This is a genomic window from Paraburkholderia sp. BL21I4N1, assembly GCF_002973525.1.
GTDB lineage: Bacteria > Pseudomonadota > Gammaproteobacteria > Burkholderiales > Burkholderiaceae > Paraburkholderia.
In genome coordinates this window covers 230685-276179 of the sequence record NZ_PVEN01000010.1, presented here as the reverse complement: position 1 = coordinate 276179, position 45495 = coordinate 230685, and the positions used below count along the sequence as shown (strand labels likewise).

37 protein-coding genes and 4 pseudogenes (1 of these 41 cut by a window edge) are annotated in these 45495 nt (G+C 61.6%); 19 read left to right on the top strand and 22 right to left on the bottom strand.

The annotated features are described in order from the left end of the window. Window positions 1-258 precede the first annotated feature (258 nt). Window positions 259-390, bottom strand: a pseudogene (locus tag B0G83_RS24560) (IS110 family transposase); the annotation flags it as partial. A gap of 122 nt (window positions 391-512) precedes the next feature. Here B0G83_RS24560 and B0G83_RS24555 point away from each other — a divergent pair. Continuing rightward, window positions 513-1838: pseudogene (locus B0G83_RS24555) on the top strand (IS5 family transposase). 37 nt (window positions 1839-1875) lie between these two features. Here B0G83_RS24555 and B0G83_RS24550 read toward each other — a convergent pair. After that, window positions 1876-2207, bottom strand: a pseudogene (locus B0G83_RS24550) (transposase); the annotation flags it as partial. 59 nt (window positions 2208-2266) lie between these two features. On the opposite strand from B0G83_RS24550, the gene B0G83_RS24545 reads away from it, so the two are divergent. The 3 genes from B0G83_RS24545 to B0G83_RS24535 all read left to right on the top strand — a co-directional run bounded on the left by B0G83_RS24545 (window position 2267) and on the right by B0G83_RS24535 (window position 5225). Continuing rightward, on the top strand, window positions 2267-2578 hold the full coding sequence (locus B0G83_RS24545) for a transposase (RefSeq protein WP_181157060.1): 312 nt from the start codon (window positions 2267-2269) through the stop codon (window positions 2576-2578). A 171-nt stretch (window positions 2579-2749) separates the two neighbouring features. Beyond that, entirely contained in the window at window positions 2750-3850 is a 1101-nt protein-coding gene (locus B0G83_RS24540; protein WP_105510007.1) for an IS5 family transposase, read from the top strand. Between the two features lie 229 nt (window positions 3851-4079). Next, window positions 4080-5225: an IS110 family transposase gene (locus B0G83_RS24535; RefSeq protein ID WP_105509987.1), complete on the top strand. Its 1146-nt coding sequence runs from the start codon at window positions 4080-4082 to the stop codon at window positions 5223-5225. Between the two features lie 526 nt (window positions 5226-5751). Here B0G83_RS24535 and B0G83_RS24530 read toward each other — a convergent pair. Further along, on the bottom strand, window positions 5752-7068 hold the full coding sequence (locus B0G83_RS24530) for an IS701 family transposase (RefSeq protein ID WP_105509986.1): 1317 nt from the start codon (window positions 7066-7068) through the stop codon (window positions 5752-5754). A gap of 92 nt (window positions 7069-7160) precedes the next feature. Here B0G83_RS24530 and B0G83_RS24525 point away from each other — a divergent pair. Together B0G83_RS24525 and B0G83_RS24520 are read left to right on the top strand one after the other, a co-directional pair. Next, window positions 7161-7637, top strand: a pseudogene (locus B0G83_RS24525) (IS3 family transposase); the annotation flags it as partial. Between the two features lie 316 nt (window positions 7638-7953). Beyond that, window positions 7954-8682 (top strand): integrase arm-type DNA-binding domain-containing protein, encoded by a 729-nt coding sequence (locus B0G83_RS24520; RefSeq protein WP_258168183.1) that lies wholly within the window; start codon window positions 7954-7956, stop codon window positions 8680-8682. Between the two features lie 284 nt (window positions 8683-8966). On the opposite strand, the gene B0G83_RS24515 is transcribed toward B0G83_RS24520, so the two are convergent. Next, window positions 8967-9257 (bottom strand): DUF1330 domain-containing protein, encoded by a 291-nt coding sequence (locus B0G83_RS24515; protein ID WP_105509985.1) that lies wholly within the window; start codon window positions 9255-9257, stop codon window positions 8967-8969. 200 nt (window positions 9258-9457) lie between these two features. Here B0G83_RS24515 and B0G83_RS24510 point away from each other — a divergent pair, with 200 nt between their 5' ends. From B0G83_RS24510 to B0G83_RS24485, 6 genes are all read left to right on the top strand, one after another. Next, window positions 9458-10060: an amino acid synthesis family protein gene (locus B0G83_RS24510; RefSeq protein WP_105509984.1), complete on the top strand. Its 603-nt coding sequence runs from the start codon at window positions 9458-9460 to the stop codon at window positions 10058-10060. Then, the gene (locus B0G83_RS24505) at window positions 10029-10847 is read left to right on the top strand and encodes an alpha/beta fold hydrolase (RefSeq protein ID WP_105509983.1); all 819 of its coding nucleotides are present in this window, start codon (window positions 10029-10031) and stop codon (window positions 10845-10847) included. Before B0G83_RS24510 ends, B0G83_RS24505 begins: the two co-directional genes overlap by 32 nt. Window position 10848: 1 nt before the next feature. Then, window positions 10849-11772: a flavin reductase gene (locus B0G83_RS24500; protein ID WP_105509982.1), complete on the top strand. Its 924-nt coding sequence runs from the start codon at window positions 10849-10851 to the stop codon at window positions 11770-11772. 11 nt (window positions 11773-11783) lie between these two features. Beyond that, the gene (locus B0G83_RS24495) at window positions 11784-12821 is read left to right on the top strand and encodes an LLM class flavin-dependent oxidoreductase (protein ID WP_105509981.1); all 1038 of its coding nucleotides are present in this window, start codon (window positions 11784-11786) and stop codon (window positions 12819-12821) included. A 12-nt stretch (window positions 12822-12833) separates the two neighbouring features. Beyond that, the gene (locus tag B0G83_RS24490; protein WP_105509980.1) at window positions 12834-14303 is read left to right on the top strand and encodes an aldehyde dehydrogenase; all 1470 of its coding nucleotides are present in this window, start codon (window positions 12834-12836) and stop codon (window positions 14301-14303) included. Between the two features lie 114 nt (window positions 14304-14417). After that, entirely contained in the window at window positions 14418-15830 is a 1413-nt protein-coding gene (locus tag B0G83_RS24485) for a cytosine permease (protein WP_105509979.1), read from the top strand. A 201-nt stretch (window positions 15831-16031) separates the two neighbouring features. Here the strand turns inward: B0G83_RS24485 and B0G83_RS38720 are convergent, their stop codons facing one another. The 13 genes from B0G83_RS38720 to B0G83_RS24425 all read right to left on the bottom strand — a co-directional run bounded on the left by B0G83_RS38720 (window position 16032) and on the right by B0G83_RS24425 (window position 29926). Then, entirely contained in the window at window positions 16032-16187 is a 156-nt protein-coding gene (locus B0G83_RS38720) for a hypothetical protein (protein WP_181157057.1), read from the bottom strand. A gap of 36 nt (window positions 16188-16223) precedes the next feature. After that, window positions 16224-17684, bottom strand: coding sequence for an NADP-dependent succinate-semialdehyde dehydrogenase (gene gabD / locus B0G83_RS24480; protein WP_105509978.1), 1461 nt, complete (start codon window positions 17682-17684; stop codon window positions 16224-16226). Between the two features lie 116 nt (window positions 17685-17800). Further along, a complete protein-coding gene (locus B0G83_RS24475; protein ID WP_105509977.1) occupies window positions 17801-18508 on the bottom strand; it encodes a GntR family transcriptional regulator in 708 nt (235 codons plus the stop codon). A 12-nt stretch (window positions 18509-18520) separates the two neighbouring features. Continuing rightward, window positions 18521-19603 (bottom strand): ABC transporter ATP-binding protein, encoded by a 1083-nt coding sequence (locus B0G83_RS24470; protein WP_105509976.1) that lies wholly within the window; start codon window positions 19601-19603, stop codon window positions 18521-18523. Window positions 19604-19617: 14 nt separating this feature from the next. Next, complete coding sequence (locus B0G83_RS24465; RefSeq protein WP_105510006.1) at window positions 19618-20412, bottom strand: ABC transporter permease; 795 nt, start codon at window positions 20410-20412, stop codon at window positions 19618-19620. 1 nt (window position 20413) lies between these two features. After that, a complete protein-coding gene (locus B0G83_RS24460) occupies window positions 20414-21298 on the bottom strand; it encodes an ABC transporter permease (protein WP_105509975.1) in 885 nt (294 codons plus the stop codon). A gap of 77 nt (window positions 21299-21375) precedes the next feature. Continuing rightward, window positions 21376-22407, bottom strand: a complete 1032-nt coding sequence (locus B0G83_RS24455; RefSeq protein WP_105509974.1) for an ABC transporter substrate-binding protein — start codon at window positions 22405-22407, stop codon at window positions 21376-21378. Between the two features lie 30 nt (window positions 22408-22437). Next, window positions 22438-23394, bottom strand: coding sequence for a flavin reductase family protein (locus tag B0G83_RS24450; protein ID WP_105509973.1), 957 nt, complete (start codon window positions 23392-23394; stop codon window positions 22438-22440). Beyond that, window positions 23387-24292, bottom strand: a complete 906-nt coding sequence (locus tag B0G83_RS24445) for an alpha/beta fold hydrolase (protein WP_105509972.1) — start codon at window positions 24290-24292, stop codon at window positions 23387-23389. The genes B0G83_RS24450 and B0G83_RS24445 overlap by 8 nt, the downstream gene beginning before the upstream one ends. 330 nt (window positions 24293-24622) lie before the next feature. Next, entirely contained in the window at window positions 24623-25309 is a 687-nt protein-coding gene (locus B0G83_RS24440) for a GntR family transcriptional regulator (RefSeq protein ID WP_105509971.1), read from the bottom strand. A 290-nt stretch (window positions 25310-25599) separates the two neighbouring features. Continuing rightward, the gene (locus tag B0G83_RS24435) at window positions 25600-27501 is read right to left on the bottom strand and encodes a feruloyl-CoA synthase (RefSeq protein WP_374954940.1); all 1902 of its coding nucleotides are present in this window, start codon (window positions 27499-27501) and stop codon (window positions 25600-25602) included. Window positions 27502-27572: 71 nt separating this feature from the next. Continuing rightward, the gene (locus B0G83_RS24430) at window positions 27573-29024 is read right to left on the bottom strand and encodes an aldehyde dehydrogenase (RefSeq protein WP_105509969.1); all 1452 of its coding nucleotides are present in this window, start codon (window positions 29022-29024) and stop codon (window positions 27573-27575) included. A gap of 74 nt (window positions 29025-29098) precedes the next feature. After that, the gene (locus B0G83_RS24425) at window positions 29099-29926 is read right to left on the bottom strand and encodes a p-hydroxycinnamoyl CoA hydratase/lyase (protein WP_105509968.1); all 828 of its coding nucleotides are present in this window, start codon (window positions 29924-29926) and stop codon (window positions 29099-29101) included. Window positions 29927-30092: 166 nt separating this feature from the next. On the opposite strand from B0G83_RS24425, the gene B0G83_RS24420 reads away from it, so the two are divergent. From B0G83_RS24420 to B0G83_RS24405, 4 genes are all read left to right on the top strand, one after another. After that, window positions 30093-30563 carry a MarR family winged helix-turn-helix transcriptional regulator gene (locus B0G83_RS24420; RefSeq protein ID WP_105509967.1) on the top strand — a complete coding sequence of 157 codons (471 nt, stop codon included), beginning with the start codon at window positions 30093-30095 and terminating at the stop codon, window positions 30561-30563. Between the two features lie 307 nt (window positions 30564-30870). Continuing rightward, complete coding sequence (gene mhpT, locus B0G83_RS24415) at window positions 30871-32082, top strand: 3-(3-hydroxy-phenyl)propionate transporter MhpT (protein WP_105510005.1); 1212 nt, start codon at window positions 30871-30873, stop codon at window positions 32080-32082. A gap of 72 nt (window positions 32083-32154) precedes the next feature. Further along, window positions 32155-33294, top strand: a complete 1140-nt coding sequence (locus B0G83_RS24410; protein ID WP_105509966.1) for a porin — start codon at window positions 32155-32157, stop codon at window positions 33292-33294. Between the two features lie 11 nt (window positions 33295-33305). After that, entirely contained in the window at window positions 33306-35036 is a 1731-nt protein-coding gene (locus B0G83_RS24405; RefSeq protein ID WP_105509965.1) for a tannase/feruloyl esterase family alpha/beta hydrolase, read from the top strand. A gap of 96 nt (window positions 35037-35132) precedes the next feature. On the opposite strand, the gene B0G83_RS24400 is transcribed toward B0G83_RS24405, so the two are convergent. The 3 genes from B0G83_RS24400 to B0G83_RS24390 all read right to left on the bottom strand — a co-directional run bounded on the left by B0G83_RS24400 (window position 35133) and on the right by B0G83_RS24390 (window position 40043). Then, window positions 35133-38231, bottom strand: a complete 3099-nt coding sequence (locus tag B0G83_RS24400; protein ID WP_105509964.1) for an efflux RND transporter permease subunit — start codon at window positions 38229-38231, stop codon at window positions 35133-35135. After that, window positions 38228-39349 carry an efflux RND transporter periplasmic adaptor subunit gene (locus B0G83_RS24395; protein ID WP_105509963.1) on the bottom strand — a complete coding sequence of 374 codons (1122 nt, stop codon included), beginning with the start codon at window positions 39347-39349 and terminating at the stop codon, window positions 38228-38230. Before B0G83_RS24395 ends, B0G83_RS24400 begins: the two co-directional genes overlap by 4 nt. Before the next feature lie 76 nt (window positions 39350-39425). Then, window positions 39426-40043 carry a TetR/AcrR family transcriptional regulator gene (locus B0G83_RS24390; RefSeq protein ID WP_105509962.1) on the bottom strand — a complete coding sequence of 206 codons (618 nt, stop codon included), beginning with the start codon at window positions 40041-40043 and terminating at the stop codon, window positions 39426-39428. Window positions 40044-40130: 87 nt separating this feature from the next. Between B0G83_RS24390 and B0G83_RS24385 the strand changes: the two genes are divergently transcribed. Then, complete coding sequence (locus B0G83_RS24385; protein ID WP_105509961.1) at window positions 40131-41633, top strand: efflux transporter outer membrane subunit; 1503 nt, start codon at window positions 40131-40133, stop codon at window positions 41631-41633. A 478-nt stretch (window positions 41634-42111) separates the two neighbouring features. Here the strand turns inward: B0G83_RS24385 and B0G83_RS24380 are convergent, their stop codons facing one another. Continuing rightward, window positions 42112-42750, bottom strand: coding sequence for a TetR/AcrR family transcriptional regulator (locus B0G83_RS24380; RefSeq protein WP_105509960.1), 639 nt, complete (start codon window positions 42748-42750; stop codon window positions 42112-42114). Window positions 42751-43055: 305 nt separating this feature from the next. Here B0G83_RS24380 and B0G83_RS24375 point away from each other — a divergent pair, with 305 nt between their 5' ends. Both B0G83_RS24375 and B0G83_RS24370 read left to right on the top strand, forming a co-directional pair. Continuing rightward, window positions 43056-43796, top strand: a complete 741-nt coding sequence (locus B0G83_RS24375; RefSeq protein ID WP_105509959.1) for an SDR family NAD(P)-dependent oxidoreductase — start codon at window positions 43056-43058, stop codon at window positions 43794-43796. A gap of 27 nt (window positions 43797-43823) precedes the next feature. Further along, the gene (locus B0G83_RS24370; RefSeq protein WP_105509958.1) at window positions 43824-44639 is read left to right on the top strand and encodes an oxidoreductase; all 816 of its coding nucleotides are present in this window, start codon (window positions 43824-43826) and stop codon (window positions 44637-44639) included. A gap of 633 nt (window positions 44640-45272) precedes the next feature. Here the strand turns inward: B0G83_RS24370 and B0G83_RS24365 are convergent. Beyond that, a protein-coding gene (locus B0G83_RS24365; RefSeq protein ID WP_105509957.1) for a chloride channel protein crosses the window boundary here: on the bottom strand, window positions 45273-45495 show its 3' portion. 1109 nt of this gene lie beyond the right edge of the window; only the last 223 of its 1332 coding nucleotides appear in the window; the start codon falls outside the window, past its right edge; the stop codon is at window positions 45273-45275.

Sequence of the window (45495 nt, the reverse complement as noted above, 5' to 3'; positions counted from 1 at the left end):
ATGCCGCGCTAGTGCATGTGAGAAGGTGAAGGACTGCGGCTCTACAACCGGTCATGTTGGGCCGCTGGCCCGGACCCTGATGAAAGACGCGCGCAAGGACCTCATTCGTTGGGCGGGATAGAAATCCCCGTTTCTCTGACAGGTATGCCTTGCGCGGGGTCCAACCCGCTTCACATCACCGCTGGCAGTGCAAAGTGATCGTTTATCCGCTCATGATGACTATCGTTGGTCGTCGGTGTTTGGTCAGGCGCGACGACTTCACGCTGCGGCCGGTTCGTGCTTGAAATCCTCGCCGTAATTTAGCATTGCCCAAGCCATTCTCGCATTCTTGGCCGCAATCGCGACTGCCGCACGCCAGTAGCCGCGGCGTTCCACCAGGCTGCGTACCCAGTCGAGCCTGAACAATCCGGTGAGCCTTATATGGCATGGCTTTGGTGCCGAAATGGTGTTGTGGGAATTGCAGAGACCTGGCATATTGATGCGTGAATCCTGCAAATCCTGACGAGGTGCAGATGGGTCCGAAGACGCCTGTGACGGAACAAGATTTCTTCCGGCAACCGCTGCGCGAACAGATCAACCTGAAGCATCCGCTGGTGCGACTGGCCGAGCTGATCAACTGGGAGCGGCTGGACGCATCGATGAGCGAGAGCTTCGTGTCGCGCAAGGGGCGACCGGCAACGTCGCCGCGCCTGATTGCCGGGCTGCTGTATCTGCAGCACGCGTTCGACCTGTCCGACGAAGAGGTGGTCTGGCAATGGGTGGAGAACCCGTACTGGCAGGTGTTCACCGGCGAAACCTATTTGCAGACTGAGCCCCCAATCGATCCGTCGAGCCTGACGCGCTGGAGGAAGTGACTGGGCGAAGCCGGCGTTGAGGAACTGCTGGCCGAAACGATTGAGGCAGCCAAACGCGCCGGTGTGATCAAGGCGTCGAGCGTGAAGCGCGTGATCGTTGACACCACGGTCATGCAGAAAGCGATTGCCCATCCGACCGATTCACGATTGCTTGAGCGGTGCCGTGAACATCTGGTCAAGGCAGCTGCGCGGCACGGACTGAAGCTCAGGCAGAACTACAACCGCGAAGCTCCACGGCTTGCATTGCAGATCGGCCGCTACGCGCACGCGAAACAGTTCAAGAGGATGAGAAAGTCGTTGCGCACGCTGCGCTCCCGGGTCGGCCGGGTGATGCGCGATGTGGAACGGCAAGCCGCTCAGGTGGGCGACAGCGGCCGAGCGGCGCTGCTGGAATTAATTGCTCGCACGAAGCGCATCCTGTCGCAAAAGCCGAAGGACAAAAACAAGCTCTATGCGCTGCATGCGCCGGAAGTCGAGTGTCTGGCCAAGGGCAAGGCACGCACCCCTTACGAGTTCGGCGTGAAAGTGTCGATCCCGACGACCCACAAGGAAGGGCTGGTGGTCGGCATGCGCTCGATGCCGGGCAATCCGTACGATGGGCATACGCTGGCTGAAGCGCTGGAACAGGCCGGGATCCTGAGTGATGCGAAGCCCGACGTGGCAATCGTGGATCGCGGTTACAAAGGCGTCGCTGTCGACGGCGTGAAGATCTACCACCCGGGTTTGCGGCGTGGCATCACACGCACACTACGGGCGATGATCAGGCGGCGCAGCGCAATCGAACCAGCCATCGGCCACATGAAGACAGACGGAAGACTGGATCGGAACTGGCTCACAGGCGCACTGGGCGATGCGGTGCACGCGGTGCTGTGCGGCGCAGGTCACAACCTGCGGATGATCCTCAGAAAGCTGCGGCTTTTTTATGCCCTCGTTCTTATCGCTTCTTTGCTCAACCGTACCGTTGCCACTCTCTCAACAGCATGAGCTGAGCGGCTGGTAAAGCGAATTGTTCAGGGTCGACTACCCAGCGGCTGAACCGGTCCTGCTTCTCGCCGAGACTGGCGATCACGGCGCGCGCCCCGAGCACCAGCAGGCTGCGCAGGTAGGCGTCGCCTGCCTTCGTGATGCTGCCCAGCCGCGCCTTGCCGCCGCTGCGTGCTGGCCGGGCGTCAGGCCAAGCCATGCAGCCACCTGGCGACCGTTCCTGAAATCATGTCCGGCACCGATGCTCGCAAGCAATGCGCTTGCGGTGGTCGGACCGATGCCGCGCAGTAGCATGAGTCGCTTGCTGCGTTCGCCCTCACGCGCGATCTCCCTGATCGCGCGGTCGTATTCGGCCAACCGGTCCTCAATGAGGTAGCCTGATTTTTTAAGACACTCCTTTTTGATAAACTTTATCAATGGGAGCACAGATGACGAAACCAAGAACATACACACCAGAGCTTCGTGAAGAAGCTGTAAAGCTTGTGCTTGCACAGGGCCTGACGCTGGATGAAGCGGCGAAGCGAATTGCCATTCCGATGGGGACTTTGGCCACGTGGGTCAAAGCAGCCAAGCTTGGCAATGGCGCCGTGACGGCGCCAGGCAGTCGTACGGTTGCCGAATTAGAAGCCGAGGTAGCCAGACTACGTAGGGAACTGGCGGAGACCAAGATGGAGCGAGATATCGTAAAAAAAGCGGCAGCGTATTTTGCGCAGGAGTCGCTGCCAAATACGCGGTCATGAATACGATGCGACTCGATTATCCGATTGCTGTCCTGTGCCGTGCCTTTAAGGTTTCGCGCAGCGGCTTCTATGCCTGGTCTAACAGGCTGGTGAAATACCTCGTGTATTGGTCATCCGGGACGAAGGTGTAAACGTTGAACTGATGTCATCAATGAGAGCGAGATGGAACGGATGCGTGGGCCAGATGGTTTTACCGAGTCAATGTTCACGGTGTTGAAGCTGGACGATTTTGTGCCGAAGGAGCATCCGTTGCGTCCGATTCGCACATGGCTCAATGACGCGCTAAAACGCATGGACAATGTGTTCGCGCGAATGTATGAGGTTGACGCGAAAGGAGGCCGCCCGAGCATCGCGCCGGAGAAGCTGGTGCGAGCTTTGTTGCTGCAAGTGCTGTACTCAATTCGTAGCGAGCGCATGCTGGTGGAACAGATTTCCTACAACATGCTGTTCCGGTGGTTCGTCGGCCTGCCGATGGACGGGACCGTGTGGGACCACTCGACGTTCAGCAAGAACCGCGACCGGTTGCTCGAACACGACGTGCTGGTGTTGCTCTTCAACGAGACAGTCGAGACCGCGCGCGAGCGCGGGTATCTATCTGGGGAACACTTCAGCGTCGACGGCACGTTGATTCAGGCATGGGCCGGGCACAAGAGCTTTGTGCCCAAGGCAAATCCAGACGATGTTGACACGCCCCCTGACGAACCGCCCACGCCGAATGACAACTGGCACGGACAGAAACGCAGCAACGAGACGCACCTATCGACGACGGACGAGCAGGCGCGCCTGTTTCGCAAGAGCAAAGGAACCGGAGCGATGCTTTGTTATATGGGTCACGTGCTGACCGATAACCGGCACGGCCTGGTGGTCAACGCGCAGGTGACGCTGGCGACGGGCACCGCCGAGCGCGACGCGGCCGAACAGATGCTTGCCGATGCCGCGAGTGTTGCACCGCGCACCATCACGGTCGGCGCAGACAAGAACTACGACACCGCCGGCTTCGTCGGCAGTTGTCGAGCGAATCGTGTCACGCCACATGTGGCGCAAAACGATGGGCGCCCAGGAGGTTCAGCAATTGACGAGCGAACGACGCGTTGGCCGGGTTACGCGGTCAGCCAGCAAAAACGTAAGTGTATTGAGCAGGTGTTCGGATGGGGCAAGACAGTCGGGCGAATTCGACAGGCGATGTATCGGGGACTGGAACGCGTAGACCAGCTCTTCGTGCTGACTCAGGTCGGCTACAACCTGACGCGTATGCGCACACTCGCGGGTTGAGGGGGCGAGAAGGCAATGGGCAACACGATATCGTGAACGCGCGAGCAACATCGAATGCCCGAAAACACGTTCCGCTTTTCAAAAGTGCGAACCCACCACTGGACGTGATGCATCCGAACGCATCAGCGACGGGTACTTCAACGGCCTGCTAGATACTATGAGGGCAGCGAAGGCGAAGGCGGTGGAGTAAAACGGAGTCGTCATCCGTTTTCTTCGTAGGAGCACGCAAATGAACGCACCGGACATGGCCCGTGGTGGGCAAGATTCAAAGGTGATCGGCTCGCTGTATGTCGCCTTCGAGTTAGGCGATAGAAGCTGGAGGCTTGCACTGGGAGATGGAGTTCGCGCCCCGAGCCAGTGTACTGTGAGCGCAGGCGATACCGAGGCAGTCCTGAAGGCGATTGCCAAAGCAAAGGCGCGCTGCCATCTGTGCAACGACGCGCCGGTGCGCAGTTGTTATGAGGCGGGGCGTGATGGTTTCTGGCTGCACCGCTGGGCGAGCGCACATGGCATTGCCAATTTGGTGGTGGACCCTGCAAGCATCGAGGTTAGCCGGCGGGCACGGCGTGCCAAGACCGACCGGCTTGACGCTGAGAGGTTGCTGTCGATGCTCATGCGATACTACGCTGGTGAAAGGCGGCTGTGGGCGATCGCGCGCATCCCAAGCCCCGAGCAGGAAGATGAGCGCCGCGTACACCGTGAGCTCGGAAGGCTGCGGCAGGAGCGCACCGCTCACAGCAACCGGATCCGCTCGCTGCTGGTGCTGCACAATTTGCGCACGGAACACATTGGTGGGCGCACGTGGGTGGACTGGTGGGCAGCGCACGCCGCGCAGCTGCAGCCAGGTTTGCGCGCCGAAATTGAACGTGAGCTTGAGCGGCTCTCTCTTGTCGCCAGGCAGATCAGGTCGCTTGAGACAATGCAGGCTCATCAGGTGCGCGACGGCGACCAACCGGCCATCGCAGTGCTGGCACGACTGGCGGGCATCGGCACAGGCAGTGCATGGACTCTGGTCAAGGAGCTGCTCGGATGGCGGCAGTTTCGCAATCGCCGCGAACTCGCCGGCTGTCTGGGTCTGGCACCGACGCCCTATGCAAGCGGCACCAGTGAAGTCGAGCAGGGTATCAGCAAGGCGGGCAACAAGCGGGTGCGGTGGCTGATGGTGGAGCTCGCCTGGAGCTGGCTACGCTTCCAGCCGGTCAGCGAGATGAGTAAATGGTTCAACCAGCGCTTTGGCAGAGCTGGCAAGCGCTCGCGACGCATTGGCATTGTCGCGCTTGCGCGCCGTCTCGCGATCGCACTATGGCGTTATCTGGAACATGGCGAGATTCCGGCAGGAGCAAGGCTCAAAGCGGCGGCAACACCGGCGCTGTAACCTGAGCGACGACAGTCAGGCAGGATTGAAAAAGGTTCGCGTGCCCGGACAGTAAGTGGGTTGCCCTGACGGTGACCGTAGTTCTAGATGGGGTACGTTGGTAACGGAGTGGTTCCAGCGCTTTGCGCATGCGGTATGTGGTGACCGGCCTCGCGCCGGCACGGATAGAAGTTGGCCCGGGGCAATCGCCCGGATGTCAGAAACTCCGACCTCGAACGTTTTAATGACTCGCCTGATGCAAAGGATTCCAGACTGAATTCTATACGCTCAGCAAACAGCAGGTTATCCACCGCTGGTCAGCGGTTCGAGTGTTAGGATCGCGACGCTGACCAGCGGTGGATAACCTGACTCTATCAAACGGAGGCAAGACCTATTGGAAAGCTCATCGAAAAGGGGTTGACTTACCAACTCCCCATAGAAATCTTACTGTGTCACATAAGTTGTTGTGTGGTCTTTCGCTACCCAGGAAGAGTGCCATCGCCGCATGAGCCGTAGTCCAAGCAGGATGCGCAACGTAGTTATGGAATCAGGAACGTGACGTTGAGCGCGCTGGACTGCCCCGGGGGATGTAATCCGGGGGAAGGGAAGGCAGCGTGCGTTCAGCGACGTTTTTTTTACCGCGTTCATCCGAGCGCATCCTGAGTCGCTGAGCCATCAGAAACCCATATGCAGCGATACTCAGCGTGGCGTGGTGGTGAAAGCCACGCCAGCCTCGCCCTTCGTAATGGCCGAGTCCGAACTCCTGTTTCAGGTCCTGGTAGTCGCGCTCGATGCGCCAGCGCATCTTGGTTACGAACACGAGCTGCTCAAGTGTCGCCTCCTCAGGGGCGGTAGTGAAAAAGTACTTGAGTGGCTCCGCATCGACGTCAGGCCATTCAATGAGCAGCCATTCTTCGTCGCGAACGGTACTTCGCCAGTAGTCGCGATGTGCGGGACGAACCCGTACGGCGGCAAAGCGTGAGGAAAGTGCTGAGTTGCTGCCTTCCCGCCAGGTTACGGTTTGCCAGGCGTTCACGGGCAATTGCATGGCCAGTTCCTTCACCGCGAGCGGTTCGTGGCCGGGTGCACGGCGCAACAGTGTCGGCGGCTTGCCGCGCCCGCTCCAGGGTTTGGGCGGAAGTGGCGCCGTACCGCGCGCCCACACAGAGGTGCCAGGCCGGATCCCTACCGCGTACAACAAACCCAGTTCAGTGATGCCATCGCGGAAAGCGGTTTCGTCGCCGTACCCAGCATCGGCCAGCACGATGCCCGGTGCAACGCCGGATGCTATAGCCTCCCGAAGTTGGGCCAGCGCAATCTGGGGCTTGGTCTCGAAGGCCAGATCGTCGGGAATGCCCGCACGACGGGCTCGTTCCCGGTCGTCAATCCATTCCTGGGGGACATACAGCTGCCAGGCGATCGGCAGGCTGCCGCGTTGCGTCGCAATCGACAGGCTCACGGCGACCTGACAGTTGTCTTGTTTGCCGAGTTGCCCACAGTACTGACGTGTCACCCCGACCGAATGACGCCCCTTCTTTGGAAAGCCTGTGTCGTCAACGATCCAGTAGTAGCCGGTTTCTTCTGCAGCGTGCGCGTCTAACGCGGGCATCACCCATTCGTGCACCCGCTGCAAGACAGCCCGGTCAGACCATTCTGCCTTGGCCACAAAGTGGTGGAGTGACTGGTGCTTCGCACTCGCGTGAAGTGGGTCAATATGCGCGGCCATCGGTTCGACACTCTTGCGTGACAACGGCAATACCAGGCCCGAACAGTAGCCCTTGAGGCCGGCATGGCGATCGGCGTGACCCAATACCTGCGTCAGATGGTTAAGATACGAATCAAATTCGTCGACATCTTCTCTCATCGCGATCGCCCGGAGTTTGCATTATTCAATAGTACCAGGTACCACGCCACTGCGAATATTCTTTATGACACAGTCAGACTAAAGGTAAGCTGTCTCCACGTGCGCAGGTTGATGAACGCCTGAAAGTCGCCATCAAGGCTGTGCACAAGCAGAGCCGCGAGACCTATGGCACGCGACGCGTGCAGCCTGAGCTTGAGGCACAAGGCTTTATAGCCGGCCGCGACCGCATCGCTCGCCGGCGCCGAGAGCTCAATCTGCGGTGTAAGCAGAAGCGCAAATTCAAAGCCACGACGAATTCGAATCACAACTTGCCTGTCGCCGATAATCTGCTGAACCAGACGTTCGCGCCAACGCGGCCAAACGAAGCCTGGGTGACAGACATCACCTATTGTGCCACCGACGAGGGATGGCTCTACGTCGCCGGCATTAAGGACGTCTTCACCTGTGAGTTGGTTGGATACGCCATGAGTGAGCGCATGACGCAAGGACTCACGGCGCAAGCTCTGTGGCGTGCTGTGCGCAACAAACGCCCCGAGAAAGGCCTGATTCATCATTCGGACCGTGGGAGCCACAACCATCACTGTAACGTCGAACCCCAGCGTTGTATTTACGCAAAAAATGGCACGAATTTAAAGCCCGCCGCAAATGAGTACATCAATGAGTACGCTACGAAGGAAGAACAACAAAAAATCCTTTAAACTCAATATGCTATAAGACGAACATGAGTCCTCTCCTGGGCACCACAAGTAGTTCCGGCTTAAGCCGAAAGTAGTTCGAGAAACCCCGTAAGATTAATCGTCTTACGGGGTTTTTTGTCCTCTACAGATCCCTTGCGCTCCACTGACATCGACGATTTTTGCGTATACCAGATTCGGGGGCACACCCATGCCCAGACGCGTCGAACCGAAGTCAGAGCTAGCGTTCCGTGCCGCCAAAGCGCGCGCCCGTTCCTATCTTCTCGCGGATAAAAACAGACTCACCCTCAGGGTCCAGCCGAACGGCACCAAGACCTGGCTGTTCCGCTATCGACGACCTAGCACAGGCAAGGAAAACCTCCTCAGCCTCGGCCCCTACCCCGATATCACGCTCGTTGACGCGCGACGGTCGGCCACTACCGCGCGAAATCATGTACGCGAAGGAACCAATCCAGTCGAGCATCGCCGGGCGGAGTCCACGGCCCGCAAACGCGTAGCCGAAGGCGCCTTCCACCTCGTCGCGCAGCGCTGGCTCGACTTCAAACGCAAGGAATGGGCAGATGAAACCTATCGGAAGGCAGAGTTTGTTGTCCGTGAGTATCTGAATCCCGCACTCCGCAACAAGCCTATCTCTACGCTTGCGACGCCAGAGGTCAAACCGGTACTCGAAACGATCGCCTCTCACGCGCCCAACCTCGCGACCAAAGCACGGCAATATGTTGGCGGCAACGTGACAGACTTTTGCGCACGGCGTTTACTCCAGGCCACAAAAAATGCACCGAAAACAAGAGATGGCAGGATAGGCTTGCGCCGGTTTTGGGCGCCTCGGCGGCCAACGCTTGAATTCCAGAGGGTCGTCCGCGCTGCCTCCGCATCGTCATCCCGGTCGTACGCGTCGTATTCGTCGCCGACGCACTGAACAGGATGCCCAACACTGAGCCTACGCAGAACACGACAACAGGATATGGAATGAAGCTCTGACATCAATCACGTCATGTCAAAATTTTGCTCATTTAATACATGTCAAATATTTAGGATGCCAATTCGATGGGATCTTAACGTGGCGCGTTGACGGAAACCCACTCTGAACCATCACTGCGACACCCCGGCACGCGGCGCATCTAAAAAGAAAATACAGCGAAACGCGGGACAGGGTGAGAAGTTACTCAAACGGATCAACCACGCACGAACGGTAATTGAACCTCACCCCTCCAACCCTTCGACGATCGACACCTGCGCCTTGCAATGCCCTTCGCGCTTCGCCTTCGCCGACTGATATTCAGGCGAGTCGTAGCAAGCCAGCGCCGTCTCCATGTCGCTGAACTGAATGACCACGTGACGCTCGAACGGCTCCCCTTCGAGTACCTTCGACGCGCCCCCACGCGCCAGAAACACGCCCCCGAATTTCCTGAACGCGAGCGGCGCGATGTCGGTGTAGTCCTTGTACTTCACCGGGTCGAGCACGGTGACATGAGCAATCCAATAAGCAGCCATCTTTCCTCCTCCATCCTCAAAAAGTCGTTCCACCGGTAGTCGGCATTGCCCGCCAAGCCCCGTCAGCTATGGCTGAGCCGCAATTAGCGCGATTGTCCCTGACGTTGCCCCAAAACTGCGCGAGGGTTAACACGCATGGTAGGCCGTCATATGGCATACCACAATACACCACATCAATAACCGAAGCTAGGAACCTCTCCATGAGCCTGATTCGCAAATCCATCCTTCATGTCGAGACAGTCTTCGTGGACGGCGACAAAGCCGCCGCGAGGCCGCTCAAGATGATCGGCGCGGCAGCCGTCATCAAGAACCCGTGGGCAGGCCGGGGCTATGTGGAAGACCTGTCGCCGGCCATCCGCGAAATCGCGCCGCAGTTGAGCGAGCACCTCACCAAACTGATCCTCGACGAAGCCGGTTCGGGCGAAGCGGTGGAAGCGTTCGGCAAGAGCGCCATCGTCGGTCTGAGCGGTGAGATGGAACATGCGTCCGCGCTGATCCACACGCTGCACTTCGGCAACATCTATCGCTCGGCGGTCGGCGCGAAGTCGTATCTGGCGTTCAACAACACGCGCGGGACAGCCAACGCACCGCTGCTGATCCCGATGATGGACAAGAACGACGAAGGCCGTCGTTCGCACTACCTGACGCTCCAGTTCTCGATTCCCGACGCACCGGCAGCGGACGAACTGGTCATCGCAATCGGCGGCGCAACGGGCGGCCGTCCGCATCACCGCATTGGCGACCGTTATAAAGATCTGGCAGAACTCGGACATGACCTCAACAACCCTGCATCTGTCAAATAATCGCGTTGCCCACTACCTCGAACAGGGCACCGGCGAACCGCTGGTGCTGATTCACGGCGTGGGCATGCAGGCGGCGGCCTGGTATCCGCAGATCGAAGCGCTCTCGGCAGGATTCAGAGTGATTTCGGTCGATATGCCGGGTCACGGCGAAAGCTCTGCCCTTCCCGCGAACGCCGGCCTGGAGCAGTTCGTGGCGTGGGCCATCGAATTCATCGAGGCGCTGGACGCCGGCCCCGTCAATCTGGCGGGTCACTCCATGGGTTCGCTGATCGCCGCCGGCGCGGCCGTCACGCGACCCGATCTGGTGAAGCGCGTCGCCGTGCTTAACGGCGTGTATCGCCGCACTGTCGAAGCTCGTGACGCGGTGCTGCAACGCGCGGCCGAACTGCGCTCAGGCACCATCGACGTGGATACCCCGCTCAAGCGCTGGTTCAACGCCGAAGAAGCGCAACGCAGCGCCGCGCAAAAGGTCGAGTCCTGGCTGAAGTCGGTCGATCTCGCGGCCTACGCCACGGCGTACACAGCGTTCGCACGCGGTGACGAGGTGTATGCCGACGGATGGCGCACGATTGCCTGCCCGGCCCTCGTGCTCACGGGTTCGGATGATCCGAACTCGACGCCGGATATGACGCAGCGGATGGCGGGCGTTGCGCACCGCGGCCAGGCTGTCGTGATACAGGACGAGCGCCACATGGTGAATCTGACCGCTCCCGGGCAAGTCAATCGCGCCCTCCTCGCGTGGCTGAAAACTGAGCCTCTCACCGAACCGCTGACTTCAGAGGTGTGACATGACCCAAGAGACCGCCAGCATCAATCCTCGTGAATTGCGCGACGCATTCGGCGCGTTCATGACTGGCGTCACGATCGTGACCACGGTGCTCGCCGACGGCAAGCCGCTCGGCTTCACCGCGAATTCGTTCTCGTCGGTTTCGCTGGACCCCGCGTTGCTGCTTGTGAGCATCGCGAAGACGTCGAGCAATTACCAGACGTTTTCCACGCAGGGACACTTCGCGATCAACATTCTCGCGGAGAATCAGAAGGATCTGTCCAACACGTTCGCGCGGCCGAGCGACGACCGCTTTGCCGACGTGGACTGGCAACTAAGTGCGAACAAGAATCCGCTGATCGGCGAGGTAAGCGCGTGGTTCGATTGCACGACGCACGCGGTGATCGACGCCGGCGACCACGCGCTGATTGTCGGGAAGGTCGAGGCATTCCATTCGGCGGGCTATGCGGGCCTCGGCTACTACCGCGGTGGCTATTTCACGCCCGCCAAGGTATCGGCGGAAGTGATCGCCGGCCCGAAGGTTGTCGTGAGCGCGATCATCGCGCGCGACGACAAAGTGCTGCTGACGCGCGATGCCGACAACAAATGGCTTCTGCCCTCGACAGAAATCGGCAAGGAAGGTGCCGACAAGGCGCTCGCCGATCTCTTCGCCCGATACCAACCGGACGCGTCCGCGAGTTTCATTTACGCGGCGTACAACAATACCGAAACCCATTACCAGTACATCTCGTTTCTCTGCAGCGCGCCGGATGAGGCCGCCATTGCGGGCGAATTCGTGAGCCTCGACGAGATCGGCCCGAATCAGTTCGAGGACGCCGCCGTCGCCAGCATGCTCGAACGCTACCGCAAGGAAAGCCAGTTGAAGAGCTACGGCATGTACTACGGCGATCACAGCCAGGGCACCGTCCGCCCGCTTCTTTCCTGAAAGGTTACCCCATGCGTTTTTCACTTTTCGTCCACATGGAGCGCGTCTCCGACGGGACCAGCCAGAAGCAGCTTTACGACGAAATGGTCGAGCTTTGCCAGATCGCCGACCGTGGCGGCATGCACGCCGTCTGGACCGGCGAGCACCACGGCATGGACTTCACGATCGCGCCGAACCCGTTCCTCAATATCGCGGACCTCGCCAACAAGACGAAGAACGTCAGGCTGGGCACGGGCACGATCATTGCGCCGTTCTGGCATCCGATCAAGCTGGCCGGCGAAGCGGCCATGACCGACATCATCACGAACGGCCGGCTGGATCTCGGCATTGCGCGCGGCGCGTATTCGTTCGAATACGAGCGCCTGCAGCCGGGCCTCGACGCATGGGGCGCGGGTCAGCGCATGCGCGAACTGATTCCGGCGGTGAAGAAGCTGTGGGAAGGCGATTATGCGCACGAAGGCGAGTTCTGGAAATTTCCCTCGACGACGTCGTCGCCGCTGCCGCTTCAGCAGCCGCATCCGCCTATCTGGGTCGCGGCGCGCGATCCGAACAGCCACGAATTCGCGGTGGCGAACGGCTGCAACGTGCAGGTCACGCCGCTCCATTTCGGCGACGAAGAAGTCGAGAAACTCGTCGGTCACTTCAATGCGGCATGCGAGAAGTTCAGCGACATGAAGCGTCCGCAAATCATGCTGCTGCGTCACACATATGTCGCCAGTAGCGAGGACGATGCGCAAATCGCCGCCGACGAAGTGAACAGCTTCTACAACTACTTCGGCGCGTGGTTCAAGAACGAGCGGCCGGTCAGCCGCGGCATGATCAAGCCGCTGAGCAAGGAAGAGATGGCCGCTCATCCGTTCTATACGCCGGAAGCCATGCGTAAGAACAACGTGATCGGCATGCCCGAAGAAGTGATCGGTCGCCTGAAGGCTTACGAAGCACTCGGATTCAACGAGTATTCCTTCTGGATCGACACGGGTATGAGCTTCGAGCGCAAGAAGGCGTCGCTCGAACGGATGATCAAGCACGTGATGCCTGCTTTTCAGTGAGGGCGTGATTCCATGAGTTTTCATTTTCAGCTTTATATCGACGGGCAGTTCGAAGCGGGCGCCGCGACGTTCGGCAGCGTGAACCCGGCCACGGGCGAAGTGTGGGCGCAGATGCCCGAGGCGAGAACGGACGAAATCAACCGTGCCGTGGAAGCGGCGAGCCGCGCACTCGGCGATTCCGCGTGGGCCGGACTGACCGCGTCGGCGCGAGGCAAACTGCTGTACAAGCTCGCCGATCTGCTCGAAAAGGCTGCGCCGCGACTCGCTGAAATTGAAACCAACGACACCGGCAAGATCATCCGCGAGACGTCGAGCCAGATTGCTTACGTGGCGGAGTACTACCGTTATTACGCCGGTATCGCCGACAAGATCGAAGGCAGCCACATTCCCGTCGACAAGCCCGACATGCAGGTCTGGCTCGACCGTCAACCGGTTGGCGTGGTGGCCGCGATCGTGCCATGGAACAGCCAGCTCTTTCTTTCGGCGGTGAAACTCGGTCCGGCGCTTGCCGCGGGCTGCACGGTCGTGTTGAAGGCGTCCGAGGAAGCACCCGGCCCGCTGCTGGAATTCGCACGCGTGGTTCATGAAGCTGGCTTCCCGCCTGGCGTCGTCAACGTCGTCACCGGCTTTGGCGCGCAATGCGGCGCAGTGCTCAGCAGTCACCCGAAGGTGGATAAGGTGGCGTTCACCGGCGGCCCCGAGACGGCGAAGCATATCGTGTCGAACACCGCGAACAATCTTGCCAAGGTCTCGCTCGAATTGGGCGGCAAATCGCCGTTCATCGTATTCGCCGACACTGACATTCAAAGTGCGGTGAACGCGCAAGTCGCCGCTATTTTTGCGGCGAGCGGGCAAAGCTGCGTGGCGGGCTCGCGTCTGCTGATCGAGGAATCGATCAAGGACGAGTTTCTCGCATTGCTGGTGGAGCGCGTGTCACGCATTCGCATCGGCCTGCCGAACGAGATGGCGACGGAATACGGCCCGCTTTGTACCGAACGGCAATTGCGCAATATCGAATCCGTGGTCGCGAGTTCGGTGCGTCAGGGCGCGAAGGTACTGGCGGGTGGCAAAGCTATCGATCGCACCGGCTTCTACTACGCGCCCACGATTCTGGACTGCAGCGGCGTCGCGAACGCGGACAGCATCACGACGGAACTGTTCGGCCCGGTGCTTTCGGTCGATACGTTCTCGACCGAACAGGAAGCCATCGCCAAGGCAAACAGCACCGCATATGGTCTCGCGGCCGGCATCTTTACGACCAACCTCACGCGGGCCCACCGCGTGTCGAAGCGCGTTCGATCGGGCATTGTCTGGATCAACACGTATCGGGCGGTGTCGCCGCTCGTGCCGTTCGGTGGCTTCGGCATGTCGGGACATGGACGCGAAGGCGGATATGCCGCCGCGCTCGAATATACGACGACCAAATCCGTCTGGCTTCGCACCTCGGACGAACCGATCAGCGATCCTTTCGTGATGCGTTGATACGCAGAACGCGCCCCGACCTTCCGTACCGATTCGAAGCTTGAAAGGCCGTGCCTCGCCTCACGCTCCGCGTGCACGGCGCGGCGCAGCCATCGCCATAACGATGGAGACATAATGACTAACCCGGCGAACGATAAGAGCGTTCTGACGATTGAAAGCAGCTCGATCGAGTATGTTGCCCCGGAGAACCGGCACGGCAAACCTGCCGATCTGTTCACCTTGTGGTTCTGCACGAATGTCGCGCCACTCGCCGTGATTTCCGGCGCGACTTCAGTGCTGGTGTTCCACCTCGACCTGATCAGCGCGATTTTCGCCATCGTGGCAGGACAATTCTTCGGCGCGATCTTTCACGCGCTGACGTCGGCGCAAGGACCGCTCGTCGGGGTTCCGCAGATGATCCAAAGCCGCGCGCAGTTCGGCCGTTACGGTTCGCTGCTCGTAGTGGGCTTCACCACACTGATCTATCTCGGGTTCTTCGTCTCGAACATCATTCTCGCCGGCAAGACGCTGCACGCCGCGATTCCGCCGGTTCCCGTGCACATTGCGACGGTGCTCGGCGCCGTGCTCGCGACGCTGGTCGGCGTGATCGGCTATCACTTCATTCACCGCTTCAACAAGGTGGGTGCGTGGTTCATGGGCAGCGCGCTGCTGATCGGCATGATCCTGATGGCGCCGGGTCTCAACGCTAAGGTCCTACAGCAAGGCCATTTCGATCTGTCGGGCTGGTTCGCGATGTTCGGCCTCTGCGCGGTATGGCAGATCAGCTTCGCACCGTACACGTCCGACTATTCGCGTTACATGCCGAGCTCGACAGGTTTCGTCAAAACGTTTGCCTTCACCTATTTCGGCACGTCGCTCGGTACGATCTTCGCATTCGTGTTCGGCGTGATCGCCGTCAGCACCGGTCATGCAACCGACGCGATGGAGGCGCTCCGCACGCAAACCGGCATGTTCGGCTACGTGCTGATTTTTCTGTTCCTCGTGAATATCATCGGCCATAACGGCATGAATCTGTATGGCGCGGTGCTGTCGTTCATTACTGCCGCGCAGACGTTCCGTCCTCACTGGGTGCCGGGCCGCAATGTACGCGTGATCGTTTCGGCGATTCTGCTGGTGGGATGCACCGCGACCGCGTTGTGGGCGTCGAGCAATTTCATCGCCATCTTCCTGAACGCGATCTTTGCAATGCGTATCGTGCTTGCACCGTGGATTGCGATCAATCTAGTCGATTTCTACCTGATCAACAAACGTCACTATCACGTCTCCGAGATCATCAGCAGCAGCGGCGGCATGTACGGCTCGTTCAACGTGACGGCTATCGCGCTGTACGTGTTCGGCATTGCCGTTCAGGTGCCGTTCATGGAAGAAAGCTTCTTCCACGGCCCCTGGGCTTCGCTGCTCGGCGGTGCCGACGTTTCGTGGATGGTCGGCCTCGTTGCGACAGCACTCGCATACTACCTGCTCGCCCCGCGCAACGATTCGCGCTCTCCGCGACGCGCACCGACAGGCGTCACTGCTTCAGAGTAATCGCCGCCGCTAGGGCATGTGATGCGGCAGGCGACACAAAGCGGGCTCGTTATTGCAACGAGCCCGCTTCACTTTGGCGCTACACCGATTGAATATTGCGCGGCACCACCAGCACGGCGATTGCCGCCAGCAGCCCCGCCACCGCGAACACAAAAAAATTCCACGCCAGCATCACGTCCCATTGCCCGAGCACACCGCCAATCAGCGGCCCGACATCATGACGGGAAAAAGCGCGACGACGCGGATCGTCACCGGCAGCGGTATCTGCACCGCGGCGCCGGCGCCGGACGGATCGGGCGCCGCGCCGTGTAACCCCGCGACGCCCGACTTGTTGTTGGTGGATGACCATGTATTCATAATCGAGCGTCCCCTTTTTTCAATGCCTTATACGGATCAAACCGCGAGGCACAGATATTTGATAACCAGGTAATCGTCGATGCCGTAGTGCGATCCTTCGCGCCCCATACCGGACTGCTTCACGCCGCCGAACGGCGCCACCTCGTTCGAGATCAGGCCCGTGTTCACGCCGACCATGCCGTATTCCAGCGCCTCCGCGACTTTCCAGATGCGGCCGATATCGCGACTGTAGAAATACGACGCGAGACCGAACTCGGTGTCGTTCGCGAGACCGATCACCTCATCGTCGTCGTGGAAGCGGAATAGCGGCGCGAGCGGGCCGAATGTTTCGTCTCTGGCAACCTGCATCGCCGGCGTGACGTCCCGCAGCACCGTCGGTTCGAAAAAACCATGGCCGAGCGCGTGACGCTTGCCGCCCGTGACAACGGACGCGCCCTTCGCCAGTGCGTCCGCAATGTGCGCTTCGACTTTTTGCACGGCCGCCTCATTGATCAGCGGACCTTGCGTGACATCGGGATCAGTGCCGCGTCCCACCTTCAGCAGTTTGACCGCTGCCGCGAGCTTTTCGGCGAACTGGTCGTACACCGCGTCGTGCACATAGAAGCGATTCGTGCAGACACACGTTTGACCGCTGTTGCGATATTTCGAGGCAATTGCGCCTTGCACGGCGGCGTCGATATCCGCGTCTTCGAATACGATAAACGGCGCATTACCGCCGAGTTCGAGCGACACTTTCTTGACCGTGGACGCGCACTGGCTCATCAGCAGACGCCCCACCGGCGTCGATCCCGTGAATGAGAGTTTGCGCACGACAGGGTTCGACGTCAGCTCGGACCCAATCGCTTTCGGGTCACCCGTCACGATGTTGAATACACCCGGCGGCACGCCCGCGCGCTGCGCCAGTACCGCAAGAGCAAGCGCCGAAAACGGCGTGGCTTCGGCGGGTTTAACGACAATCGTGCAACCGGCCGCAAGCGCGGGACCGACCTTGCGCGTAATCATCGCGGCCGGAAAATTCCACGGTGTAATCGCGGCGCACACACCCACCGGCTCTTTCACCACGACAATGCGTTTGTCGCTGGCAGGTGTCGGAATCGTGTCGCCGTAGACGCGCTTGCCTTCTTCGGCGAACCATTCGAAGAACGACGCTGCGTAGCCGACTTCTCCTCGCGCTTCCGCGAGCGACTTGCCCTGCTCCGTCGAAAGAATCAGCGCGAGGTCATCGGCGTTTTCCATCATCAGGTCGTGCCATTTGCGCAGGATCGCGCCGCGCTCCCTGGCGGTCTTCTTGCGCCATGCTGGCCACGCGGCATTCGCCGCTTCGATCGCGTGACGCGTTTCGCCCGCACCCATCAGCGGAACAGTGCCGACGATCTCGCCCGAGGCGGGATCGCGAACCTCGAACGTTTCCGTGTTCGTAGCGCCTTGCCATTCGCCGTTGATGTACGCCTGCTGTCGAAACAGCAGCGGATCGTTCAAACGGGTTGCCCATTCCATAACTCTTCCTGAAGGTGGTTGCAAAAACAACGATGCGCGGCGCGACACTAATCGAGTCCGCGCGATATCAAGTCCGGATAAAGCATGCTTTCAGCAGGTGAAGTACGTGACGTGAATCACCCCGCGCGTTTCAGGCTCAGGTGCTCCTGTCCTTCGACCAGCAAGGTCCCCGCGATGTCGGCCACCCGCCTCACATGCATGACGGCGGCGCTATGCGCGGCGGCTTCGTCCGCCACGCGGATGGCGGCCAGAATCTGCCGCATTTCCTGTACCGCCTGAGTGCCGCGGTCGTCGGACGCAATGGTCATCGCTCGCAGACGGTTGATGCGCGCGGTCAACGACTGCACGATTTCCCACGCCACGTGTTTGTGCCCCGCCGTGAACATGCACTCGTAGAACGCCGTCGTGAAGGCCCGTACCGCGCGCAGATCCTGATCGTGAAAAGCAAGTGCAATCCTGTCGATCAAAGCCGCCAGTTCCTCGACGCTGGCCGGGTCGGCCAACCGCGCGCAGGCGGCCGCCGCTTCGCCTTCCAGCAGGCCACGGATTTCATAGATCTCCGTGGCGGTCTGCGGGTCGAGCACGGCAACAATGGGCCCCTGATTCGGCAAGGTGTCGACGAGCCCTTCCGTTTCCAGATGACGCAGCACCTCGCGCACCACTGTGCGGCTCACGCCCAGTTCTTCACACAGAGCCCGCTCCACCAGCCGGTCGCCAGGCTGGAAGCGGGAATCCAGAATGGCGCTGCGCATTTTTTCGAGTGCGAGTTCTCTGAGCGTCGTCGTGCGGCGTTCAACTTTCAGTGACGAGGTTGGCTCGGGCATCACCGTACCCGCTCAAGCCTGTGCGAACAGGCGCGTGTCGCGCGAGTCCCAGTCGATCCACGCCTGCGTGCCGATAACGATCCCGCTATCGCGGTGATCGCCGGCCGCCATGCGCACCGACATGTCCTGTTCCCACGGCGTGGTCACGGAGTAATGCATGGCGTCACCGAGATACGTGATGTCGCGCACGGTCACCGGCAAGCCTGCTGTTTTCTGCGACTGATCGACCGCGCGAATGCGGATCTGCTCGGGACGGACCATTAACGTACCGTCGCCGCCCACCGGCAACGCGGCGTTGTCGGTCGCCGCGGTTGCGTGGCCGCTAGGAAACACCGCGCTCGATTGCGCGGCATCGCGTGAAGTGATTCGAACCGGCAGAAAATTCGAATTGCCGATGAAGTTGGCCACGAAGCGCGACGCGGGATTCGCATACAGTTCCTCGCCGGTTCCGCACTGTTCGATGCAACCTTTGTTGAACACTGCAATGCGGTCCGACAGACGCAGCGCCTCTTCCTGATCGTGTGTCACGTAAAGAATGGTCACGCCGGTCTCCTGATGGATGCGGCGCAGTTCGAGCTGGATTTCCTCGCGCAGTTTCTTGTCGAGCGCGGACAGCGGTTCATCCATCAGCAACACGGGCGGGTCGTACGCCAACGCGCGCGCAATCGCCACGCGCTGCTGCTGGCCGCCGGAAAGCTGCGCCGGCATGCGGTCGCGAAACTCCGACAGATGCACCAGCGCCAGCATCTGTTCGACTTTCTTCGCGATTTCGGCTTCCGGGCGGTGACGCACGCGCAACGGGAAACCAATGTTCTGCCCGACCGTCAGATGCGGAAACAGCGTATAGCGCTGAAACACCATGCCGATGTTGCGTTTGTTGGGTGCAACCGAGAGCAGCGGTTTACCGTCGAGCAGCACGCGCCCTTCGGTCGGCTCCTGAAAGCCCGCCACGATATAGAGCGTCGTGCTCTTGCCCGAACCCGACGGTCCGAGGAAGGTCATGAACTCGCCCTTGCGCACGTCGAGCGAAACCTGGTCGATGGCGACGACGTTGTCGTAGGTTTTGCGCAGGCGCTGGATTTGCAGGAATGTCATGATGGTCACCTCGGTTATCGGACACGGCGCAGCACGGCGCCTGCCAGCATCAGAACGGTCGTCAATGCCACGAGCAGCGAGGACGCTGCCGCGACGACGGGCGTCAGGTCCTGCCGCAGCGTCGCCCAGATACGCACGGGCAACGTCTGCAAGGTCGGACTCGACATGAAGATCGACACCACCACTTCGTCCCACGAAGCGAGGAACGCGAAGATCGCGGCGGCAAAGAGACCGAGCCGGATGGCCGGCAAGGTCACGCGCAGCTTCACCTGGAGCGGCGACGCTCCGCAGATCAACGCGGCGTCTTCCAGTGCGGTATCGAAGCTCTGCAACGAATTGCTGATCGAAATGATCGAGAACGGCAACGCGATGATCAGATGGCCGATCACGAAGCCGGTCATGGTGCCGTTCAGACCGATACGCAGAAAGAACGCATAGAGCGCCACCGCCAGCACCACCACGGGCAGCACCATCGGCGTGAGAAAGAAGCCTTTGATCGCATCGCGTCCGCGAAACTTGCCGCGTACGAGCGCAAGCGACGTGAGAAAGCCAATGAATACCGACAGCACGGTAACGATCACCGCGAGTTTCACGCTGGTAAGCAGCGAGTCGAGCCAGCCTGGATCCGTGAACAACTGGCGATACCACTCCAGCGTCCAGCCCGGCGCCGGAAAAATCAGCCATTGCGAATCGCCGAACGACAACGCGACGATAAATAGAATGGGCAGCAGAAGGAACAGTGCGACGGCTGCGCCGATTGCCAGCAGCGCCCAGCGCAGCGCACCTAAACGGTCGAAATCGAGCAACATGTCAGCGGCCTCCAGCAGCCGCACGCGCGCCGCCCGTAAAGCGCAATTGCAGCGCGTAGAGAAGGAGCGTCACGGCAAGCAACACGAACGCAGCGGCGCCTGCCAGACCCCAGTTCAACATTTGCTGCACGAGTTGCGCGACCAGTTCGGCGAGCATCATGTATTGCGCGCCGCCGAGCAGAGCGGGCGTCACGAAATAGCCGAGCGCCATGACAAACACCATCAGTGCGCCCGAGGCGATGCCCGGCATGGCGAGCGGCACGAGAATGCGCCAGAAGGCTTGCCAGCGGCTCGCACCGCAGACGGCCGCGGCACGCAGTGTCGAAGGATCGATGCTGCGCAGCGTCGCATGCAGCGGCATGACGAGGAACGGTAGCATGATGTACGTCATGCCGATCGTCACGCCGACCAGGTTGTTCACCAGCGCGAGCGGTTCGTGGATCAGACCGATCGCCATCAACATGCGATTGATCGGACCGGTCGACTGAAGCAGCACCATCCACGCGAACGTGCGCGCCAGCAGGTTCGTCCACATCGACAGCAACAGGATGGAAAACAGCAGCGAACTGAGCCGGCGCGGCGCGATGGCGAGCAGCCAGGCGGTCGGAAAACCAATTGCGACCGTCACCACCGTCACGACGGTCGCGACGAGAAACGTATTGCCGAAAACGCGCAGATAAGTCGACGAGCCGAGCAGTTGCTGATAGTTCTGGAGCCCCAGTGTCGGCTCCAGAATGCTGCGCAACAGAAGCGAAAGCACCGGCAGCATGAAGAAAATCACGAGCAGCAGAAGCGCCGGTATGAGCAGCCGCATATTGCGCCAGTCGCGATGACGGCGCGGGGACGTCGCCGGCGGATGCGCGACGGTACTCAGAACGTTGGGCATGGTGTCTCCTGCTTTTTCCGGTTACTGCGATGCGCCTGCTGCGTGCCTCTCGCGAGACACGCCGGTTTCGCTAACGCTTATTTCGATTGCCACGCGTACCAGCGTTTCGCGATCGCGTCGCGGTTGTCCGCCCAGTACTTCATGTCGAGGTTGATCTGCGAGGCCTTGTACTGGTCCGGCATCGTCTTCGCGACCGCCGGCGGCATCATCGCGGCGGACTTCAGGTTGATCGGCGCGTAGCCCGTGTCCTGCGCGAACTTCGCCTGCGCCTGCGGACTCGTCGCGGCGGCGAGAAATTTCATCGCCTCGGCCTTATGCTTCGCACCCTTCGGAACCACGAGCATGTCGGCCGCCGTCAGGTTTTGATTCCACGAAATGCCGACCGACACGCCCGTCTGTTCGAGCGCATGCAGGCGGCCGTTCCAGAACATGCCGATAGGCGCCTCGCCCGAGGCAAGCAACTGCTGCGACTGCGCGCCACCGCTCCACCACACGACGTCGCTCTTGATCGTGTCGAGCTTCTTGAAGGCACGGTCGAGATCGAGCGGATAAAGTTTGTCCGGCTGCACGCCGTCGGCCAGCAACGCGATTTCGAGCACGCCCGGTGCGGACCATTTGTAGAGCGTGCGCTTGCCGGGGAATTTCTTCGTGTCGAACAGATCCGCCCAGTTCTGCGGTTGCGCGCCTTTGAAGGCCGATTTGTTGAAGCCGAGCACGAACGAGTAATAGAAGCTGCCCACGGCATGCGTGTTGGAGAAGCGCGGATCGAGTTCGTCCTTCTTGACCACGTTGTAGTCGATCGGCTCGACCAGACCGGCTTTTTGCGCGGCAAAGGCGAAGTCGCCTTCCACGTCCACGACGTCCCAGTTGACGTTGCCGCTATCCACCATGGCCTTGAGCTTGCCGTAGTCGGTCGGGCCGTCCATCAGCACGTTGATGCCGCTGGATTGGCTGAACGGCTGCGCCCAGTCTTTCTGCTGCGACGACTGCGTCGTACCGCCCCAGCTCGTGAAAACGATGGGATCGGCGGCAAGAGCCGGCGCCGACACGAACGCCGCCGCGCCTAGCGCGATCAGCGTGGAAATCGTCAAACTGGAAATGCGGGCCATGTTGTCTCCTTGGAAGCGGTTCTTGTACCGTTAGTTGGCATGCGCGAGCGTCTGGACTTTGCCGGCTGCCGTATCGCCGACATAGATGCCGAACGCGTCTTCACTGCGTTCGCGTACATAGCGTTGCAGCATGGAACGCACGGCGTCGTCGCGCAGTTCGCCCCATGGAATCCGCGACAGCGGCACGATATGGATCGCGTCGTCCATCATTGCCGCGAGGCTGCTGGTCACGCGTCCACGGTAGTAGACATGGACGCTCGCCGCAGGGCCGCTGCCCGATTCGAAGACGGCAAAAATGAAGTCGAGATGTGTCGGCAGTCCGAGTTTTGCCAGCACGCCGCGCAAGCTGCCTGTGTCGCTTTCAGGTTCGAGCTTGACGCCCGTCGGCAACTGCAAACCGTCTTTCGTTTTCAGCAGCACGAGGCCGTCGCGATGTTCGAGAATCGCGCCTACCTGCGCACGCGCGCCCGTTGCGGCGAGTGCGTCCTGCGAGAGATGGAAGTTGACGTACGCGCCGCGGCAATAGCCCAGCGGCGAGGCGTTCGAGTGCACGAAATCCACCACACGGCCGATCAGGATGATGTGATCTCCGGCGTCCACTATGTTGTGCGTTTTGCAATCGAACGTGGCGGCGGCGCCGTCCATTACCGGCGCGCCGGTGGCACGCGCGCGCCACGCAACCTGCGCGAATTTGTCGGGCGACTTCGACGCGAACACGCCCGAGACCGCTTTCTGGTCGCCGGCCAGCACGCTCACCGCGAAGTGATCGGTAGCGGAGAAGACCTCGTGACTCGACGCGCTCTTGGCGATGCACACGAGAATCAGCGGCGGATCGAGCGAAACCGAGGCGAACGAATTGGCCGTGAAGCCGCGCGGCGTGCCGTCCAGCTGCACGGTCGTGACGACCGTCACGCCGGTGACAAACGCGCCGAGCGCGCGGCGGAATTCAAGCGAATCGAAAGTCTGTTCGGCGAATGCTTCAGACATGGCCTTCTCCCATGTTCGGTACGTCTGCCGCGCGCTGTTGCATCGCTTCGGCGAAGAATGCCAGCAACCGTGTGGTGACTTCGTCTGGATGGCTAACATTCATCATATGACGCGCGTCCGCGATGACATCGACGCGGCCGCGCGGCACGGCGTCTGCCATGGCCCGCGACATCTCCGCGCTCGAATTCAGATCGCACTCGCCGGTCAGGAACAGCGCGGGCGCGGACAGCTTTGTGAGGCGACCTACGTGGACATCGTCCGAGCAGGCAAAAAGACGGTAAGTCCGCGCATAGCCGACCGCGTTGACCGACAGCAGCAAGTGGCGCACCGCCTGGGCCGCCTGCGTTAGATGGGCCGGCACCGGGTCGCCGAACCAGCGCCTAAGCGTCGCATCGACCGCCTGCGCCGCGTCCGCGGCATCGCCCGGATTGGCGGTTGTGTCGCCGAGGGTCGCCGCGCGCGACATCACCGCCTCGCGCTGGTCCGGCGAGCGGTCGTATACCGCGTTCAGCGCAGCGACGCTCAGCGTGCGCGCCGCCCGGGTCAGCGCGAATTCGAGCGCGACGAGCGCACCCATGGAATGACCGACTACGTGTGCCCGCGCAATGCCGAGGCCGTCCAGCAGAGCTTCGAGCTGCCCGGCATAGTCGCCGAGCACGGGCTCGACGGGCGGCAGCACGCTGCCGCCGTGGCCGAGCATGTCGTAGACCACGACCTGGAAATCCGCCGCCAGCAGCGGCTCCACCTGAGGCGCCCACACGCGCTGGCTCATGCCGACGCCGTGAATCAGCACGACGCTTGCGCGTTGCTGCCGTGACTGCGGCGCATACACGCTGTAGCTCGTCCCAGCCATTTCGCCGCGCATCGGTGTCTCCGTCGGCGTCCGATCGAAATCCATCAGATCCTCACACTTCGAGATTATGGTATGCCATGCTACAGCTCAAGCTGAAGTAGAAATATTATGGAATACCATAAGATAGAGGCGGAACCGGATTGGCATGACCGTTGCCGGGAACGCGTGGCTCTCGGGACGCGGCATTTGGGGACGCTGGCTGCGCTTAGTATTCGAAAGGTGAACGAAAGTAGCGTCGCTTTGGAGGCGCCGTTCGGAATGGGAAAGTCAGTGGGAAACAGACCGGCGCGACGAATGAGCGCGCGAGACGGCCGCGCGTCGGCGGCCGGAGGTGGAGGATCTAAGCCGAGTCCAGGCTCGGGCGGAATCGACTAATTAAGGCGTATTGCCGCCTTCGGTGCGTTGCGCGAGCGCCTGGCTCGCCAATTCCGCCGTGCGCTTGATATGAGCGATGGACGCCGCATAGGCCGCGTCGCCGTCGCGGCGTTCGATGGCGTCGAGCATCTTGTTCATCTCGCGGTTCGATTCGCCGCTGCGCCCAGGCATCGCGATAGTCAGCGCGCGCAAGCGGTTGATGCGCGCGTTCAGCGTTTTGACCACGGCAAGTGAGACGCTCCGCTGGGCGCCCTCGAACAGCGCGTCGTAAAAGTGCTCCGTGTCCGCCAGCACGGCCGACAGATCTTCGACCTTGAAGGCCGTTTCAATCTTTTCCCGGATTGCGCGCAACTGCGCCACGAGTTCCGGCGTGGAGCGCTCGGCACACGCGCGCGCGGCGTTCGCCTCGAGCAGCCCGCGCAGTTCGTAGATCTCGCTGACCTGAGCGGGATTCAATTGAGCGACCACGGGTCCCTGACGCGCGATGACGTCCACGAGTCCTTCCGTCTCGAGATGCCGCAGGACCTCGCGGACGATCGTGCGGCTGACCCCTAGCTCGTCGCATAGCGTGCGCTCCACGAGACGCGCGCCCGGCTTGAAATATCCCTGCACGATCGCGTCGCGTAGTTTGTCCAGCGTCAATTCACGAAGAGTTTTAGTTTCGCGGACAACCTTGAGATCTGACATAGCGTGAGGATAGTTGGCAAAAGAAATCCAGGCCGCGCGACGACGTCGGGCAGAAGCTTGGAATGCCATATTATCGCGTAAACGGGTCGCGGCTGATTGTCAGGTGAAGTTGATTTGAAGTTGGGTGCCCTATCCGTCAAGCAGGTTGCGGACGGCGCTGTCACTTTGCTGGTGCGATGACGAGACGGTGGCAAGGGCCGCAGTGCCTGGAACACAGTGGACATGCATGTCGATCGCGACGAGTTGGTCGAGGTTCATCCTGCGTTTCTCGTTAAGACGTTGCATTTGGATCACTTCGTGCCGCCAGCATTCGCGACGATCACGGCCGGATCACGCTGCGCCGTGTCATACAACGCGTCGACCAACCAGGCGCGCTGCGTCAGCACCGCGCGTTGGTTGATCGAGCCTTTGTCGGTGATCTCGCCGAGATCGAGCGAAGGCGCCACATCCATGAGCCGCAAACGCGCGATGGTGGTCGCGCCACCGGTCGCCCCGCGATTGAGCGAGTCGAGCAGCGCGGCAAAGTGGGCGCGCACCGCGGGTGCAGCCACCACGTCGCGCGCGCCCGCGTCCGCCGGCAAGCGCGCCAGTCGCCTGCAATCGTCGAGGCGCGGAAATACCAGCAGGCCCACGTCGTCGCGATTCATACCGGCGACCACCACGTCCTGTACGTAGGGTGCGCCTGCGGAAATCACCCTGGCCCGCATCGGCCCGACGCTCACGAAGGTGCCTGAACTCAGCTTGAAATCCTCCGCGATGCGGCCGTCGAACAACAAGCCGAGTTCGGGCCGCGCCGGGTCGACAAACCGCAACGCGTCGCCGCTGCGAAAGTACCCCTCTTCGTCGAACGCGTTGTCCAACTCTGCCGCGTTGGGGCGCCAATAACCGGCCATTACGTGCGGCCCGCGATAGCGTGCCTCGAGCTTGTCGCCGACCGGCGCGAGTTTGACCTCGCAGCCGGGCGCCGGCAGGCCGACATAGCCGGCGCGCATGATCGGCCCCGTGGTGAACAGACACGACGGCGACGTCTCCGTCATGCCAAGCCCGGCCATGATGCGAATGCGCTCGCCGCAGTACTGGTCGGTCACGCGTTCGAGCCGGTCCCACGCCGCTTGCGACAACCCCGCGCCGGCGAAGAAATACACCTTCACACGCGAGAAAAACGTCTCGCGCAACCGGCTGTCCTGTTCCAGTGCGATCGCCAGTTCCTCCCAGCCCTTCGGTACATTGAAGTAGATGGTCGGCGCGACGTCGCGCAGATTGCGCAGCGTTTCCTCGAATTTGCCGTTGACCGGTTTGCCGTCGTCGATATAGAGCGTGCCGCCGTTGTAGAGGGCAATGCCTACATTATGACTACCACCAAACGTGTGATTCCAGGGCAGCCAATCGACCAGCACGGGCGGCTCGCTCGCGAACTCCGGGAAGGTTTCGAGCAGCATCTGCTGATTGCTGCATAGCATGCGGTGCGTGGTCGGTACCGCCTTCGGCAGTTTGGTCGACCCTGACGTGAAGAGAAATTTGGCGATCGAATCGGGGCTCACGGCCGCGTGAACAGCGTCGACGGTGGTCGGCGTGGCGGCCAGCAAATCGCTCAGCGAAGTCACGCCACGCGTGGCGGCCGGATCGCGCGACGGCGTGGCGGACACGATTTCCACGCCGGCCGGCACGACCGCTTCGATGGCGCGGGCAAACGTGTCGTAGTGGCTCGCGAATACCAGACCCGGTGTTAGCAGTTCGATCGTATGACGCAGCTTGCCGAAGTCGCCGGAAGCGAGCGCATAAGCCGGCGAGATCGCCGCATACGGAATCCCGGCCCACATCGCGCCAAGCGCGAGTTGCAAATGCTCGAGGTCGTTACCCGACAGAATCGCAATAGGCCGTTCGGCCGAAAGATCGCGTGCGAGCAGTGCCTGGCCGATCGCGCGAGCGCTGTGCAATGCTCTCGCATAGCTCAGGCCGACCCATTGACCATCGCGGTCGCGGCGCGCCGCCAGCCAACGTTCCGGATGCGCCTCGGCGCCGCTCACGAGCCGCTCGGTCATCCGCTGCGGATGGGCGCCGAGCGCTTCGTCCGCGCGTAGATACCACGTCTCGCCCTGCCGTTGCGTACGCAACGATGGGGTGCCGATCATCGTCTCCCGATAGCGCGTCGGCGCAGCGGGGATGCTCGTTTGTGTCGGCTCGCTATGCAAAGCCTGTCTCCTGTTGCTGTCTGCGGTCGACCCGTATTCGCGCCACCTGCTCAAGCGCGAAGCGTGCGCGATCAGATCGGATAGTGGCGCGGCCCGGTTTGAATCGTGATCCAGCGCAGGTCCGTGAATTCGGCAATCGACGCCTTGCTGCCGAAGCGCCCATAGCCGCTTTTCTTCACGCCACCGAACGGCATCTGCGCTTCGTCATGCACGGTTGGTCCGTTGATGTGACAGATGCCGGACTCGACCCGTCTGGCGACGTTCCAGGCGCGCGACACGTCACGGCTGAACACCGCGGCCGACAAACCATAGTCGCTGTCGTTGGCCACCCGCAGCGCTTCCTCGTCGCCGTCCACGCGCTGCACCGTGACCACCGGGCCGAACGATTCTTCGGCATACAGCTTCATCGCCGGCGTGATGCCGTCGACGATCACCGGCTGCATGATCGCGCCGTCGATCGTGCAACCCACCGGCAGTGTCGCGCCGTGCTGCCGCGCGTCATCGACCAGTGCGGCGATGCGTTGCGCCGCCGCCGCGCTTTCGAGCACGCCGAGTACCGAGTCCGCCGCCGCGGGATCGCCCGCTTTCAGACTGCGCGCTTTGGCCGCGAGTTTGTCGACCAGCGCATCGGCAATCTTCCGGTCGACGATCACGCGTTCGGTCGACATGCAAATCTGCCCCTGGTTGAAGAAAGCGCCGAACGCGATGGCGGCCACCGCCGCGTCCAGATCGGCGTCGTCGAGCACCAGCACGGGCGCCTTGCCGCCAAGCTCAAGCAAGGCCGGCTTCAGATGCTGCGCCGCGTGTTGCGCGACGATGCGTCCCACGCGCGTCGAGCCGGTGAAGTTGACCCGCCGTACCGCCGGATGCGCGATCAGCCGTTCGACGATCGCCGGAGCGTCGCCGGCGTCATGCGTGATGACGTTCACCACGCCGTCGCCGAGACCCGCGTCCTGCAACACGCTGCCGATCAGCCGGTGCACGCCCGGACAGCCTTCCGACGCCTTGAGCACGACCGTGTTGCCGCACGCGAGCGGCATGGCGATCGCCCGCGTGCCGAGAATGACGGGCGCGTTCCACGGCGCCATGCCGAGCACCACGCCGCACGGCTGCCGCACCGCCAGCGCGAGACTGCCGGGCACGTCCGACGGGATCACGTCGCCGTCGATCTGCGTGGTCATGGCGGCGGCTTCGCGCAGCATGTTGGCGGCCAACATCACGTTGAAGCCGTACCAGTTCGGCATGGCGCCGGTCTCGGCCACGCCGGTTTCGATGAACTGCGCGGTACGGGCGTCCATCAGATCGGCTGCTGCAAGCAGGCGTTTGCGGCGCTCGGTCGGCGCCAGCGCCGACCATGCCGGAAACGCGCGCGCGGCGGCTTCGACGGCCGCGTCGGCGTCGGCCACCGTGGCGGCGGCCGCGCGCGACGCAACACGGCCGCTCGCGGGATTGATCCGCTCGAAAGTCTTGCCATCCGTTGCGCCACGGCTCTCGCCGCCAATCAATAACGTCACTTCCTGCATGTCTGTCGTCTCCTCACCCGTCTCTTTTGCAGGCATTCGCCTGGGACCCGATCCGCCGCCCGGCACGCGGCCGATCAGCGCTTGTAAGTCTGCAGACCCGGCTTGATCGCCTTGTCGTCGAGGAACTGCTTCAAACCCTGCTCGCGGCCGCCTTCCGGATCGCGCAGTTGCGCCTGATCCAGCTTGGCGTACAGGTAGTCTTCGTTCTGATCCCACGTCAGTTCGCGGCAACGCTTGAAGCCGTTTTTGGCCGCCCGCAACACCACCGGATTCTTCTGCAGCAGCTTGCCGGCCAGTGTGCGCGTGGCGTCGAGCAGCTCGGCGCGCGGCACGCTTTTATTCACGAGGCCCATCTGCGCGGCTTCCTGACCCGTGAAGGTCTCGCCGGTCATGATGTAGTAAAGCGCCTGGCGGTGTCCGACCGTGTCGGCCATCGCCTTGCTCACCAGGTTGCCCGGCGGAATGCCCCAGTTGATCTCGGACAGACCGAACACCGCTTCGTCGGCGGCGATCGCGAGATCGCATGCCACCAGCGGCGAAAAGCCACCGCCGAAACACCAGCCGTTGACCATCGCGATGGTCGGCTTTGCATACATGCGCAGCAGTTGCCATTGCCAGCGGCAGGCATCGCGGCGAATCTTTTCCTGCAGAATTTCCGGGCCGCCGTCGACTTCGCGGAAATACTCCTTCAGATCCATGCCGGCCGTCCACGCATCGCCTTCGCCTGTCAGCACCAGCACCTGCGCTTCGGCGTCGAGCTCCACGGCTTCGAGCACCTCGATCATTTCCTTGTTCAGCGTCGGGCTCATGGCGTTGCGCTTCTCGGGACGATTGAACTTGACCCATGCAATGCCTTCGACGACATCGACTTTGACGGTATTCCAACGGCCTTCGTAATTCATCTGCTTTCTCCGTGAACGTTGGCCGCGACGGCGGCCTGATAAACGCATTTAATATCAGGCTGCCTGATATGTAAAGTGGAATGTCGATGGCTTGGTGCAAACCCCTAGCGGCGGAATCCGTCGCCGGGCACGCTAAGATGCGGGATAGACCGGATCTCCTGCCCACATGAGCAAAAATCAGAACTCCCCTGTCGAATCCGCCGCGCCGCGCACCCGCCGACCCAGCCTGCGCCTCACCTATGTGATCGGCAGCCTCGACCGCATCCTGCGGCGTCGCATGACCGAAGCGCTCGCACCGCTCGGTTTGACACTCGCCCAGTTCACGGCGCTTTCCGTGCTGGAAGCCAAGGGGCAGGCGTCCAATGCACAGGTCGCCGAGCGCTCCTTCATCACGCCGCAATCGGCCAATGAAGTAATGAACGCAATGGCCGCCCGCAACTGGATCAGTCGCGAACCGGACCCGACCCACGGCCGTATCGTGCTGCTGCAACTGACCGACGAAGGACGCGCCGTGCTGCGCGAATGCGAGCAGGCCGTGAAGATCATCGAGAAGCAGATGATGGAAGGCATCGAACTCGACACGGCCGGCGCGGTGCAAACTCACCTCGAAATCTTCGTGCGAAATCTGCGCGGTTAAATTCTCCACGCTGTCAAATTACTAGGTGTTTTCACCGAACGATTTGCGCTTGTTTTATCAGCCTACCTGATATTAAATCCACTCCACGATGCAGCGTGTGGAGACGCGCCTCATCGCATCCAGGCACATGGACAGTCTCGCGGGCATCGAACCGGTGCGGCGCCGACACGCCTGTAAGGACTCGCGCCAGACCGACCCGCGGCACGGCAACACGGAACCTGCCTTCCTCCTGCGAAACCGGAAGACCACACAATTTAATAAGGATCACTACGTGAAGCGCACCGGAACACTTATCTCGAACGAGGACGTGGCAGCCACCGCTGCGTCGCGCGAATCGGGCGCGTTCGTGACGCTCGCCCTCTGCTTCGCCGTCGCGTTGCTGGAAGGCCTGGACCTGCAATCGGTCGGCGTGGCGGCGCCGCGCATGGCGCACGAATTCGGCCTCTCGGTCGCGCAAATGGGACTCGCATTCAGCGCCGGCACCTTCGGCTTGTTGCCCGGCGCGTTGTTCGGCGGACGGCTGGCCGATCGCATCGGCCGCAAGCGTGTGCTGGTGATTTCCGCCTGCCTGTTTGGCCTGCTCTCGATCATGACCGCGCTGGTCAGCGACTTCTCTACGCTGGTGATCGTGCGCGTGCTGACCGGCATCGGTCTGGGCGGTGCGCTGCCGAACCTGATCGCGTTGTCGTCGGAAGCGGTCGAGCCGCGCTCGCGCAGCACCGCCGTCAGCGTGATGTATTGCGGCATTCCGTTCGGCGGCGTGATCGCTTCGGTGATCGGCGTGCTGAGCGCGGGCGATACCGAATGGCGTCACATCTTTTACGTCGGCGGTGCGGGGCCGCTGATCCTGGTGCCGCTGCTGCTGGTGTTTCTCGCGGATTCGAAGGCGTTCACGCAGGCTTCGCACGACGGTCGCGCGAAACCCGCGCCGGTCGGCGAAATCCTGTTCGGCGGCACGCGCGGTCTCTCGACCGTGCAGATCTGGATCAGCTACTTCTGCACGCTCATCGTCCTCTACTTCCTGCTCAACTGGTTGCCCTCGTTAATGGCGGCGAGCGGTTTGACGCGTGCGCAGGTCGGCTATGTGCAGATCTTCTTCAACGTTGGCGGCGGCATCGGCGCGCTGTGCATCGGCATGTTGATGGACCGCGTGCGTTCGGGCGTCGTGGTGGCCGGCATGTATGTCGGGATCATCGCCTCGCTTGCCGCGCTTTCCATGGCGCCAGGCTTCGCCGCGCTCGCCGCCTCCGCATTCTTCGCGGGGATGTTCGTGATCGGCGGTCAATCCGTGCTGTATGCGCTGTCCGCGGCTTTCTATCCGACGGCCATGCGCGGTACCGGCGTAGGCGCGGCCGTGGCCGTGGGGCGCATCGGCTCGGTGGTCGGGCCGCTCGCCGCCGGTCAATTGCTGGCGATGGGCCGGAGTTCGTCGACCGTCATTGGCGCGAGCATTCCGGTCACGCTGATCGCGGCAGCCGCCGCCTTGCTGTTACTGCGCCGTCCGCGTGCCGACCACTGACCGGCACATCGCACCAGAAAATTCGACGACAACACCCCCATAAATTCAATCGACGGTTTGGAGACACCCTTCATGCAAGCATCAGCACGCCTTCTACTTTGCGGCGCCCTGTGCGCCGGCAGCGGCGCCGCAGCGGCCCAATCGAGCGTGACGCTCTACGGCATCATCGACACCGGCATCGAGTACGTCTCACACGCGAACGCCGCGGGCAAAGGCCTGTTCCGCATGCCGTCCGTCACCGGCGAACTGCCTTCGCGCTGGGGCCTGCGCGGCAACGAAGATCTCGGCGGCGGGTATAGCGCGATATTCACGCTCGAGAGCGGCTTCAACGTGCGCAACGGCGAGCTTGGCCAAGGCGGCCGGCTGTTCGGGCGCCAGGCGTTCGTCGGCATCAAGAGCCCGTATGGCACGGTTTCGTTCGGCCGCCAGTACACGATGACCTACCTCGCGCTGATGGGTGCGGACCTGATCGGCCCGGACATCTACGGTCTAGGTTCGCTCGACGCCTACGTACCGAACGCCCGCGCCGACAACTCGGTGAGCTACCTCGGCAGTTATGCGGGCGTGACACTCGGCGCCAACTACTCGTTCGGGCGCGACGCCGCCGGCACCGGCAACTCGCCGGGCCAAGGCACCTGCACGGGTTCGGTGGCCGGCAACCCCACGCAATGCCGCGAATGGTCCGTCATGCTCAAGTACGACGCGCCGCAGTTCGGTGTCGCGGCGTCGTATGAGGAACAGCGCGGCGGCAGCACCGCGGCGGCGAATTTCTTCGACGGTATAGCACCGACGCCGCTCACCAGCGCCACCGGCAAGGACGCCCGCACCCATGTGAGCGCCTACGCAAACCTCGGCAAATTCAAGTTCGGCGCGGGCTGGCTCAACCGCCGCGTCGAACCGTCGGCGCTCGCGCTCGCCGACGTGCGCTCGAATCTGTTTTTCGTCGGCGCGTCGTACTTCGTGACGCCCGCGTTCATCGTCGACGGCGAGGTCTATCACATCACCAATCGCGACCACGATACGCGCGCCACGATGGGCACGCTGCGCACCACCTACCTGCTGTCGAAACGCACCGCCGTCTACGCGCAGGCCTCGTATCTGGCCAACAGCGCGAAAGCCGCCTACTCGGTCAGCGGCGGTGGCGGCGGCACGACGCCCGCGCCGGGCACCGGCCAGACCGGCGCGATGGTCGGCATTCGTCACTCGTTCTAGGAGAAACCGCAATGAAGTGCACCTCCATCGCGCTCGCGGCGGCTGCCGCGCTGAGCCTCGCCGCGTGCGGCGCCAACGACGTCGGCACCGCCAATACCAGCCCGGTCGCGAGCGCGTTGCCGCAACTGAGCGCCGCCACGCCCGCGACGCTCGCCGGCAATTGCGCGGCGCTTGCGGCAAAGCTCAGCTTCGCCAACACCGTCTTCACCTCCGTCACCGACGTCGCGGCCGGCACCCTCGCGGTGGCCGGCAAGCCGATCGCCGAACACTGCCTGATCCAGGGCAACATGAATCAGCGCGTAAGCAGCGTCGACGGCAACACCTATGCGATCGGCTTCGAGATGCGTCTGCCGCTCGCCTGGAACGGACGCTTCTTCTACCAGGCCAATGGCGGCCTGGACGGCAATGTGGTCACGGCCACCGGCGAGATCGGCGGCGGCGGCCCGACCAGCGACGCGCTCAACATGGGCTTCGCGGTGATCAGTTCGGATTCGGGACACAGCGCCGCGCAGAACCCGCTGTTCGGCCTCGACCCGCAGGCGCGTCTTGACTACGGCTACAACACCGTCGCCGCGCTCACGCCGATGGCCAAGCAGATAATCAAACTCGCGTACGGCAAGGCGCCCGATCGCAGCTACTTCGACGGCTGCTCCAACGGCGGCCGCCATGCGCTCGTGGCGGCGGCACGTTCGTCGGGCGATTACGACGGCATCATTGCCGGCGATCCGGGCTTCCATCTGCCGAAAGCGGCGATCGGCGAAATGTGGAGCGCGCAACAATTGGCCAGCGTAGCGACCGCGACGACGGCGAACGGCCTGCCCGATATCACGACGGGATTCACGGCCGTAGAGCGTCAGATGGTCGCGTCGAAGATACTCGCCAAATGCGATGCGCTCGACGGCGTCAGCGACGGCCTCATCCAGGATATCAAGGCATGTCAGGCGAACTTCAGCCTCGCGAGCGACGTCCCCACCTGCAGCAACAACGTCCGCGACGGCACCTGTCTGACCGGCGCGCAAAAGACCGCGATCGGCAACGTGTTTTCCGGCGCGCGCAACAGCGCCGGCACGGCGCTGTATGCGAGCTTCCCTTACGACGCGGGTCTGGGCCCTGGCTGGTCGGCGTGGAAGCAGGCGAATTCGATCACGCTCGACCCGGCCGCGGCGGCGTTCACGTTCACCACGCCGCCGCAAAGCGCCTCGGTGCTGAGCCAGTTGTCGGCATACGCGCTGAACTTCAGCATGGACACCGACGCGCCGAAGATCTTCGCCACCAGCGGCGTGTATAGCGAGTCGGCCTGGTCGTTCATGACCCCACCGGACGAGACCAACCTCAGCGCGCTGAAGCTGCGCGGCGCGAAACTGATGGTCTATCACGGCACGAGCGATCCGGTGTTTTCGTCGAACGACACGACCGACTGGTATCAACGGCTCGCCACCGCCAACGGTGGCGATGCGTCCAACTTCGCGCGCCTTTACACGATCGCCGGGATGAACCATTGCAGCGGTGGCCCGAGCACCGATCAGTTCGACATGCTCACGCCGCTGATCGCGTGGGTCGAACAGGGCAAAGCGCCGGACAGCGTGATCGCCGCCGCACGCGACGCGAGCAACGTCGTACCGAATGCCGACGTGCCCGCCGCGTGGGGTGCGGGACGCACGCGGCCGCTCTGCGCGTATCCGAAAGTGGCTCGCTACCAGGGCGGCGATGTCAACACCGCGAGCAGTTTCGTTTGTAGTTGAGTGCTTGAGAAGGCGTCCATGCATGGACGCCTCCCGATTTACCACGCCCTCGTTGATGACAGTCTAAGGGCTGTGGTGCAACTAAGGTGCTTACGGTTACACGATCGCCCTAGTGCTGTCCTCGTGGACGACCTGAGCTTCACCCGTGTCCGGTCTGATCTTGAACCAGATGGAATACATCGCGGGCAGGAACACCAGAGTCAGAATCGTCCCTGCGAAGGTTCCCCCAATCAGCGTATAGGCCAACGTGCCCCAGAACACGGAATGGGTCAGCGGGATGAAGGCGAGCATCGCCGCGAGCGCCGTCAGGATGACTGGCCGGGACCGCTGGATGGTCGCCTCCACTACCGCATGGAAAGGCGCCATTCCTTCACGCTTATTCTGTTCGATCTGGCCTATCAGGATCAGCGTATTGCGCATCAATATGCCAGAGAGGGCAATGAGTCCCACCAGGGCATTGATACCGAACGGCTGATTGAACAGCAGCAGTGTCGGAACCACACCGATCAACCCCAGTGGACTCGTCGCGAACACCATCATGGTGGAAGCAATCGAGCGCGTCTGGAAAATGATGATCAGCAGGGTGAGTGCGATCATGATCGGAAAGAGTGGCACGAGCGCCTGATTCGCCTTGCCGGCCTCCTCAATCGCCCCGGCTTCCTCGATCCGGTAACCGTCCGGCAGCTTCGCGATAATCGGCTGCAGTTGCGCGAGCATCGCAGTCGAGACATCAGGCGGCTGCAGCCCTTCAGCAATGTCGCCCCGTACAGTGACGGTCGGCGTGCGGTCGCGACGACGAAGTATCGGATCCTCCATCCGGATATCGACCTTTCCAATCTGTGAGAGGGGCACGCGCTGACCACCGGCACCCACCAGCGTGAACGCATTGATTCGATCAGGGTCCAGTCGCACGTCGCCGGCCGATCTTGCAACGACTTCGACCGAACGGATGTCCTCCCTAACGTGGGTGACGGGAATACCGGTCAGCAGGAACTGCAACTGCTGGGCGACCGAACTGGAGCTCAACCCAAGCGCCTGGATCCGGTCCTGATCCAGCGTGAAATGCAGGGTGGGCACGAGAGGGCCCCAGTCGGTATTCACCGTTCGCATCTTCGGGCTGGCGTTCATGACACCCGCGACCTGCGCGGCGATGGTGCGCAATTTCTCCGGATCCGGTCCCATGACGCGGAATGCGACCGGATAAGGTGAATAAGGACCGAACACAAGCTGGGTGACGCGAACCTGCGCCGCGGGCACGAGACCTTCGGCGATGGCCTTGCGCAGGCGGAACTTGAGCGCCTCCCGCTGCTCCTCGTCACTGGTGCTTATCACCACTTTTGCGAACGACGGATCCGGCAGTTCCGGAGACATTGCCAGATAGAAGCGCGGCGCCCCCTGTCCGATGTATGACGTCACGATTTTTGCCTCGGGCTGCTTCGCAAGCCATGCCTCGACCTTTGCCGTTGCCGCCGAGGTTTGCCCGATGGACGTACCGTAGGGCATCTGCACCTCAACAAGGACTTCCGGCCGGTCGGAGGTGGGGAAGAACTGCTTCTTCACGACGCCCATTCCCATCACCGCAACGACGAATGAAACGATTACGATCCCTGCAACCATCCACTTGCGTTGAACCACGCGTATCAGGAACTGGCGAAAGCGCCGGTAGTTCGGGGTGTTGTAGATCGCCCCATGGCCGCCCTCGATTTTGGGAATGTCGGGCAAGAGCTTGACACCCAGATAGGGAGTGAAGACGACGGCAACGATCCACGACGTGATCAGCGCGATACCCACGATCCAGAACATGTTGCTGGTATATTCCCCCGCCGTCGAGCGGGCAAAGCCGTTGGGCATGAAGCCGATTGCCGTGACCAGCGTACCTGAAAGCATTGGGGCGGCCGTGTGGCTCCACGCGTAGGCTGATGCCTGGACACGGCTATACCCCTGCTCCATTTTCACCACCATCATCTCGATGGCAATGATCGCATCATCGACCAGCAGACCGAGTGCAAGGATCAGCGAGCCGAGCGTAATGCGGTCGAAGTTCTTGCCGGTCGCGGCCATGACGACAAACACCCCGGCGAGCGTCAGCGGCACCGCTGCCGAGACGACAATTCCTACTCGCCAACCCATGCTGGCAAAGCTCACCACCATCACGACAAGCAGGGCAACAAAGAATTTGACCATGAACTCGTCAATCGCCGAATGGATATTGACAGCCTGGTCGGTCACCTTGGTGAGGCTCATACCCAGCGGCAGCCCGGCGTTAATTGAAGCCACGTCCTTATCGAGCGCCTGCCCCAGGTTAAGCCCGTTCCAGCCGTCACGCATGACGACGCCAAGCAGCAACGCGGGGTCGCCGTTGTTGCGAATCTGGAAGGTGGCAGGGTCTTCATAGCCACGTTCGATGGTGGCTACGTCCGAGAGCTTGAGCGTTCGGCCCTGCACAACGATGGGCGTGTCGCGGATTTTCTGCAGCTTGTCAAAGGCTCCCTCGATGCGAATGAACACCTGGGCGCCAGACGTGTCGATCGACCCTGCCGGTGTCAGGACATTCTGGCCATTCAGCGCCGCGAAAATATCCTGCGGCGTCACGCCCAGCGTCGCGAGCCGATCGTGCGAAAACGAGATATAGATCCGTTCGGCCTGCTCGCCAACGATGTTGACCTTCTTCACGCCCGGCACGTGAAGAAGTCGCTGACGCAGACCCTCGGCGTCACGCACAAGCAGCCGTTCCGGCTGCCCTTTCGCCTTCAGCGCGAACAGTGCAAAAGTGACGTCGGAATACTCATCGTTAACGAGAGGACCTATGACCCCGGGAGGCAGACTGGCATGCTCATCGGAGAGCTTCTTGCGGGCCTGATAAAACTGCTCCGGCACGTCGGCCGGTGGCGTGCTGTCCAGCAGAGTCACCGTTGTGAATGCCAGCCCCGGGCGCGTATAGGTTTCGGTACGATCGTAATATCGCAACTCCTGCATGCGCTTTTCGAGCGGCTCCGCCACCTGGTCCTGCATTTCCTGAGCCGTGGCGCCAGGCCATGCCGTGATAACCGTCATCGACTTGACGGTAAAGGGGGGATCTTCTGCGCGTCCAAGCTTGAGGAAAGCGACGATCCCGGCAACGGAAATCAGGATGATCAGAAAGAGCGTGACCGAGCGCTCGCGAACGGCCAGAGCCGAGAGATTGAAGCCGCTCATTGCGTCTCTCCGTCCCGTTTGACCGAAGCCATCGCCGTGCCGTCGTCGGCGAGGCGAACCTTTTCGCCGTCATGAATCAGCTGGGCGCCAAGCGCTACAACCCGCTCGCCCTCATGAAGGTCGCCGGTAACGGTCGCCGTCTCGTTGCTGAGCGCCACCACCCGAACCTTGTGCCAGGACACGTGAACCGGAGAGCCTTCAATTGTCCAGACACCGGTGCCGGTTCCCGGGTCGAACAATGCACCCACCGGCACCTCCAGAGCGGTGTCACGCTGCCCACCGTTGCCAGCAAGGTTGACCGTCACGGTGGCACCCAGTGGGGCGTCGGCAAGTGCGCCGCCCAGAACGTACCGGGCTTCGTACGTACGGGTCAGGCGATCGGCCGAGTCCGAGAGTTGCCGCAACGAGGCGGGCACACGCGTCCCGTTCGCGCCGTAGAGCGATGCCTGCGCAATCGAGCCCGGAGCGGGGCGCAGTGTTTCAGGAAGCTGGACCACCGCCTCACGCGGCCCCGCGTGCGCGAGACGCACGACGACCTGCCCCGCAATGACGACCTGCCCCGGCTCTGCAAGCGTCTCCATAACCACGCCGTCGGCGTCGGCCACGAGAACGGCATACCCGGAGGCATTGTTGGCGAGATCGGCCTGCGCCCTGGCAGCGACGAGTTGCGCTTTCGCGGAGTCGGCGGCCGCCTTGAGCTGCTCATAGGTCGATGCCGAAACCGCGCCGGCTGCCACGAGGTCGCGGTACCGCACTTCGTCGTCAGCCGTCTGCGTGGCCCTGGCCTGCGCAGCGTCAACCAGTTGCTGCTGCGATCTGGCCTGCAAGCCCAGATCAATCGGATCGATGCGAATCAGAGGCTGGCCGCGCTTGACCGTCTGCCCCGCATTAACCAGACGCTCGATGACTTTTCCCTGAACCCGGAAACCAAGATCGCTCTCAACCCGGGCACCCACCACGCCCGTGAACGAGCGACTCTCTCCCGGTGCGCGCTGGACTGCGCTTGTGCGCACGATCGGAGCCTCGGTACGCGGGTCGGGGACATGCGGGTCACTGCATGCCGCAAGGGCAAGCGATGCCAGGCTCAGTGTAAAAACGAAAGAACGATGCCGGAACATGAGGTCACTCCTTGCGACTAGTTGGAGGCCTCATTCTGATACCAGTGACTAAATCAGTCAATAGTCACAAATGAAATTATGGGGAAAGGCTCCTGAGCACCAGGCTAGCAAGCTGGGTCGTTGCTTCATCTGCCGAATCGAGGTTGTGCTGAAGCAGCAGGGGATTGAAGTAGGGCTTCATCACCAGGAAGATCGCGTTCACCGCCTCATCCAAGGGCGTCTTGCGCTCAAATTCGCCAGCCTCCCGGCCCAGCACCACAATATCGGTCAGAAGCCGCCGGATCTGTTCCTCATAACCACGAGTGGAAGGCCAGGGCGAAGCCGCAGCAACGGCGGCAATATCGTAAAGTTTGCGGTCCTGGAAGAAGAGTTCACGTCCGGACGCGAGTAACGCCTTGAACATACGGCGAAATTTCTCGGTTGCGCTGTGAACGTCGTCTACGGCCTCGGTGACGGCCGCGATGATGGCAGCGAGGCGATTCGCACAGATCACCTCGCCTATGGCCTGTTTCGAGTCAAAAAACTTGTAGATATAGGCTTTGGAAAAACCGATCTGCTTTGCAAGGTCGGAGACAGTTGTCTTTTCGTAGCCGTATCGGGTGAAGTACTCCGTCGCTGCCTCAACGATTTGCGCGCGAACTTCATGCTCCGACGGGCCACGGGACGGGGGGGCGGATGTGAGGGACGTGTTCATGACTAAAGCTTAGCCGCTCAGAGAGTGATTGACAACCTGTGACCATATTGTATATTAGTCACAACTTCATCACTTCCCGAGACGATCATGCGTTCGTATCGCCCCATTCTTCTGCTGATCAGCGCCGCTGTCCTTTCCGCCTGCACCGTCGGTCCCGACTACCACCGGCCGGATGCACCACTTGCGCAGAGCTATATGACGCAGCGGCCTTCGGCAAAGGCCGCTGCCGTTTCCCCGGCGGATCTTTCAGCCTGGTGGGAGGGCTTCGATGATCCTCTCCTCACCCGCTACGTTTCCCTAGCCCTGGCTCAGAACCTGGACCTCGCCCAAGCCGTCGCGCGGATTGACCAGGCGCGCGCGAGCGTTGGCACCGCTACTGCGGCACTGCTTCCCTCGGCGACAGCATCAGCCTCGGCGGCCCGAGCCTACCAGTCGATCGATACGCCGGTGGGCCAGTTGCTCAATGCGACGCCAGATTACAAGCGCTGGGGAAGCGAGTACGAAACCAATCTGGAAGCCGGTTGGGAAATAGACATTTTTGGTGGTCTGCGCAGGCAGCGTGAAGCCGCGCTCGCCGATTATTCAGCCACCCGGGCGGCGGCCGTCGCCACCCGACTGGCCGTCGCAGCCCAGACAGCGGACATCTACGTCACCGTACGGGGCCTTCAGACCCGCCTGGATATCGCGAATCGGCAGGTGAAGACACAGGAAGAACTGCTCGCTGACGTGCAGCTCCTTTACTCGAAGGGCGCGGCCGCCGACTATCAGGTTCAGCAGGCGCAAGGCACTCTCGACCAGGTCCGGGCAACGGTACCCGTCCTCAATGCGGGCCTGGATGCGGCGTTGAACGCGCTTGATGTCATGCTGGGCTCGCCGCCGGGGACGCACCGGGCAGAACTGCTCACGTCCGCGCCCATCCCCGCAGCGCCACCCATCGCGGATATGGGCACGCCGGCAGACCTGCTACAACGGCGCCCGGATCTGATCGCCGCTGAACGTCATCTCGCGGCGTCCAACGCCCGAATTGGCGCGGCAATGAGCGAATACTATCCGACGGTCTCGCTGAACGCTTTCCTTGGCAGCGCAACCGCAGCCGGCGCCGGAACGCTTTTCACGGGCGGCGCCAGCCAGATGGCAGGCCTCGTCGGATTACGCTGGCGCCTGTTCGACTTCGCCCGGATCAACGCCGACGTCAACGAGGCAAAAGGCGCCGACGCGCAGGCGCTCGCAGGCTACCGCCAGGCCGTACTTCGCGCCACCGAGGATGTTGAAAGCTCGCTCTCGTCGTTGGTGAACCGCGAGTTACAGGCCACCACTCTTTCGCACGCGGAATCGTCATTGTCCAAGGCGAGGGACTCCTCGATGGCCGCTTACCGCGGCGGTGCTGCAAGCTTCATCGATGTACTCCACGCGGACGAGACCCTGCTGCAGGCTTCTGACGCAAGAGCGCAGGCGCAAACGGAAACGGCTCGTGCGGCGATCGCGACGTTCAAGGCGCTCGGCGGTGGATGGAATCCAGATTCACTTCAACCGCAGCAGTCGTCATCTGCGCGCTCCGCAGGGAAGAATGCAGCATCGGACGGCGCATAAGTTGCGCACCACAAACGAGTCTCGCAGGATCGCGCACGCGGGATATTGGTAAAGGCCCCTCAGACGCAACCGTCCTCCAATAGAGTTTGCGAGGTCTCCGGTTCGCGATCTGGGGCGTCCAGCAGGATACCCACACCGGTTCTGGTCGCCTGCGCATTGCCACTGGCTGCGGCGCAGCTCGACATTTCATCACTGTTCACGCTGCAGTCACCAAGATGGTCTCATTTAGTCGTTCTCTCATCGAAAGCAGCCGCCCGACAACATCACCCAGACAGGTATGGTGGCACTCACGGTTTCGATAAATGAACGGGGAAGCCCACTCGAAGCCGGGCCGCCCAGGCTTGAAGAAATCCCCAATGATCGCCTGACTCTGCCCGGATCGATTTCCCCGGTGATGTCGCCCGGATCATGCGCGACTCGCACCGCTCTTCATTTGCCCGACACTTCCGTGGCCCCCGCCCATGCGACGCGCTATCGGTCACCCGGGCTCACTTGAGTCGGCGCATGCAGTACGGGCGTGAGGCGAGTCGTCGTCCGGGAGGCGCTCGTCCGTCGTTGTGAAACGTGCGAGTTGCGCGCTGACGTCCCTCAGGATTTCATTCGCACAAGCATGATCAGTGTCCCGGATTGCCCGCGACAGCGCGACTGCACCCACCATCGTGGCTAGCATGGTCACCGCTACCGCCTTGGATTGGGGCTTGCCACCCGTCTCCGTCTCCAGCGTTTGAGCAATCAACTCGACATAGCGCTGGATGCCGTCACGAAAGGCTTCGCGCGTGCCTGCAGCCTGCCGCCATACCTCGGTTACAAGTGCCGCGTTGGGACAGCCGACTTCGGGGTGGTCCCGATGAGCAGCGGACAGATAGCGGTGAACAAACTCCGCCGTGGAGAGCCCGGCAAACTCACTCAGCGTATCTTCGAAGGCGCGGCTCGTAGCCGCCTTGGTCAGTGCTTCTTTGGACCGGTAGTGGCTATACAGCGCGCCGTGTGTCAGCCCCGCCGCCGCCGCGACCTCGGCAACACTTATTTGATCAAAGCCGCACTCCCGAATCAGAGCAGCTGCGGCCTTCTCGATCGCTTCACGGTTCTCGGTTGCCCGAGCCTTGGTGACCTTCATTCTGTTCTCCAGAGCACGTGGCCTTCATGGCCCACGGCGGCCCAGCCACGTCTAATCATTGCAATCACAATTTTACGCCTTGTTGGCATAGGAAAAGCGCCCCTCTAAACGAGGATTGGCACTCGCGTTAAGCATCAAGCGCCGTTATCACGAGAGCCGCCCGAGGCAGGGCGCTCCTGCAGACGAAACACCACGTGGGGAAATCGCTTGACTTTATTAATTATACACGCAATCATTGTATTCATTGCAGTCGCAATGATAATCAGGCGCTAGCGTCTGACCTGAAATCCCACCTGGAGATAAACATGAACATCGAAGGTTCCGTAGTACTGTTGACCGGCGCTAACGGCGGTATCGGTCGTGCTTTCGTCAAAGCGTTGCTTGATCGTGGCGCGGCGAAGATCTATCTCGGCGTGCGCAACCCGACGTCCGTGCAGGACCTGCTTGCCGCATCTGATCGTCTGGTCGCGGTGGAACTGGATCTCGCCCGTCCCGACCAGATCGCGAGCGTCGCCAGCACCACTCCCGACATTAATCTGCTGATCAACAACGCAGGAACGGCTGCCTTTAGCGGCGCGCTTTCTGCCAGCGATACTTCTGGCGCGCGCGCAGAGATGGAAGTGAACTACTTCGGCGTTCTCGCACTTTCTCAAGCGTTGCGCAACACACCGGCATTCCGCGCAGGCGGCGCTATCGTCAACATTCTTTCGGTTCTTTCGCATATCACGCTGCCTGTCGCGGGAACGTACTCGGCGTCGAAAGCGGCGGCATTGCATCTCACCCGCACCCTGCGGGCCGAACTGAAGTCACGTGGCGTTCAGGTACTCGCCGTCTTGCCGGCACAAACGGACACGGCTATGGGCGCTGCGTTGCCGGAACCGAAACTGACGCCCCAGCAGGTTGCTGCCGGAGCGCTGGACGCCCTCGCTGAGGGACTGGATGAAGTCTTTCCGGGTGAACTCTCGCAAACAACGGCAAAGGCATTCAGGAATGATCCCGACGGTATCCAGGCTCACATGGCGCAGCTCGTTCATTCCATTTCCTGACGCTCGACTTAAGGCAGGAGTATTTCCATGACAAGGAAAGTTGTTTTGATCACCGGCGCGTCCTCCGGCATCGGGGATGCGACCGCGCGAACGCTGGCAGATGCGGGGTATCGCGTCTTCGGCGGCGTGCGCAGACCGGATACCGCAGTTGCGGCGCCTGGCATCGAGTACGTCCAGATGGATGTGCAGAGCGAGGAGTCGGTGACGTCGGCGGTGAACCTCGTGCTCACGAAAGCTGGTCGCATCGATATCCTCATCAACAATGCTGGTGTCTCCCTGGTCGGCCCGGTGGAGGCCACCAGCGATGCCGAAGCCAAAGCCCTGTTCGACGTCAATGTCTTCGGTGTCCTGCGAGTGGTGCGAGCCGTGCTGCCCTCCATGCGACACAATCGCAGCGGAATCGTCGTCAACATCAGTTCAGTTCTTGGCTTTCTGCCGGCCCCTTTCATGGGGCTGTATGCCAGCAGCAAGCACGCGCTCGAGGGGCTCTCGGAGTCGCTGGACCATGAGGTTCGCGCATTAGGCGTGCGTGTCGTGCTCGTCGAGCCGAGCTTCACGCGAACGAAGCTTGATACGAATGCAACGCGAACACAGGCCGTCATCGTGGACTATGCTGCCGCGTTGGCGAGCAGCATCGATGCGGTGCAGCAACAGGTGAACAGCGCCCCACCACCGAGTGAAGTGGCGAAAAAAGTCCTCTCGATCATAGAGGGGGCACGCCATCTCAGGCAGCCAGCGGACGGACGCGCGAAGCTGCTTAGCTTTTTACGTCGCTTTGCGCCATCCGCCCAGGTCGACAAGAGCCTCCGGCGCGCGTTCGGTCTTCAGGGCAAGGCTATGTGACAAGACATCACCTTATGGAACTTACCGCACCTCATTATGTGCATATGCACTTTTTGTGTCGGTGTTCGAGATGCGTTTGTCCGTAACTGACCTCGATACCAAATCCTGCGCTACGTATGCCCGGCTTAACTAACTCGATGCCACATCATGAATATGTTTTTAAAGATCATAGTTGCGACTGTCATTGCAATTCCGGGTACGACTTTCGCGCAAAACAAGGTATCGGCGCTCCACGCAGATACGACGACCGATCCGGATTCCCGCTCCCCCTTTGCGAAGAGCGACTATTCCGCGTCGAAACAGTCAACCGAATCTACGGGTCAGTACGAAAGGAAGCTGCCAGAGCCGCGCACTGACGTGGTTCTGAGCCCCTACTCCCCGCCAATTCATGACGTCAAAAAATGATGACTGGCTCTGGCTGACTGTGGATTCAGCCGGTCAATACAACACCTGAATCTGCATGAGCAGCGGAGACGAATACAGCCGCCTTGTCCTCGTACCCGCACGAGCGTGAATCAAGTGCAAAACCCCGTAAGATTAATCGTCTTACGGGGGTTTTTTTGTCTGCACCAAGACCTTCGCGCCGACAGTATAGGGACGTACGAAAGGGCAATAGACCAAGGGCAAAAAAGCTCAGCGCGCTTTACTCCCCGCGCTCCAATTGAAACCAAAGCCCAATTGCAGCGACGGCAACCACTTCGCGCATGCCTGGAAAGCCAGATACGCGCCGCCGACAGCGAACAGCACCGGGATCAGGAAGTCCTGGCTCACGCGGGTAAATTCGAACATCAGCACGACAGCCGTAATCGGCATCTGCATCGACGCGGCCAGAAACGCCGTCGCGCCGACCACCGCG

What these genes read in the sequence shown, in the direction of transcription:
- B0G83_RS24545 (WP_181157060.1), top strand. Translation starts at nt 2,267, where the DNA reads ATGACGAAACCAAGAACATACACACCAGAGCTTCGTGAAGAAGCTGTA.
- B0G83_RS24540 (WP_105510007.1), top strand. Translation starts at nt 2,750, where the DNA reads ATGCGTGGGCCAGATGGTTTTACCGAGTCAATGTTCACGGTGTTGAAG.
- B0G83_RS24535 (WP_105509987.1), top strand. Translation starts at nt 4,080, where the DNA reads ATGAACGCACCGGACATGGCCCGTGGTGGGCAAGATTCAAAGGTGATC.
- B0G83_RS24530 (WP_105509986.1), bottom strand. Translation starts at nt 7,068, where the DNA reads ATGAGAGAAGATGTCGACGAATTTGATTCGTATCTTAACCATCTGACG.
- B0G83_RS24520 (WP_258168183.1), top strand. Translation starts at nt 7,954, where the DNA reads ATGCCCAGACGCGTCGAACCGAAGTCAGAGCTAGCGTTCCGTGCCGCC.
- B0G83_RS24515 (WP_105509985.1), bottom strand. Translation starts at nt 9,257, where the DNA reads ATGGCTGCTTATTGGATTGCTCATGTCACCGTGCTCGACCCGGTGAAG.
- B0G83_RS24510 (WP_105509984.1), top strand. Translation starts at nt 9,458, where the DNA reads ATGAGCCTGATTCGCAAATCCATCCTTCATGTCGAGACAGTCTTCGTG.
- B0G83_RS24505 (WP_105509983.1), top strand. Translation starts at nt 10,029, where the DNA reads ATGACCTCAACAACCCTGCATCTGTCAAATAATCGCGTTGCCCACTAC.
- B0G83_RS24500 (WP_105509982.1), top strand. Translation starts at nt 10,849, where the DNA reads ATGACCCAAGAGACCGCCAGCATCAATCCTCGTGAATTGCGCGACGCA.
- B0G83_RS24495 (WP_105509981.1), top strand. Translation starts at nt 11,784, where the DNA reads ATGCGTTTTTCACTTTTCGTCCACATGGAGCGCGTCTCCGACGGGACC.
- B0G83_RS24490 (WP_105509980.1), top strand. Translation starts at nt 12,834, where the DNA reads ATGAGTTTTCATTTTCAGCTTTATATCGACGGGCAGTTCGAAGCGGGC.
- B0G83_RS24485 (WP_105509979.1), top strand. Translation starts at nt 14,418, where the DNA reads ATGACTAACCCGGCGAACGATAAGAGCGTTCTGACGATTGAAAGCAGC.
- B0G83_RS38720 (WP_181157057.1), bottom strand. Translation starts at nt 16,187, where the DNA reads ATGAATACATGGTCATCCACCAACAACAAGTCGGGCGTCGCGGGGTTA.
- gabD (WP_105509978.1), bottom strand. Translation starts at nt 17,684, where the DNA reads ATGGAATGGGCAACCCGTTTGAACGATCCGCTGCTGTTTCGACAGCAG.
- B0G83_RS24475 (WP_105509977.1), bottom strand. Translation starts at nt 18,508, where the DNA reads ATGCCCGAGCCAACCTCGTCACTGAAAGTTGAACGCCGCACGACGACG.
- B0G83_RS24470 (WP_105509976.1), bottom strand. Translation starts at nt 19,603, where the DNA reads ATGACATTCCTGCAAATCCAGCGCCTGCGCAAAACCTACGACAACGTC.
- B0G83_RS24465 (WP_105510006.1), bottom strand. Translation starts at nt 20,412, where the DNA reads ATGTTGCTCGATTTCGACCGTTTAGGTGCGCTGCGCTGGGCGCTGCTG.
- B0G83_RS24460 (WP_105509975.1), bottom strand. Translation starts at nt 21,298, where the DNA reads ATGCCCAACGTTCTGAGTACCGTCGCGCATCCGCCGGCGACGTCCCCG.
- B0G83_RS24455 (WP_105509974.1), bottom strand. Translation starts at nt 22,407, where the DNA reads ATGGCCCGCATTTCCAGTTTGACGATTTCCACGCTGATCGCGCTAGGC.
- B0G83_RS24450 (WP_105509973.1), bottom strand. Translation starts at nt 23,394, where the DNA reads ATGTCTGAAGCATTCGCCGAACAGACTTTCGATTCGCTTGAATTCCGC.
- B0G83_RS24445 (WP_105509972.1), bottom strand. Translation starts at nt 24,292, where the DNA reads ATGGATTTCGATCGGACGCCGACGGAGACACCGATGCGCGGCGAAATG.
- B0G83_RS24440 (WP_105509971.1), bottom strand. Translation starts at nt 25,309, where the DNA reads ATGTCAGATCTCAAGGTTGTCCGCGAAACTAAAACTCTTCGTGAATTG.
- B0G83_RS24430 (WP_105509969.1), bottom strand. Translation starts at nt 29,024, where the DNA reads ATGCAGGAAGTGACGTTATTGATTGGCGGCGAGAGCCGTGGCGCAACG.
- B0G83_RS24425 (WP_105509968.1), bottom strand. Translation starts at nt 29,926, where the DNA reads ATGAATTACGAAGGCCGTTGGAATACCGTCAAAGTCGATGTCGTCGAA.
- B0G83_RS24420 (WP_105509967.1), top strand. Translation starts at nt 30,093, where the DNA reads ATGAGCAAAAATCAGAACTCCCCTGTCGAATCCGCCGCGCCGCGCACC.
- B0G83_RS24410 (WP_105509966.1), top strand. Translation starts at nt 32,155, where the DNA reads ATGCAAGCATCAGCACGCCTTCTACTTTGCGGCGCCCTGTGCGCCGGC.
- B0G83_RS24405 (WP_105509965.1), top strand. Translation starts at nt 33,306, where the DNA reads ATGAAGTGCACCTCCATCGCGCTCGCGGCGGCTGCCGCGCTGAGCCTC.
- B0G83_RS24400 (WP_105509964.1), bottom strand. Translation starts at nt 38,231, where the DNA reads ATGAGCGGCTTCAATCTCTCGGCTCTGGCCGTTCGCGAGCGCTCGGTC.
- B0G83_RS24395 (WP_105509963.1), bottom strand. Translation starts at nt 39,349, where the DNA reads ATGTTCCGGCATCGTTCTTTCGTTTTTACACTGAGCCTGGCATCGCTT.
- B0G83_RS24390 (WP_105509962.1), bottom strand. Translation starts at nt 40,043, where the DNA reads ATGAACACGTCCCTCACATCCGCCCCCCCGTCCCGTGGCCCGTCGGAG.
- B0G83_RS24385 (WP_105509961.1), top strand. Translation starts at nt 40,131, where the DNA reads ATGCGTTCGTATCGCCCCATTCTTCTGCTGATCAGCGCCGCTGTCCTT.
- B0G83_RS24380 (WP_105509960.1), bottom strand. Translation starts at nt 42,750, where the DNA reads ATGAAGGTCACCAAGGCTCGGGCAACCGAGAACCGTGAAGCGATCGAG.
- B0G83_RS24375 (WP_105509959.1), top strand. Translation starts at nt 43,056, where the DNA reads ATGAACATCGAAGGTTCCGTAGTACTGTTGACCGGCGCTAACGGCGGT.
- B0G83_RS24370 (WP_105509958.1), top strand. Translation starts at nt 43,824, where the DNA reads ATGACAAGGAAAGTTGTTTTGATCACCGGCGCGTCCTCCGGCATCGGG.